Here is a 57,671-nt window from a genome sequence, read left to right as displayed (position 1 = left end):
TCGCCTCCCGAGAGAAGGCAGGTACCTCCCCGCACCCTCCATCCCCGCCCAGCAAGAGCGGAGACCACGCATGGCACCCACCCTCACCCCACAGCCCCCGACCCCTCCTCCCGTCGCACTCCTCAAACCCGGCACCTCCTACGCCGACGCCTGGCAGCGCTGTCTCACGGTCGCCCCCGAGGCCTTCCGGGAACAGGCCGCCGGCAATCTGTGGGCCGGTGTCTGGCGCCCCGACGGCCGGACACTGCCCGCCACCACCCCGGTCGACGGCACCCCCATCGCCGGCGCGCCCCGCCTGGACGGCGACACCGCCCAGCAGGCCGTACGCGCCGCCCTGGACCAGCACCGCGCCTGGCGGCACATCCCGCTGCCCGAACGGCGGGCCCGCGTCGCCGCCACCCTGGACGCGCTCGCCGAGCACCGCGAACTGCTCGCCCTGCTGCTCGTCTGGGAGATCGGCAAGCCCTGGCGGCTCGCGCTCGCGGACGTGGACCGGGCGATCGACGGCGTGCGCTGGTACGTCGACGGGATCGAACCGATGCTCGCGGGCCGGGCCCCGCTGGACGGGCCCGTGTCCAACATCGCCAGCTGGAACTACCCGATGAGCGTGCTCGTGCACGCCGCTCTCGTGCAGGCGCTGGCGGGCAACGCGGTCATCGCCAAGACCCCGACCGACGGCGGTGTGGCGTGCCTCACCCTCGCCGCGGCGCTGGCCGCCCGCGAGGGGGTGCCCCTGACCCTGGTCGGCGGCAGCGGACGCGAGCTGAACCAGGCGCTGGTGCGGGCGCCGGAGATCGGCTGCGTGTCCTTCGTCGGAGGCCGCGACACCGGCGCGACCGTCGCCACCGCCGTCGCTGACCTCGGCAAACGGCACATCCTGGAACAGGAGGGCCTGAACACCTGGGGCATCTGGGACTTCTCCGACTGGGCGGCGCTCACCGCCGTCGTCCCGCGGCTCTTCGACTACGGCAAACAGCGCTGCACCGCCTACCCGCGCTTCGTCGTCCAGCGCTCCCTCTTCGACGCGTTCCTCGCCGCCTACCTGCCGGCGGTCCGGGCCGTCCGCGTCGGCCACCCGCTCGCCGTGGCCGACCCGGCCGACCCGCTCCCCGAACTGGACTTCGGACCACTGATCAACGCGGCCAAGGCCAAGGAGCTGACCGACCAGGTGGCCGAGGCCGTCGACCGGGGTGCCGTGCCGCTGTACCGGGGCCGGCCGGACGAGGCGCGCTTCCTGCCGGGGCAGGACACCTCCGCCTACGTCCACCCGGTCACCCTGCTCGGCCCGCCGCCGTCCTCCCCGCTGCACCACGCCGAGCCCTTCGGTCCGGTCGACACGATTGTCCTCGTCGACACCGAGGCCGAGCTGCTGGCCGCGATGAACGCGTCCAACGGCGCGCTGGTGGCCACGCTCGCCACGGACGACCGGGCCACCTACGACCGGCTCGCCCCACAGATCCGCGCCTTCAAGACCGGGCACGGCGTCCCCCGCTCCCGCGGCGACCGGGACGAGCTGTTCGGCGGGTTCGGCGCGTCCTGGCGCGGCGCGTTCGTGGGCGGTGAGCTTCTGGTGCGGTCCGTGACCCGGGGTCCGGCGGGGGAGCGGCTGCCCGGGAACTTCCCGGAGTACCAGCTCATGCCCTGACTCTCACGTTCGGCACACAGGACCTCGCGCGCTGTATACCGTCGGCAATCCCGCGTCCCGCCTCGCCCGGCGGACGGATACGCAGGTGAAACGCACTCCGAAACCTTGGTATTGTTGTCCATGTCGCCGCGCGGAACGCACCCCGCAAGGCGGCAGACACCTGGTCCGGGTGGCGGAATGGCAGACGCGCTAGCTTGAGGTGCTAGTGCCCTTTATCGGGCGTGGGGGTTCAAGTCCCCCCTCGGACACTCGCTGTGGCGAAACGAGAGCGAGGGCCTCGACCTGACGGTCACGGCCCTCGTTGCGTTGTCGTGAGGGATGGCGACCCCCGGGCTTGGGATGCGCTGTGTGACGTCTCCGAAGCTCGCGGTGATCGCGAGACTCCCGCCACGGTGCGGTCCTGGGCGGCTCCACCACAGCGGGGTCTCACCATGAGCGCCGCCGGGCCGGGTCCCGGCGTGGGCCGGCCGGCGGCGCTGGTTCAGCTTCCGGCGCAGTAGGTCATCAGCGTGTCATGGTTGGCCTTGTACTGGTCGTAGACCGCCGAGTTGTCGATCTTCAGCAGCGTTTCGTCGTTGGCCCGCAGCGCCGAGTAGGTGTAGTTGTGGCTTCCGGTCCACACCAGCTTGCGGTTGGCGACCCCGTCGTACGTTCCCTGGATCAGCAGGTACTTGGAGTGCACCCCGATCTTGTACGTGCCGTCGGGGCTGTTCTCGTAGCACTCCACCCGCTTGGTCAGCTTGCCGTAGAGGGTGTCCGTCACGGCCTGGCTCATGGAACCCGGTGCGCCGTCGGCGGCCAGGTAGACCGAGCACCCCGAGTTCACCAGGCTGACCAGCTTCTGGGCGACCTCGTCGCGACTGAAGAGGTTCATGCCCACGCGGATCTGGGTGCCTCCGGAACAACTGACGTTGTCCAGGATCAGTTTGACGGTGTCGGTGCTCGCGTCGTTGCTCCACGACGTGCCGGATGCCTCGTGACGGGGGAAGAAGTAGGCCTTGTACGGGCCGGTGGAGCTGGTCGGCGTCGTGTAGTAGTCGTCGTCGCCCGACGAGGAGGACCCGTAGCGGAGCAGGTCCGAGAAGTACGACTGGTAGATGCCGTACAGGCCGGAGTCCGGGATCGTCACGGCGTTGTTGAAGTAGGTGGTGCGCTGCGAGGTGGTCATGTTGTGCGAGGTCTGCACCACCACGTTGCTCGCGCCGCCCACGTTGGAGAACAGCCAGAACTTGTTGTGGTTGATCGCGGGATCGCCGGAGGTGAGCTCCCGGTCCCCGATGCAGCCGCGAGCGCTGGGGCAGGCCATCACCCACGACGACTGGGTGCGGTCGGTGCCCAGGCCGTCTTTCAGGGTGGTGTACTCGCCCCCGCTCATGGTGGTGGTGGTGTCGTCCACGATGATGCGGACCTTGACGCCTCGCGCCTTCGCGTTGACCAGCGCCTGGGCGGCCGTGTCGTCGGTGAACGTGTAGGCCGCGGCCGTGATCGACTCCCCGGCGGGGGTGGCGTTGATCAGGCTGACGATGTAGTCGCGGATCCGGTTCTGGTCGGCGGTGGTACCTGACGGGTCGTTGAAGACGGCCGAGGTGGTGACCGTGACGGCGGCGTGGGCCGGGCTGGAGATAATCAGAAGGGTTGCGGGGAGGAGGACAGCCGTCAGGACTGCCTTCCATTTCTTCGTCAGTCGACGCACAACGATCCCTTCGCACGGCGGATTGGGTGCGAGCGTATGCCAGCAACACACGCCAGAAAAAGGCCCGTTCACGCCCACTCGTCGCGAGAGCCGGGGCGGGCGCTCCCGGTGCCCGTACCAGCCACTCGTTCCCGACCGTGCCGTTCGGCCGGTCCGGCCTCCGACCGCAGGCCGGGCGGGAGAGGGAGCGGCCACGGCCAGGCTTCGCCGTGAGGGTCTGACAAGGGACCACTCCCCGTGTCGCATTGGGCGTTTTGGAATGGTTCCTCCTGCTCAACCCGCTCTTCCTCGCCGGCTTCGCGCTCCTCGCCGACGCGCCCGCCCCTGCGGTGGTCCGCGCACCCTCTCGGCGTCACCATCGGCTTGTCCCTCGCCCCTCGGCGCCGTGGCCATCGACGTCCGGGGCCTCACCGCCCCGCGCCGGCTGGGCGCCTGTCTGGCCGCCGTAGGCCTCCGCACGGTCCTCCCTGAACCGCGCCGCGGCCGGCCCGCTCGGGAAGCCTTGTCGAATCCCTTGACGATCGCCCCTCCGACGGATTAACTCACGTCCTAAATTAAGTCATGAGTGCAATCCCTGAAGGGACCCGGGAGCCATGCGCAGCATCCGAGCCGCGGCCGTAGGCGCCGTCACCCTGTCTCTCGCCCTCGCGGCCACGGCCTGCGGAGGCGGATCGTCCAACAACGGCGGGTCGAACGACTCACCCAAGACGCTGACGTACTGGGCTTCCAACCAGGGCGCGAGCGTCGCCGTGGACAAGCAGGTTCTCCAGCCCGAGCTCGACAAGTTCGAGAAGCAGACCGGCATCAAGGTCAAGCTGGAGGTCGTGCCCTGGTCGGACCTGCTCAACCGGATCCTCACCGCGACCACCTCCGGCCAGGGCCCGGACGTGCTGAACATCGGCAACACCTGGAGCGCCTCCCTGCAGGCGACCGGCGGGCTGCTGTCGTGGGACGAGAAGAACTTCGCCAAGATAGGCGGCAAGGAGCGGTTCTCCGAGACCGCGCTCGGCTCCACCGGTGTCCAGGGCAAGGACCCGGCCGCCGTGCCCCTGTACTCGATGGCGTACGCCCTCTACTACAACAAGAAGATCTTCGCCGACGCCGGGATCAGCAAGCCCCCGGCCACCTGGGACGAACTGGTCGCCGACGGCAAGAAGATCAAGGCCAAGGGCAAGTCCGTACTCGGCGCCGAGGGCGCGAACCTGTCGGAGAACATCCACCACGTCTTCGTCTTCGCCAAGCAGCACGGCGCCGACTTCTTCACCGCCGACGGCAAGCCGGACTTCACCAACCCCAAGGTCGTCGAGGCGGTCAAGAGCTACGTCGACCTGATGGCCAAGGACAAGGTCATCCCGGACGGCGACGCCGAGTACGCGCAGAACCAGTCCGTCAGCGACTTCGCCAAGGGCAAGCAGGCGATGCTGCTGTGGCAGTCCGCCGCCTCCAACCTCAAGTCCCAGGGCATGAGCGAGGACGCCTACGGTGTCGCGCCGGTGCCGGTCATCTCCGGGACGCCCGGCGCCGGCACCCAGGTGAACTCGGCGGTCATGGGCATCAACATCGCCGTCTTCAAGAACACGCACAACCTCGACGGCGCCACGAAGTTCGTGAAGTTCATGACCTCCGACGCCGAGCAGAAGATCCTGAACACGGCCTACACCTCCATCCCGCCGGTCAAGGCCGCCCAGGGCGACCAGGCGTTCAACGCGCCGGACACCGCGGTGCTGAAGGACACCCTCGCCAAGAGCGCCGCCGCGCTGCCGCAGGTGCCGTCCGAGTCGCAGTTCGAGACGGCGGTCGGTACGGCCGTCAAGGAGCTGTTCGCCGACGCCGCGGCCGGACGCGCCGTGACCACCGACTCGGTCAAGGCCAAGCTGGAGAAGGCCCAGCAGCAGATGCCGGCGGCGTGACCACGATGACGACCACCGCACTGAAGGAACCGGTGCGCGAGACGTCCCCCGGTGCGGCGCGCGAGAACCGCCGCCGCACCGGGCGGATCAGACGCGTCTCCCTGCCGTACCTGCTCCTGCTGCCCGCCCTGCTCCTCGAACTCCTCGTCCACCTGGTGCCGATGGCGATCGGCATCGTGATGAGCTTCAAGCAGCTCACCCAGTTCTACATCCGTGACTGGGGCACCGCCCCCTGGAACGGCTTCGACAACTACAAGGTGTCGGTGGACTTCGACGCCCCCGTCGGCAAGGCCCTGCTCCAGTCCTTCGGCATCACCGTCGGCTTCACCCTGCTGTCGGTCGGCCTGTGCTGGCTGATCGGCACGGCCGCCGCCGTCTACATGCAGGACACCTTCCGGGGGCGCGGCCTGCTGCGCGCCCTGTTCCTGGTGCCGTACGCGCTGCCCGTCTACGCGGCGGTCATCACCTGGGTGTTCATGTTCCAGCACGACAACGGCCTGGTGAACCACGTGCTGCACGACCAGCTGCACCTCACCGACAAGCCGTCCTTCTGGCTCATCGGCGACAACAGCTTCTACGCCCTGCTCACCGTGTCCGTGTGGAAGGGCTGGCCGTTCGCGTTCCTCATCGTGACGGCCGGCCTGCAGAACATCCCCCGGGAGCTGTACGAAGCCGCAGCGCTGGACGGCGCCGGGATGTGGCAGCAGATCCGCCGCATCACCCTGCCGTCGCTGCGCCCGGTCAACCAGGTGCTGATCCTGGTGCTGTTCCTGTGGACGTTCAACGACTTCAACACGCCGTACGTGCTGTTCGGCAAGGCCGCTCCCGAGGCCGCCGACCTCATCTCGGTGCACATCTACCAGTCCTCGTTCGTCGCCTGGAACTTCGGCACCGGCTCGGCCATGTCCGTCCTGCTGCTGCTGTTCCTGCTCGTGGTGACGGGCGGGTACCTGTTGCTGACCTCGCGCGGACGGAGGGCCTCCGATGCGTAACCCGTCGCTGGCGCCCCCACGCAACTCGCCCATGGCGCCCCCGCGTTCGTTCCTGTGGTCGCGCAGGGTGTTCCTCACCCTGCTCGGCGGGTTCGTGCTGATCCCGGTGTACGTGATGGTCTCCAGCTCGCTGAAGCCGCTCGCCGACGTCACCGGAAAGTTCCGCTGGCTGCCCAGCGAGCTGACCATCCGGCCGTACATCGACATCTGGTCGACCGTGCCGCTCGCGAAGTACTTCATGAACTCGCTGATCGTGGCGGGTGCGGCGACCGTCTGCTCGGTGGTCATCGCCGTGTTCGCGGCCTACGCCGTCAGCCGTTACGAATTCCGGGGCAAGCGCGTCTTCACGGTCACCGTGCTGTCCACGCAGATGCTCCCGGGCATCCTCTTCCTGCTCCCGCTCTTCCTGATCTACGTCAACATCGGCAACGCCACCGGCATCGCCCTGTTCGGCTCCCGCGGCGGGCTGATCCTGACGTACCTCACCTTCTCGCTGCCGTTCTCCATCTGGATGCTGATCGGCTACTTCGACTCGGTGCCGCGCGACCTGGACGAGGCGGCGCTCGTGGACGGCTGCGGCCCGTTCGGCGCGCTGTTCCGGGTCGTCGTACCGGCCGCGATTCCGGGCATCGTCGCGGTGGCCGTCTACGCCTTCATGACCGCCTGGGGAGAGGTGCTGTTCGCCTCGGTCATGACCAACGACACCACCCGCACCCTCGCCGTCGGCCTCCAGGGCTACTCCACCCTGTACGACGTCTACTGGAACCAGATCATGGCCGCCTCGCTGGTGGTCAGCGTGCCCGTGGTGGCCGGCTTCCTGCTGTTGCAGCGCTATCTCGTCGCGGGTCTGACGGCGGGCGCCGTCAAGTGACCCACACCCCTGATCCCGAAGGGACTTCCGTGTCCGAAGCCATCGACCTCGCCGCCCTCCCGCACGACTTTCTGTGGGGTACGGCCACAGCGGCGTACCAGATCGAGGGAGCCGTCGCCGAGGACGGCCGTTCGCCCTCGATCTGGGACACCTTCTCGCACACCCCGGGGCAGATCGCGAACGACGACAACGGCGACGTCGCCTGCGACCACTACCACCGCTGGCGCGAGGACATCGGCCTGATGGGGCAACTCGGCGTCAACGCCTACCGGTTGTCCGTGGCCTGGCCACGGGTGGTCCCGGGAGGCACCGGCCCGGCGAACCCCAAGGGACTCGCCTTCTACGACGAGTTGGTGGACGCGCTGCTGGAGGCGGGCATCACCCCGTCCGTCACGCTCTACCACTGGGACCTGCCGCAGGCGCTCCAGGACCGTGGCGGCTGGCCGGAGCGGGACACCGCCCTCGCCTTCGCCGAGTACGCCTCCGTCGTCGCCGAACGCCTCGGCGACCGGGTCAAGCTCTGGGCCACCCTCAACGAGCCGTCCTGCTCGGCCTGGATCGGCCATCTCGAAGGCACGATGGCGCCGGGCTGGACCGACCTCACCGCCGCCGTCCGCGCCTCCTGCCACCTGCTCCTCGGCCACGGCCTCGCCACCCAGGCGATCCGCGCCGCCGCCCCCGGAGCGCAGGTCGGCATCGTCAACAACCTCTCCACCGTGCACCCGGCCTCCGACCGCCCCGAGGACCTGGCGGCGGCCCGCCGGCACGACGGCCACGTCAACCGGTGGTGGCTCGACCCGGTGCACGGCCGCGGCTTCCCCGCCGACATGGTGGAGACCTACGGCGTCGAACTCCCGGTGGACGACGCCGACCTGGCCACGATCGCCGCCCCGCTCGACTGGCTCGGCCTGAACTACTACTTCCCGGCGTACGTCGCCGACGACCCCGAGGGGCCCGCGCCGTACGCCCGTTCCGTCCGCCGCGACGGCGTCCCGCGCACCGGCATGGACTGGGAGATCGACGCGTCCGGGATCGAGACGCTGCTGCTGAGGCTCACCGAGGAGTACGGCGCCCGGAAGATCTACGTCACCGAGAACGGCTCCGCCTTCCCGGACGTCGTCCGCCCCGACGGCAGCGTCGACGACCCCGAGCGCCAGGACTACCTGGAGCGCCATCTCGCCGCCTGCGCCTCCGCCGCCCGCAAGGGCGCCCCGCTGGCCGGCTACTTCGCCTGGTCGCTGCTGGACAACTTCGAGTGGGCGTACGGCTACGACAAACGGTTCGGCCTGGTCCACGTCGACTACCGCACCCAGGTCCGCACGATCAAGGGCAGCGGCCGCCGGTACGCGGACATCGTCCGCGTCCACCGCGGCCAGACGCGCCGGGCCGCCTGAGCCCGGCCCGGACGGCCGGTGGACACGACTGGGGAGTTCGTGTCCACCGGCCAGCCCCGCACGTTCCCCCAGGGATGTCATGTACATGACGTGAGTCACGAAGCGCACCTCCACCCCACAAGGAGAGCCGCATGCCCACCCGCATCCCCCGCACCCTGCTCGCCGCCCTGGCCACCACGGCCCTGCTGTGCTCCGGCCCGCTCCTGGCCGCACCCGCCACGGCGGCCCCCGCCGCCGTGAGCTGGGACACCGACCGCGCGGCCGCCGCCTACGCGGTGGACCCCGCGGCCGTCACCGCCTCCGGCAGCGAGAACGCCGGCACCGCGCCCGGCCTCGCCTTCGACGGCAACGGCGCCACCCGCTGGTCCAGCGACTTCGCCGACAACGCCTGGATCCGCGTCGACCTCGGCTCGGTGATCCGGGTCGACCGCGTCGTCCTCGACTGGGAGGCCGCGTACGGCAAGCGCTACGTGCTGGAGGCGTCCCGCAACGGCACCGACTGGACGCCGTTCTACACCGAGACCGCCGGCACCGGCGGCTCGGTCACCGCGCACACCTACCCGCAGGAGGTCACCGGCCGCTACGTCCGCCTGCGCGGCCTCGAACGCGCCACGCCGTACGGCTACTCCCTGTGGAACTTCAAGGTCTACGGCGGCGAACCCGCACCCGCGTCGACCACCCGCACCAACCTCGCCCTGAACCACCCCGCGTACTCGAACTACTACCAGCACGCCGGGAACTCACCCGCGTTCGTCACCGACGGCGGCTGGCCCGCCAACCTCAAGGACGACGCGACCCGCTGGTCCAGCGACTGGAACGCGGACCGCTGGGTCTCGGTCGACCTGGGCGCACCCTCGGTCATCTCCTCCGTCGACCTCTACTGGGAGGCGGCCTACGCCGTCGACTACCAGCTCCAGGTCTCCGACGACAACCGCACCTGGCGCACGGTCTACCAGCCCTCGGCCGCCGACGTGGCCGCCCGCCGCGCGAACGTGAAGTCCCCGGCCGAGGCCGTGGGCCTGCACGACACCGTCACCCTCCCCGCACCGGTCACCGGCCGCTACGTCCGCATGCTCGGCAAGGAGCGCCGCTCCTTCTACAACCCGGCTCCCGCCACCGCCCAGTTCGGCTACTCGCTGTACGAGTTCCAGGTCTGGGGCACCGGCGGCAGCGCCTCCGCCGCGTACCCGGCCCTGCCCGCCGACCAACAGGGCACCTACCGCACCACGTTCTTCGACGACTTCACGGGCACCTCTCTCGACCGTTCGAAGTGGCGCGTGGTGCGCACCGGCACCGAGATGGGCCCGGTCAACGGAGAGTCCCAGGCGTACGTCGACTCCCCGGACAACATCCGCACCGAGAACGGCGAGCTGATCCTCCGGGCCAAGTACTGCAAGGGCTGCACCCGGGCGGGCGGCGGCACCTACGACTTCACCTCCGGCCGCGTCGACACCAACACCCACTTCGACTTCACCTACGGCAGGGTCAGCGCCCGGATGAAGCTGCCGGTCGGCGACGGGTTCTGGCCGGCCTTCTGGCTGCTCGGCAGCAACGTGGACGACCCGTCCGTCTCCTGGCCCGCCTCCGGCGAGACCGACATCATGGAGAACATCGGCTACCCCGACTGGACCAGCACGGCCCTGCACGGCCCCGGCTACTCGGCCGACGGCAACATCGGCGCCCGCCAGACGTATCCGGGCGGCGGCACGGCCGACCAGTGGCACACCTACGCGGTCGAGTGGACCCCGACGGCGATGCGGTTCTTCGTCGACGACCGCCTGGTCCAGGAGACGACCCGCAACAAGCTGGAGTCCACCCGGGGCCAGTGGGTCTACGACCACAACCAGTACGTCATCCTGAACCTCGCCCTCGGCGGCGCCTACCCGGCCGGCTGGAACAAGGTCACCACCCCGTACTGGGGCCTGCCGCAGTCCAGCGTGGACCGGATCGCGGGCGGGGGAGTGCAGGCGGAGGTGGACTGGGTGCGGGTGGAGCAGAAGGGGTGACGACGAACTGAGGCATCCTGGGACGGGGAGCCGTGAAGACCGAGGGGGGCGGCGATGGACCTGGTACTCGACCCGCCCCGCGGTGTCGCGCCGATCCTGCTGGGCATGACGCTCGACGAGGCGCTCGCCGCGGTCCCCGACTGGGGCGAGCCCCGGGTGCTGCGCCGCCCGGGCCGGAACTCGGCCAAGGCGTCCTGGACCCTCGACCACGTCGGCGTGCAGGCCCTGGCCGAGGGTGGCGCCCTCGTCACCGCGATCGAGCTGTGGTGGCCGGGCCAGGGCCGTACGTCCGGCACGCGCGTCCTGCTCCACGGGGACGAGGTCTTCACCACCCCCGCCGTGGACCTCTTCCGCCGTGCCGCCGGCCGGGGCTGGAGGGTCGACACGTCACAGCCGGAGCACCCGGTGATCCCCGGCGTGTCGCTCGGCTTCACCCGGCAGACCTCACAGGAGGCCGAGCGGCACGCCGACGGTCTCCCGAGGTACGTCACCTCTGTCCTGGTGGGTGGCGAGGACTACTACGACTACCGGTACGAGCAGCGCGGTTGATCCAGCCGACCGACGCGTGCGCAGGTCGGCTTCACACACCCGCCTCCGCCAGGAACCGGCTCGGATTGCCGGACCAGGTCTCGTGCTGCTTGGCGTCCAGCTCGGGCGGCGTGACCGCCTTCGGGAAGGGCACTGCTCGACGGGCCGGGGTGGGTGACGCTCAACAAGGGGAGTACTCCAGGACCAACCGGTGCCAGGGGGGAAGAGGGGCTGAGCGGCGCTTCAGTTCGCCCGCACGGCGCGGTAGCGGACCGGCCGGCCCCCCACCTTCACCAGCAGCCCCTCGCTCGCGCCGCCGTACAGGCGCACGGCATTCTCCAGGTCGGCGCGCTGGCTGGAGGCCGCTCCGGTCACCGCTCCGCACCCTGCGCCTGCTCGCCGATGGCGGCGGGGTGCGCCTTCTTGGCGTGGTTGGCGATGCTCGCCGGTGCGCCGACGTAGTCGCACGACGGGCACTTCTGCCACACACCCTCGGACACGGCACGCGCGCTCACCGAGTGTCCGGGGCCGTACCCGTGCCGGTGCAGCAACTGGGCGACCGAGGAGCCGTACTCGGCCGCGAGCAGGGCCGCCTCCGCCACCTTGTCGTGTCCGGGAGCGAAGAAGGATCCTGGGCCGACCTTTTTGGCACAGCCGCACCAGCAGGTGCCGGTCGGAGTCAGGCGAGGAAGAGGCTGCGTCGTCATGACGTCACCGTAGGCCAACGAACATGACGGGGCAGACGCTTCGCTCCGTTCGCTCGAAAGACCCGCGGGGCCGGTCACGTGCCGACGGGCATGCCTCCGCACCAGTCGCTCCTCCTCCGTCACCGCCAGGTAGTCGGCGGGAGGCAGGGGGAGTCCCTGGCTCAGGACGTCGTGCCGGGTGAGGCCGACTCCGGTGTGGTGGGAGCAGAATCGGCGCAGCGACTCGGGGAAGCCCTCCTGCTTCAGGATCTCGTGGCCGAGCAGTCCGTGCCGGATGTACTGCGCGTGGTCCAGGCGGCCGTCGGTGTCGAGATGGCGAAGGCGCGGCGCCGGCAGGAGCTGCTCGGCGATGCTCCAGACGATCTCGCAGTGCGTGTCGACGAGGGCGAACGCCCCGGCGGTGGGAGCCGGTGACCGAGAGAGGCGGGACAGCGCCGGCTCCTGTGTCGCCCTGGTAGCCAGCCGCATCAGCGTCGGCCCCGCCAGGTAATCTCTGTTTCATCGTCATCGCGGCCCGACGGGCTTCCGCTCCACCTCGGTGGAGTCTCGAAGGACATGCCCCCACCCGCACGAGTTGCTTCGTGCTGCCTGGGGGAAGTCCTTGCTGTTCCGCGCGTCCGCGAAAACGGTCGCCGTCATGGCGCTCGACGGTTCGCTGTTCCTGCACCTCATCGACCAGTTCGTTCACATGCACGGCTATCGCCCCGGCACCTCGGAGGTGCGCTCCTGGGAGCGCAGCGTCCCCATCCTGGCTGCCGCGCTCAACGACGCAGGTCTGGGCGACGTGGATATCGTGCTGGAGTACGCGCTCCCCCTGAACAGCAAGCGCGCCGACGCCGTGCTTGCCGGCGTGCACCCCGTCACCGGGGAACCGTCGTACGTCGTGGTGGAGCTGAAACAGTGGAGCCAGGCACTGCCGCACGAGGACGACCCCTCCTTGTGCCGCGTCGACGCCTACGCCCACCCGGTCCTCAATCCCATCGAGCAGGTCCGCCGCTACTGCGACTACCTGGTCAACTTCAACGGGGCAGTGGCTGAACACGGGCACCGGGTCAACGGTGTGGCGTTCCTGCACAACGCCACGGAGTTCGGCGTGTCGGGCCTACGCGAACTCGAACGGGACGGTCACGGACTGCTCTTCACGGGGGAACGCCGCGGGGCCTTCCTCGACCATCTCCGTTCCAGGCTGAGCGACAGGCATCTCGGAGCCCCGGCAGCGGACGAATTGCTCGCGGGCGCAACGGTTCCGTCGAAGCAGCTGATGTCCGTGGCCGCAGAAGAAGTCCGGGAACGCCAGCAGTTCGTGTTGCTCGACGAGCAACAGGTCGCCTACCGCATGGTGCTCAACGCGGTGGAGAAGGCGAAACACGCCGACCGCAAGGAAGTCGTGATCGTCACCGGAGGTCCCGGCACCGGCAAGAGCGTGATCGCTCTCCAGCTGCTCGGCGAGTTGTACCGGCGGGGAGTCCCGGCTTTGCACGCCACCGGCTCTCAGTCGTTCACCAAGACGATGCGGAAGATCGCGGGGTCCCGCAAGAGGGAGGTCCAGGACCTGTTCAAGTACTTCAACAGCTTCATGACCGCCGAGAAGAACAGTCTTGGTGCCCTCATATGCGACGAGGCCCACCGGATCCGGGAAACCTCGGCCAACCGCTACACCCGTGCCGAGCACCGGACCGGCAGGGCCCAGATCGACGAGCTCATCGACGTTGCCTACGTGCCCGTCTTCTTCCTCGACGAGCACCAGGTGGTACGACCCGGCGAGATGGGCACCGTGGCCGACATCAAGGCGGCAGCGGCGAAGCGTGACATCCCCTGCCACGTCGTCCCGTTGGACAGCCAGTTCCGCTGCGGTGGCAGCGACGCTTACCTGCGCTGGGTCGTCCGGCTCCTCGGCCTGGAACCCGGCGGGCCGGTCGTGTGGGAACCCGACGACCGTATGCAACTGCTGGTCGCAGACAGCCCACAGGAGATGGAGGCGTTCCTCGAGGCCCGCCGCGCGCAGGGCTACGGCGCGCGCATGTCCGCCGGCTACTGCTGGCGCTGGTCCCCCGAGCCCAAGCCAGGCGAGCCGCTCCCGCCCGACGTCGTCATCGGTGACTGGGCCCGCCCCTGGAACCTGCGCGGCGACCGCTCCGTGTCCGGCGCGCCCCCGGCCGCCCTGTGGGCCACCGACCCGGCCGGCTTCGGCCAGGTCGGCTGCGTCTACACCGCCCAGGGCTTCGAGTACGACTGGTCCGGCGTCATCATCGGCCCGGACCTGCTCTGGCGCGGCGACCGCTGGATCACGGACCGCAACGCCTCCAAGGACCCGGTGTTCAAGAAGTCCACGCCGGACACCGACGTGGACCGCTTGATCCGCAACACGTACAAGGTGCTGCTGACCCGGGGGATGGTCGGCAGCATCGTGTACTCGACAGACCCGGAGACGCGGGACAAGCTGCGGGAGCTGGCGGGCGGGGTGGCGCGGGAGACCGTATCGGCCTGATGGCCGTGTCGCCGCTCGTGCAGTACCCGTCGTCGGGCTGCGGGTGCCGAGCGGCGACTGTCATGGCTGAGCCGCTACTTCTTTGTCAGGCTGTTCAGTTCGCACAGGGTTCGGTGGTAATGCAGGTATGCCTCATCGATCTGATGGCCGGCATGCCGGCGAAGACGACCCAGGGAATCACCCCCGTGTGTCCGCCTCACGTAGCCGTCGACGTCGATGTATATCTCGAGGCCGTCGAAGAGCACGTGATGGTTGGGGCACAGGCAGAGCAGGTTCGGTAGTTCGTCCGGACCGTCGTGCGGGGACCCGAGGCCACGGATGTGGGCGGCCTCGCTGTAGGGCCTGCGCTTGTACTGCAGGCGGGTCTCACATACCTGGCAGGCATGGCCGTGCAGTTCCTTGACCTGAGCGGCGATCGCGGCATTGCGAACCAGTCGTGACGATGTGACGTCCCGGCGCGCGGTGGGACCGCTCATCCGCTCCTCATCGCCCGGCCTCTGGTCGTGATCGTCCTCGTCCTCCTCGAACACGCCATCGGCCGTCGTATACCCGGTGAGCCCCACTCGACTGAGGAGGGCGCGCTGACCGATGCCGTCGAAGTGGGTGCGGCACAGCTTGACCACGGCTTCCAAGCGAGTGAGGGGATCCTGCAGCAGTCCAGCGCTGTCATGGGTGAGACCCGCGACAGGCTGGGCGGCGTCGAGAACCTCTGCCTGCGGCATGGCGTCGGCGTCACCTGGTGTCCCGTGCACCTCCCACAAGCCACTGTCCTGCAACTGCCAGAAGGGGAGGTTCGGAGTGATCTGAGAGTCGGGCAGACCGAGATCGGCCAGGAGTGAACCGACCTCCGTGCGGAAGACGGACCACGACGTCAAGCGCGGCTTGCCTGCCGCGATGCGGGAAATTGCCCACAACAGCGCCAGTGGTTGGTGGTAGCCCTGAACTCTGCCCGGTGCGGGACGGCGAGTGCCGAGAGCACCGATCCGATCCATCAAGTCCGTCGCGGACAGTCGGGGAGGTGCTGCTCGAAGCTGCGCCGAAGATGACGGAAGAAGCGGCTGGTGCCTCACCGGAAGGAGCGGTGAGACCCGACGATAGTCATCGCTCGACCGCAGGGTAAGGCTTCGCAGAGGTGCTGGAACGTTCAGGCGCCGCAGTATGGGCGCGGCCGGCACACGCGCGGGGAATTCCTCCACGTCTCCGAGCGCCATGATGTGTTCCCATGTCGCGCTGTCCTCGTCGGTCCCCCATACTGCCCGGGCCACGGAGGAGCTGCTGAAGAGATGCAGTATGCGGGCGCGAGCGATGAAGTGGTTCTCTGCATAGAAGAACACATGGTCGCCCACGCGGCGCCTCCGCAGGGCCCTCACTTTCTCGTTGTTGACCTGTGTGGTGGGAGTAGAGCCCCATAGCCGAGCGATCCCGTCCGGGTACAAGGCCGACAGCACGTCCGTCTGATCACGGAGGGCGCTCTCGATGTCTGCGATCCGGATGCCACGCCGTACCGACTTGACGAAGTTCTGCGGGCCGCGATCACGAGCCCCGCCGCGAGGCTGGAGAACCATCTGCGGCGCCACCGGCTCCGGCCCGTCCGTGCCAGTGGCCCCGTCCCTCACGATGAAGCCGAGCGAACGCAGACGATGCGCCACTGTGCGTGCACCGCCACTGAAGTCATCAGCCGACAACAGCTCGCCGACGGAGTACAGGTGTGCGACGCCGGCGATGGCCTTCGAGTCATAGGACCTTCCGTCCAAGACCAGCTCGTATGTCTTGGCTCGGCCGAAACCGTACCGATGGCGAAACGCTTCACGTCCCAGACGCCGGCATTCCTCGACCGCAGCCAGCACTCCGGCACGCGTTATGTCTCCAAGTCCCATGCGCAGGAGGGTAGTAGGACAGTATGACAATCACCGGCTCCCCACCTCCCTGAGCTGGTCGCTGGAGGCGCGGAGCCGTGGAGCTCCAGTTGTCGGCCATGCCTCATCGCATCCGATGAAGCGCAGCGACAGCGAGTCCGAAGACAGGAAGAGGCGAGGATCGCGATCCCCTCGTCCCTGTGGAGCGGTTTCATTGAATATGTAATGGATTGAGCGATTCTCGAGGGGGTGGGCCACGTGACGCAGCCCATGCGATTCCCGCCTCTCGGGCTGAATGTCCTATTATCCCGTCTTTCACAGGCTCTTCCCATGTAGCAGGCAACCACTAGGATCTTCGGTGGGTCCGACTGTGGGGAACGGCGGGCGTGAGAGAAACGAGCGAGTGGGGACAGGCATGCGGGAAGGCCGGTGGGTCACGGTCACCGAGTCCGAGTTCGATCATGAACGCCGCGGCCTGGAGGTGATCCGGGCGAAGCTCCCGGACTCCGACCCCTGGCGGGCCTGGTCGAACTTCACCTTCACCGCGAACACCGGCCACGTCCGCGAGGTCGATCTGCTCGTCGTCGCCCCCGGCGGGCTCTGCATGATCGAGCTCAAGGACTGGCACGGATCCGTCACCTCCGAGAACGGGACCTGGGTACAGACCACGCCCAGTGGTCGCCGCCGTACGCACGGCAATCCCCTGCACCTGGTCAACCGCAAGGCCAAGGAGCTGGCCGGCCTGCTCGCCCAGACCGGCGCCAAGCGGGTCTGGGTCGCCGAGGCCGTCTGCTTCACCGACAACAGTCTCCGCGTACGGCTGCCCGCCCACGACCAGAACGGCGTGTACACCGTCGACGAGCTGGTCGACATGCTCAAGCAGCCCCCGGCCGACGAGCGGCGCCGCATCACCGCGATCGGCTCGCGCGAGATCACGGCGGCACTGAAGAGTATCGGCATCCGCAAGAGCGACGCCCAGTACAAGGTCGGCCCGTACGAGCTGGAACAGAAGTCCTTCGACTCCGGGCCCACTTGGGCTGACTACCTCGCCCGCCACAGCGACCTGCCCGAGGCCGCACGCGTGCGGATCTACCTCAGCGAGCGCGGCTCCGACGCTTCCCTGCGCCAGTCCGTCGAGAACGCCGCCCGGCGCGAGGCCGCGGTGCTGGGCAGGTTCAAGCACCCGGGCGTCGTCCAGCTCAAGCAGTACTTCCCCTCCGGGCACGCCGCCGGACCCGCGCTGATCTTCGACTACCACCCGGACACGCTGAAGCTGGACGAGTACCTGGTCCAGTACGGCGAGAAGCTGGACATCCTCGGCCGGATGGCACTGGTGCGCCAGCTCGCCGAGACGATGCGCTCCGCGCACGCCAGCCGTATCCACCACCGCGCGCTCGCCGCCCGCTCCGTCCACGTCGTCCCCCGGCCGCGTGGCCGGAAGGGGCAGGCCGTAGGGGAGGAGGCCGCCTGGCTCAGCCCGCAGCTGCAGATCTCCGACTGGCAGATCGCCACCCAGCGCAGCGGCGACTCCTCGCAGGGCCAGGGCATGACCCGGTTCGCGCCGACCGCCCTGTCCGCCATGCACCTGTCCGACGACGCCGACGCCTACCTGGCGCCGGAACTCACCGCCCTCCACCCCGACCCGGTCTACCTCGACGTGTACGGGCTCGGCGTCCTCACCTACCTGCTGGTCACCGGCAAGGCCCCGGCCGCCAGCCAGGCCGAGCTGCTGGCCCGCCTCGAAGCGGGAGAAGGCCTGCGGCCCAGCTCCCTGGTGGACGGCCTGTCCGAGGACGTGGACGAGCTGGTGCAGGCCGCCACCGCCTACCGCCCCGGGCAGCGCCTCTCCAGCGTCGACGAGTTCCTGGAGCTGCTGGAGGTCGTCGAGGACTCCCTCACCGCCCCCGCCGCGGCCCTCGACGCGCACGCCGAGGAGGAGGCCGGGGCGACCGTCGACAAGGACCCGCTGGAAGCCGTCGCCGGCGACGTGCTCGCCGGCCGGTGGGAGGTCCGACGCCGTCTCGGCACCGGCTCCACCAGCCGCGCCTTCCTCGTCCGCGACCTGGAGGCGGAGACCCGTAGGACGCGCCCGCTGGCCGTGCTGAAGGTCGCCCTCTCGGACAGCCGCGGCGAGATCCTCGTCCGCGAGGCCGAGGCCATGCGCCGCCTGCGCCCCCACTCCGGCATCATCCGCCTCGTCGAGCCCGAGCCCCTGCACATCGGCGGCCGCACCGTCCTGGCGCTGGAGTACGTCGGTGACGAACGCGACGATGCCGGCCAGGGCGCCGAAGGCGCGGCCCGCCCGCGCCGCCGCGAGGAGACGGTCGCCCGCCAGCTCCGCGAGCACGGGCGCCTTCAGGTCGACCAGCTCGAGGCGTACGGCGACTACCTCTTCGGCGCTGTCGACTTCCTTGAGGGCGAGGGCGTCTGGCACCGCGACATCAAGCCCGACAACATCGCCGTCCGTATCCGCCCCAACCGCACCCGCGAGCTGGTCCTCATCGACTTCTCGCTGGCCGGCTATCCGGCGAAGAACACCGACGCGGGCACCGACGGCTATCTCGACCCCTTCGTCGACGTCATCACGCGCGGCTCGTACGACTCGCACGCCGAGCGGTACGCCGTAGCCGTCACCCTGCACCAGATGGCCTCCGGTGAGCTGCCCAAGTGGGGCGACGGCAGTGTCCTGCCGCGCATGACCGACCCGAAGGAGTGGCCGTACCCGACCATCGCGGCCGAGGCGTTCGACCCGGCTGTGCGGGACGGACTCGTCGCCTTCTTCCAAAAGGCCCTGCACCGCGACGCGGGCAAGCGGTTCCCCGAGCTCAAGCCGATGCGGGACGCCTGGCGGAAGGTCTTCCTCGACGCCTCGCAGACCGTCCCCTCCAGTCACCGCACCCGTCAAGCGGCCCCCGCCGACGGGACCGCTCCCGCCGAGGGTGCCGCCGCGGCCATCGCGGACGCCGAGCCGGAGACCGCCGAGCAGCAGCGCGACCGGCTCGCCGCCGAGGTCGCCCGCGACACCCCGCTGACCGTCTCCGGCCTCACCCCCGCCGCCCAGTCCTTCCTCTACGGCCTGGGCATCACGACGGTCGGTGAACTCCTCGACTACAGCCGCCGCAAGCTCGTCAACGCCCCCGGCCTCGGTGCCAAGACGCGCAACGAGGTCCAGCAGCGGCAGAGGGAATGGGGCGAGCGGCTACGCGAGATCCCCGTGTCGCCGCTCACGCCGAAGGGCCGGGCGGAGGCGAAGGAGGAGCTGGAGCAGCTCACCGCCGCCGAGTCGGCCCTCGTCGGAAAGCTTGCAACGGGTGAGTCGGCGGGCGGCCTGTCCGCCCGCACCCTGCGCTCGGTCAGCCTCGACACCCTCGCCACCGTCTTCGTGCCGGCCGTCAACAACAACGGCTCCAACCGCAACAAGGCGGAGATGGTGCGGCTGCTGCTGCGCCTGCCCGACGAGCACGGCGTGCTGCCCGACATCGGCGTCTGGCCGAAGCAGAAGGACGTCGCCGATGCCCTCGGCCTCAGCCACGGCCGCATCCCGCAGATCCTCAAGGAGGAGCGCAAGCGCTGGAAGGCGGAGCCCGCCGTCCAGGCACTGCGGGACGAGATCATCGAGCTCCTCGTGAGCATGGGGCGCGTCGCCTCCGCCGTGGAGATCGCCGACGCCCTCGCCGTCCGCCGCGGCACGCACCTCGCAGGGCGCGAGCAGCGGCGCGCGATGGCCCTGGCGGCGGTACGGGCTGTCGTCGAGACCGAGCAACTGGTGCCGCAGGAGGCCGAGTTCCAGCACCAGCCGAACCGCAAGGCGACCGACGAGTCGCTGGGTGCCGGCCTGCTCGCCCTCGACGTGCGCGAGAACGACGCCCCTGACACCCCGACCGCGCCCGGCCTGCTCGACTACGCGACCCGTCTCGGCAAGACGGCGGACCGGCTCGCCCGGCTGGACACTCTGCCTACGGCCGCGACCGTCCTGGCCGAGCTGGGCGCCCTGACGGTCCCGCCCGGCGCCGTCGACTGGGACGAGCGGCGCATGGTGGAACTGGCCGCCGCCGCGTCGGCGAACGCCGCCGCCACCCCGCGCCTGGAGATCTACCCGCGCGACCTGCCGCTCGTCCGGGCGCTGCGCCTCACTCAGGCCGGCCTCGTCCGCTGGATCCCCGGAGTGCCGGAGGGCCGCCAGCCCGGCCTGACCGGCGAGGACGTGCACGAACGGGTCCGGGCCCGCTTCCCCGAGCTGGTCGTCCCGGACGGGCGCGGCGGCACGACCCACGAACTGCCAACCGGCGGCCCGCTCACCAAGGCGCTGCGCGACGCGGGCTTCGAGCTGTCGCTGAGTATGCGGGAGGACACGGGCACGCTGCGCTACCTGCCGACTCGGGTAGAGGACGCGTCCAGCTATCTCACGACGGGTGCGTGGCGGCAGTCGACGCGTACGGGCGCGGTGACGCGGTACGCGGACGACCCGCAGCTCGCGGGGGCGGTGCGCGCGGAGGAACGGCTGCTGTCATCGGCCCGCCGGGACGGGTACCGGGTGCTGACCGTACGGCAGCAGCTCGTGCGCGACGCGGTGCGGGAACTGGGTGCCGAACGGCTGGGCGCACAGGCCCTGTCGGTGACCGAGCTGTTTTTGGAAGCTATGCACGGGCAGGTCACTCCGGGCACCAAGCCGACCTGGGAGACCTTGCTCAAGGCGGACGCCGCCGAGCCGGGATCCAAGGGCGCGGTGCGGTTCGCGGAGTACGCGCGGACGGCGTGGGGCTCGGTCGAACCCCGGATCGCCGAGCTGCTGGGCAAGGGTGATGGTGGCGACGATGCGGGTCCCGTCCTGCTGACGGAGGCCGGGGTGTTCGCCCGGTACGACGCGATGGGCGTCCTGGACCGGCTGGCGTCGGTGGCCCGGCGTGGCGGACGGGGCCTGTGGCTCCTGGTCCCGCAGAACGACCCGTCACGCGAGCCCAGGCTCGGGCAGGTGGCCGTGCCGTACCAGGCCGGCCTGGGGGAGTGGATCCAGCTTCCGGACACGTGGGTGGGCAACGCCCACCGCGGATCCGGCAAGGTAGTGGCAAGTGGTGTCGAGGGAGACGCGAAGTGATCGACCGCAAGGCTCTGTTGGACGACCTGAAGCAGCAGGTCAAGGCGGTCGAGGCCGACCTGGGCAAGCAGGTGAAGGCGCTCGGCGAGGTCGGCGCGCGGCTGCGTGCCGAGTACGACCAGGCGCGCAAGCTGGGGCGTACGGCGGCGACGTGGAACTCGTGGCTGGATGAGCGGGTCACGCAGGTCGCGGTGGCGTGGGTGCTGGGGTCTGTCTTCGTGCGGTTCTGTGAGGACAACCGGCTGATCCCTGAGCCGTACCTGACCGGACCGGACGGTGACCGGCGCGAGCTGGCGGAGTCGCGGTACGACGCGTACGTGGAGTCGGACGACAACCCGACCTACCGTGGCTGGCTGGAGAAGGCGTTCGACGAGCTGGGCCAGGGCCAGGCCGGCCGTCTGCTCTTCGACAAGCGGCACAACCCGCTGTACCAGATCCCGCTCTCGCACGACGGTGCGCGCGAGCTGGTCGAGTTCTGGCGACAGCGTGACGAGGCGGGCGCCCTCGTCCACGACTTCACCGACCCGCTGAACGAGGACGGTACGGAGGGCTGGGACACGCGGTTCCTGGGCGACCTGTACCAGGATCTGAGCGAGGCCGCCCGGAAGACGTACGCGCTGCTCCAGACGCCAGAGTTCGTGGAGGAGTTCATCCTCGACCGGACGATGAACCCGGCGGTGCGGGAGTTCGGGTACGAGGGACTGAAGATGATCGACCCTACGTGTGGGTCGGGGCACTTTGTGCTGGGGGCGTTTCGGCGGTTGGTGCGGCTGTGGGGGGAGGGGCAGCCGGGGCGGGATGTGCATGAGCGGGTGCGGGCTGCGCTGGACTCGGTGCACGGCGTGGACATCAACCCATTCGCGGTGGCCATTGCGCGATTTCGGTTGCTGGTTGCGGCTATGGCGGCGAGTGGTGTGCGGACGCTGGCGAAGGCGGCCAAGCTTGACTTGCCGATTCACCTTGCGGTGGGTGACTCGCTTATCAAGGCTCGGCAGTTGGGGCTTTTTGACGGGGTAGAGGGTGAAGATGAGCTGGCGACCTTCTCATATTCCACGGAAGATATTCACGACGAACATCCGGGGATTCTGCAGCAGGGGCGCTACCACGTGGTGGTCGGTAATCCGCCCTACATTCAAGTAGCGGACGCGAGCCTCAACAAGATTTATCGGGAGCTCTACAATGCTTGCGCTGGGGGCTTTGCTCTCTCTGTTCCATTCGCGCAGCGATTTTTCGAACTAGCTAAGCGGGGGTCTGCCGATGGTCGCGGTTATGGTATGGTCGGACAGATCACGGCAAACTCGTTCATGAAGCGTGAGTTTGGGGCGAAGCTCGTCGAAAACTTTTTTCATGGCCGGGTCGAGCTAACAGAGGTAATTGACACCTCCGGGGCGCATATTCCCGGTCATGGAACACCTACAGTCATCTTGATCGGAAAATCCCGCAGTGATAGCGGGCGTTCGAATACTGTCCGGACAGTGCGAAGCGTGCAGGGCGAGCCTGGTGAGCCCGAGAATGCCGAGCTTGGGCTTGTCTGGACCGCAATCGTTGAGCAGATTGATGAGCCTGGCTCAGTGAGCAGATGGGTCTCGGTGGAAGATCTGGAACGCGGACGTTATTTCGCGTCCCACCCGTGGGTCTTGTCTGACGGGGGACTTGAAATGCTTGAGGAGATTGGCCGGGCTTCGGCTGCTCGTCTCCAAGTGCTGACGTCCAGTATCGGCCGGACTACATCAACTGGAGCAGACGATCTTTTTCTGTTCCCCGACCTGACCACAGCTAAGAGGCTCCGTAGCACGGATAGAGTGCGCCAAATGGTAGTTGGCGACGCAGTCCGTGATTACCGGTTTACCGACCTGGTCGCTGTCCTAAATCCGTACAATGACAGAGAACAGCGAGTACTTCGGCCTGAGGGTGACAGGTTGGTTGCGCGACTGCTATGGCTTGACCGAACCCGTCTGGGGCGACGTAAGATTTTCGGCAAGACGCTGAGTGCAAACGGTCGACCCTGGTACGTTCACTTGGAAAATTACAGTAGCAAGTTGACCACGGATATCGGTATCAGTTTCGCCTTCGTTGCTACTCATAATCACTTCGTGCTCGACCGGAATGGGATGCTATTTAACCGCAGTGCGCCCATTATTAGGTTGCGCAATGAAGTAACCGAGGGGGAGCATGTAAGCCTTGTGGGGCTGCTTAATAGTTCCACTGCGTGTTTCTGGCTTAAGCAGGTAAGCCATGACAAGGGGAGTCAGTCCGGCTCTGGCGGCTTCATGCATGATGAATGGGAGAGGTTCTACGAGTTCACTGGGACGAAACTGGAGGAGTTTCCACTCCCTGTCGATTACCCCGTCAAGTATGCCGCTTCCCTGGACGTGCTCTCCCGACAACTTTCCGGTGTTAATCCGTCTGCCGTGTTGACGGAAGGGGCGCCAAGTGTATCGACTCTTCGAGACGCCCGAACAGCTTGGACTGGAATTCGGTCGCAGATGATCGCTGCCCAGGAAGAGTTGGACTGGCAGGTGTATTCCCTATACAATCTTCATCCTGAAGATCTAAGCACCCCAGAATCTGTTGATGTGCCCGAGATTGCTTTGGGTGAGCGTGCTTTCGAAATCGTGCTTGCGCGTCAGGTGGCCGAGGGTGCGAGAGAAACTGTGTGGTTTGATCGGCACAGCTCCGCCCCCATCACGGAGATCCCCGCCCACTGGCCCGCCCCGTACCGTGAAATCGTCCAGAAGCGGATCGACGCCATCGAGTCGAACCGTGCCATCAACATGGTCGAGCGACCCGAGTACAAGCGCCGCTGGGCCACAGAGGGCTGGGACGCTCTCCAGGAGAAGGCCCTCCGCTCCTGGCTGCTCGACCGGATGGAGAACCGTGACCTCTGGTTCGACGAGAACGGTCAGCCGACGATCCTCACCCTGGCCCGTCTCGCGGACGCGCTCTCGCGTGACGAGGACTTCGTCTCCGTCGCCAAGCTTTACGCGCCCCGCAAGGACCTCCCTAGGGTCGTCGCCGAGCTGATTACTGACGAGCACGTGCCGTTCCTCCCCGCCCTGCGCTACAAGCCCGCCGGGCTGAAGAAGCGCGCCGACTGGGAGGAGGTGTGGGACCTCCAGCGCAAGGAGGACGCCGCGCCCGACGAGCCGGCCAAGCGGAAGATCCGGGACTCCATCCCCGTGCCGCCGAAGTACACCTCGGCCGACTTCCTCCGCCCGTCCTACTGGAAGGCGCGCGGCAAGCTGGACGTGCCCAAGGAGCGGTTCATTTCCTACGGGCAGACCAACGCCGCCACCCCCGAGCTGTACGGCTGGGCCGGTTGGGATCACAAGGAGCAGGCGCAGGCGCTGGCGACGTACTTCACCAACACCGCCCTGTCCACCGAGGAGATCACCCCGTTCCTCGCCGGCCTGCTGGAACTGCAGCCGTGGCTGTACCAGTGGCACAACGAGTTCGACATGCTCTACAGCGGCTCCCCGGCGGACTTCTTCGCCGGTTACCGCCAGCAGAAGCAGGGCGAGCACGGACTCACCGACGACGACCTCCGCAACTGGCGTCCCCCGGCCGCGACCCGAGGTCGTCGCGCAGCAGTGAAGCAGTAGTCAGGAGTAGATCGAGATCCGTCGGTTCAGGGGCCACCCGGTGCGTGAGCGGGTGGCCCTTTGTCCGCGAGTGCAGCTCCGCCCACACGGTCTTGCCTGGGGCGGCCTTTCGAGGGCTGACGCCCCAGTCGTCCGCGATGGCGGCGACCAGAAGCATGCCCCGGCCGGACTCCGAAAGCGAGTCGGTCGCCGGGGGACTGGCCGGAGGCCGTTTCTCAGCGCGGGTGTCCGTCACCTCGATACGGAAGGTGCCCTCGGCCAGGGTGAGTTGGACGTGGAAGTCTCTGCCGGGGACGTGGCCGTGGCGTACGGCGTTGGCAGTGAGTTCTGACGCGATGAGCGTGAGGGTCTCGTTGACCGGGGTCGAGTAGGGATGGCCCCAGTCGTCCAGACGGTGCGAGACGAGTCGGCGGGCGAGGCGGGCACCGCGCGGCGTCGACGTGAAGCGCATGGTGAACTCGCATTCGGGTGCGAGGTGCTGCGGCATTTGCCCGTTCGGGGGAGTTGCTGACTTCATAGGGTCAACGGTGTCGGACTCTGCGTAGCGTTGACCAGGAGCGTTGCGCTGACGAGTACGGGCTGTACATGCGATCGGTGTGCTTGTACGTGGTCTTGGTCGTGACCGGTTCCCGGGCCCCCATGTTGGCTGACTGGGCGGTTGCACGAGAGGAGCTACGGCGTGGACGACGAGGTTCAGCAACCGGAATACGAGGTGGAGACGGGCATTCTGTGCCTGTTCGGGCGGCAGTTGAAGTTGTTCCGGGAGCGGGCGGGGATGGACCGCGCGAGGGTCGGGTCGCTGACCGGATACTCGGCCTCGACGATCGCTTCGTTCGAGCAAGGGAGACGTATTCCGCCGCCGAGGTTCATCGACCAGGCGGATGAAGTGCTGCAGGCAGGTGGGGTGTTGAGCGCGAGCAAGGAGGAGGTGGCTCGGGCTCAGTATCCGGCGTTCTTCCGGGACGCGGCCAAGTTGGAGGCCGAGGCCATTGAGCTTCATGCGTACGACACCCAGTTGGTCAACGGCCTGTTGCAGACGGAGGAGTACGCACGAGCGGTGTTCGCCATGTGGCAGCCGTTACTGGATGAGGGGCTCATCGAGCAACGGGTGGCCGCACGACTGGCACGGCAAGAGATCTTCGGCCGACGCGCCGCGCCGCATCTGAGCTTCGTGATCGAGGAAGCTGTCTTGCTCCGGCCGCTCGGCGGGGAAGCTGTCTGGCGAGGCCAGTTGGAGCACCTCATGCTGATCGCAGAGAGGCGCAACGTGGTGCTTCAGGTGATGCCGTTGTCCCGTCGGGAACATGCGGGATTGGCTGGCCCGTTTACCTTGATGGAGACCAGGGATGGGCGCAGGATCGCGTACACGGAGGTACAGAGCGACAGCCGTGTCCATACGGAGCGTGTGAAGGTGCGAGCACTTGAGCGTACGTACGGGACTCTTCGCGCGCAGGCCCATACTCCGACAGAATCACTGGCTTTGATTGAGAAACAGCTGGGAGAGAGATGAGTGGGGAAAGGGTTGAGTCGGGCTCCGATGGCCTGGCATGGTTCAAGAGCAGTCACAGCGCCGGTGATGGCGGCCAGTGCGTGGAAGTAGCCGCCACCCCCGACAGGGTCCACATCCGCGACTCGAAGGACGCAACTCGCGCCGCACTCGCCGTGGACCCCACGACTTGGACCGAGTTCGTCGCCTTCGCGGCACTCTGAACAGACGCGGGGCCCTAGGCAAGCGCACCGCTTGCCTAGGGCCCCACGCACGTCCGCTCACGCAACACCTCCAGCAGCCCAGGCGCCCTGCTCGCCGGATGCCCGCGCCAGTGCGGCCGTCACCGTCCGCCTCGGGTCCGGTGCCGTGTTCGTCTGCGACCGAGGTCAGAACGCCTTCAGATAGACCCTGGCCTGATCGTCCTTGAGTGCCTGGACGTAGATGTCGATCCACTGCACCTTCTTGCGGCGATCGTCCTTCACGCACGGAGGGCAGACACCAGCCGAACGGGCTCCCTTCAGCGTCTGCGGCTCGGCCAGCCCAAGGTGCCGGAACAGCTCGCCATCCGAGGCGAAGTCGGCCTTCTTCAGCTTCAGCGGTTCTTCGGGCCGAAGGTCCGCCGCGATGCCCTCGGCGTTTTTCTCGCTGGTGACGAACGAGAGGAGGTAGATGTCCTCCTGAGGGTTGATCTGCACCGCTCCCTTGACCTCGGTCGCACCCTTGGGCGCCGTCACGTGCATGAACGCCGACGCCTCGGGCGCGCCGGCGTTCTTGTCCCACCGCGAGGTGCGCCCGTCGGTCACACGGCGATCGTCCGTGTCCGGGCTGGAGCAGGCGGAAAGCAGAAGAGTGGCTGCCACTGCCGCGATGAGGAGGGCACCTCGTTTGGTCGTCACCGGTTCTCCTCGTCGCCGCGCGAGACGTCGCCGCGGGTTCCTTCTCGTCCTTGGTCCGGCGGGTTCACTGTCGGTTTCGCATCGCTGTTCAGGTCGTAGGTGTACGTGGAGCTACTGCCTCGCATGTCGAACTCCTGAGCAAGTCCGGTCTTGTGCAACCGTCCCATCTCGGAGTCCGGGATCACTACGCCTCCGGGGAAGGTGGTCGACTTGCCAGCGTCCCAGTTGTACCGGTCCCACACGTTGGCCTGGTATTCGAGCGAAACCTTGGGCTTGCCGTCCGCCCCGGGGGTGACGGTGACCATCCCCGACACGTTCTGCTGGTGGGAGCCGACCGCGTGGAACCACTCGTCGCTTCGGAAGGTGCGACCGACCGCCTTGCTCTCCACCGGCACGACGACCGTCTTGTCACCACCGGCCTTCTCGAAGGCGTCGAGCCCCTGCTGTCGCCACGCGTCCTGGTTCTGGGCGATGTGGACCGAGACATCATCGCGAAATCCGGGATCACCCTTGAGGATGCGGTCGATGTCCAGGTCCAGCGGCTCACCCGTTGCACTCAGGTAATGCTCCATGTTGCGCGACGCGGCGTTCTCCCCGCTGAAGTCGCCGCCGGCCGCGATGCCCTGCGCGCGGGCCAGGTACCACAGATCCTCGGCCGTGGGCTTTTCGGTGTCGAAGGCTCCGGACCCCGCGTCAGCAGCATGCCAGTGGTACAGCGGGCTCATGATCCCCGCCTTCCGCAACTCGTCGCCCTTCTCCTGAAGCAGGATGCCGCGCGTGACCGGATCAAGGCCGCCCCACCACTCGGCGACCGCCTTCTTGCCCTTGGGGACGTGCTGCGCCTTCGCCCTCTCCGCAAGCGACGGGTACGGGTCGGGCCCCGCTTCCCGGTTAAAACCGCCGATCGTGCCGTCCAAGGGTTCTCTGTCCTGCATCACGGAGGCGAGAGCGAGTTTGAACCCCTCGTCCGCGTCGTTCAGGGCCGCCACCGCCGAGTCCAGTTGCGCGGCCCATCCGGCAGCAGCCTTGCGGGCGCTCTCCTGGTAGTCGGGATCGTGCACGTAGGCCATGTACTCGCTGTGATCCAGCTTGGACGTGTCGAAGGCGACGGCGCCTTGCTCGGACACCTTCATGCCGGCCTTCACCGCGTCCTCTCGGACGTACTCGATGTTCTTGCGAAGACGGCTGAATTCAGCGTGTGCGTCTCGGAGCAGTCCGGCGACGGCCTTCGCCTCGCTCTGCGCTCCCTGGTACTCCTTCCACGTCACGTCGAAGCGTGCGGAGCCGACGTTGGCACTCAGACCCACCCATGTGTCACCGAGGGAAATGCCATGCACTTCCTGTTCGTAGGTCCGCGCGAGCTTGTCGAAGTCCTTGGCCATGGCGGCCCAGTCGTCGGCAGCCGTGGTGAGCTTCGACAGGTCGGTGCCCATGATCTCGTAGTACGTCACCATGACTGAACTCCTGTTATGACGCCCGCGGTTCGGTCAGACGTGTGCGATCAGAACGAGTCGAGCGCGGAGGACTTGCGGATGCCCAGCCCGATGCCAGTGTCCGTGTTCTGCAGCAGCGTGGTCGTGGCGCGCAACGCGGCCTTCTCTGAGCCGAGGCGGTTCATCAGCGTCGTGAGCTGTTCGCTCCACGTCTTACGCGCGGTCTTCAGAGCAGGTCCGGTGAGCCACCCCTCAAACTCCCGTGCGGCTGCCCCCGTGCTCTCACGCGCCTGAGTGCCGTCCCTGTGGGTGTCAGGCTCCAGGTGCCTCTCGATCGCCTCGGCTGCGTTCTTCTTCTCCGCGGGGCTCGAAGCGAGATCCTTGCCGCCGGACGGCGAGCCTCCCCCGCCATCGAGCGGGGCCGCATGGTTCAGACGCATCCGGGTGAGCGCCGCACCGCCCGGTGATATGTCGTCTTCGGTCATGATCTCTCCCCCGAGTATGATCAGATGCCGCAACTTTACGTGAGGCGCAGGTGGGGCTGCAAAGGGCTGGTGATCCGGAAACTGGCCTCTCCGATGCGGTACGGACCGCGTCGGCGACGGCGTACTGGATCCTGGACGGCACGCGAATCCTGGCGGCTCCTCCGCGATCTGCGGCGCCCAGCCACCCGGATCGCCGGCCTTGTCCATGCCGTCCTCACCCTTCATCTCCGGCTCCATGGGAGGACGGCAAACAGTCAGCGCAAGCTGGCCCTTGGAGCGCGGAGCTACTGTAAGTTCCTGCCATGAAGCAGGGTAAAGAGGTCGAGAACCCCGAGTCGCGTTTCTTCGCGGTGCTGCTGGCGGCAGCGAAGCTTCCGGGGGCGCGTATCCACAGGGAGGCGTACCTCCGAAGTGCGCTGGCTCGCCACTGCTCCGAGGAGGAGATCCGACGAGCGATAGAAGAGACTCCCGCCGCGGCGGGCATCACCGTCGAACTTCTCGACAAGGTCGCCAACGACTCCATCCGCTACGAAACCGCCAAAGTCAGCGCCCTCTCCGCCGCGGCCGGGATACCGGGCATACTCGCCCTTCCCGCCACAGTGCCCGTCGACTTGGCACAGTACGTCGGCCACATGCTGCGTATCGCGCAGAAACTCGCCTATCTCTACAGCTGGCCCGAGCTGTTCTCCGACGAGGGCGATGACGTCGACGACGCGACCGTGGGGGTGCTCACGCTTTTCTTCGGCGTGATGTTCGGCACCCAGTCGGCGAACGCCGCTGTGGGGAAGGTCGCGGGGATGATGTCGAAGCAGGTCGCCAAGAAACTGCCTCAGGAGGCGCTCACCAAGGGCGTCGTCTATCCCATAGTGAAGAAGGTCGCGGCCTACATCGGCGTCAAGATGACGAAGGAGTCGTTCGCGAAGGCTGTCTCGAAGGCCATCCCTCTCGTAGGTGCTGCTGTCTCCGGCGGGCTCACCTTCGCGACCTACCTCCCGATGGCCAAGAGGCTCAAGAAGCACCTCTCCGGCCTGCCACTGGCGGACCCGTCGCACCGAGTGACGGAGGGGGAAGTCGTGGACGGTGAAGTCGTCGAAGAGCACGAATCCTTCGTCCCGGCACAGGTTGAACCGCACGGCGCGGACTCCGCTGCCGTCAAGCTGGAGCCACCCAGGTCCTGACCTCGCGAGTGGCCTCCTGGCCGCCCAAGGTGCCCGTCTTCCGCCTTCGGCGTTCACCTCTACAGCGACCGCCCGGCCGTCTGGGAGCGCCTACTCACCCGGGCCGGGCTCCCTCGGCCGACGCGTGGGTCCTCGACGCGCCTCACCCTGGGCACGTGCGGGCGCTCCTCGTCCGTGCGGTCGCGCCAGGACGAACCCGGCACCGGGGGCGCGCATGGCAAGTCGACGCCCCGTTCCCTGCCCGCCGGGCCCACCCCTGAAGTAGTTCAGTTTTCATGAACATGTAACTTCACATAGCATCCATGTTCTCCACTACTTCTTCGTGTCTCTCGGGGGATCGATCTTCGTGCTTCACCGGAAACGCTTCGGGACGCTGGGTGCTGTCGTCCTGTCCATAGCGCTTACTGCCTGTGGCAGCGCCGCCACGCCCTCCGCTGCGAAGCCCGCTACGCCGAACAGCTCCGCCGCGGCCGGCCCGGCATCCCCCTCCCCGACCCCACACGCGGCGCTCCTCACCAAGGCCCAGCTCACGTCCGCTCTGCTGCCGCTGTCGCAGATGCCTGCCGGCTGGTCGAGCGAAGGCGACTCCAGCCCCGGCGACAAGACGTTCTGCGACTACCGTCAGCCGCACAAGGCGCGCATTCAGATCTCCCGCAGCTTCCAGAAGGGCGGAGGGCTGACCGCCACGATCGCGACCGTGGGCATCCGGCAGTACGCGAGCGCGAGCGATGCCGCCGAGTCGTTCGCTGCGATGGAGAAGGCACTCACGACCTGCCACCAGGAGACCTATCAGGGGGCAGTGCTGAAGTACTCGCCGATGAGCGTGGACAAGCTCGGCGACCAGTCCTTGGGTGTGCGCATCGACAGCGACGGCACCACGCTGCTCCAGCAGTTCACCCTCGACGGACCCACCCTGATCAATGTCGGCACCGGCGGCCTCACGAACGCGGAAGCCGACACGGCCACCAAGCTCCTGCGCGACCAGGTCGACCGGTACGAGGCCGCAGCCCGCAAGTAGGCCGAGCTGCGAGAGCCGTCTGGCCTGAGGGGCGGTGGCTCGGCCGACCGGACGTGTGCCCCAAGGAAGTCCTCCGCTCTGTCGGCATGCGTGAGGGCGACATCGTTTGAAGTAAGAGGGAATATGGCTGGTACTTCCAACCGTGATGACGCGACGCGGGGATGCCTTGGACTGGTCGCCATCTGTGCCGCTGTGGTGGTCGGCTGGCTGGTGTGGACTGCGGCGATGTGGACTGTGGCCGAGTGGCGGTGGGCATGGTTCGTCGGATGCGCGGTTGTGGCTCCGGCTGCCGCGTTCGCGCTCGTGTCCGTGTGGGGTGAGGAGCGCCCGTTCCTGCCATCTCGCTGGCGGGAGGCCTGGATGACCGCGGTCGTCACCGCCGTGGCGGCGGAGGCACCGGCTGTCGTCCTTGTGAAGGGCTGGGGCACCGGAGCGGTTGCGCTGCTGCTCGCACTTGGGGCCGGGGCTGCCGGTGTGCTCGGTCTGTTCGACCGGCCAGGCGTCCGTCACGTTGGCAAGTCCTCCCCTGCGGGCGTCGACGAGAAGCAGAGGTCTGCCATCGCTTCGGCAAGGGCGTGACGGTGAGCTACACGCTCGCCGGCAACGCTCCCGAATCCGGTTCGGACGCGGACGCCACCTACTGGACGTGGCTGGGCGATGGTCTGGACGACATGGACGAACCTGCCGTGAGCATGCAGTACCTCGACTGCGTTGGTTCGTGCACGTGTCCGGAACGAACGACGTGGTCGGAGGAGACGTCGAAGCCCGGCCGGAGATACATGGCCGCACTGTCTCCGTCCGGCTGCCGCTTCGCGTCTCCACGTCGTCCGGCTATGTGGCGGACCTGTCGAAGTTCACGCATGCAGGTTGGTCCACGGAAGGCAAGGACTCCTCGGGATTCGGCACCTGGATGGATGGTTGCCCGATCGGTGGGGAAGAAGCCGGCAACCCGGGATCGTGGGAAGTGGCACTCCACTGAGCTTGCAGCGGGCGTGCGGCGGACCGTGTCCGCTTGCTGCCCGGTCGAGCCGATCACCGAGTACTGGGAAGCCACGTCCGAGCCTCGGGATGCTGCGGCGGGGCAAGGCAAGCGGAACGATCTCCCGGTTCCCGCCGGGGCGTGCCAGTCATGGGTGATCACTTGGTGGGCAGCAGAGCCCTCATCCTTTGCGCGCCTTGATCGGAACTTTGCCACTCCTTGACCGGGATCGCGAGAGCAAACCGGCTCGGTGAACTAGCGTCTTCGGGTCGGTCAGCCGACTCAGGGGGAGCAGAGGACGCCATGGGTGACCACAGCGACGGCAAGATTCTCGACATCAAGATCGCCGATCTGAAGGCGACGGCCCCGCATTTCCATACGCACCGCTCCGACCTCGCCAAGGCGCTGACCAAGCTCAAGGCCGGTCTGGCGGCGGCCGGTTCGCCGTGGGGTGACGACGAGCAGGGGAAGAAGTTCCACGAGCACTACGGCCCGCACGTCGAGAGGATGGAAGCCGCTGCCGGGATTCTCGCGCTCGGCCTGGCCAGTATCGAAGCGGCCATGACCGACATGGCCGACGGCCACATCGACAACGAACTGCTTGTCCGCTCGATGTTCAGCAGGATCCGGCCCGCCCCGCACGACGGCCACGGGAGCGCGCAGTGAGCGCAACCGACAAGGCCAAAGAGATCGTCCAGGACATGACCGGCATGTGGTGGCCGGATGCCGACGAAGGGGGTCTGCGCGACGCGGCCAAAGCCTGGCGGGACTTCGCCGACGACCTGGAAGACGTGACGGTCGCGGCGAACAAGTCGGCGCGCGCCATCATCGAGAACAACAAGGGCGAGGCGATCTCGGCCTTCGACGACCCGTTCTGGCGCCGCTACTACTACGACGGCCACGGCTGGCTCCGGGACATGATCGATGGCGCCCGGGACATGGCCAAGGCCCTCGACCAGTACGCCGACGTCGTCCATAAGGCTGTCAAGCACCTGGAACACGAGCTGGAGATCGTCGGCGCCACCATCGTCGCCGGCACCGCCCTCGCGGTCTTCACGCTGGGCATCTCCGAGGGCGCCGCGGCGGCCGCCACCGCCTCGATCCTGGAGCTGTCCGCCACGCTCGGCGTGACCGTGACCACCGAGATCGCCACCATCGCCGGCACCACCCTCGCCACGGCCGCCATCGGGGGACTCGAATCGATCACGGTCGACCTCGCCGTGACTCAGCCCGTCGCCATGGCCACCGGGGAGAGCAAGGGCCTCAGCCTCGACGAGGTGAGCGACTCCGCTCTCTACGGCATGGCGTTCGGCGGCGCCTTCGGGGGAGGTGGGAGCACAGCCCGAATCGTCGCCGAGAACGGCGGCATGGAGAGCCTGTTCAACGGCTTCCGGCTGAACAGCGCGGCCCTCGACGAGATGGGCAAGTCCCGTACGTGGAAGCTGATCCAGTCTCCCGACTCGCAGATTCCCGTCGCACCGGCGCGGGCCGGCGACTACGAGCTGGTCTCGGGCGATCCGGTCTATTTCGGAAAGAGCACCACCACAGTGGGCTACGACGAACGCACCCTGAACAATCTGCAACGGGTCGCCCGTGTCCCCGGCGTACACGACGTGGTCGTCCACGGCACGGACGAGGGGGTGTTCGTACCCGGCCGCGTCAACGCCGCGGGAAAGACCCTCACAGACTTCGAAGTGCACCCCAATCACATCGCGGACGCCATCCGCAGCAATCCCAACTACCACGGTGAACCGGTCCGCCTCATCTCCTGCTACTCGGGCGCGGACGCGAGACCGCCCGAGCTGCCCCTCGCGCAGTCCGTCGCCAACGAGCTCGGCGTGCCCGTGACGGCGCCCACGAGCAAGGTGGGAACGTCCCCCCAGCTCGGCCTCAACCAGACCCCCACCATCGGCAACAATGGCTACTGGCGCACCTACCTGCCCATGGCCCACTAGCGGCAGGCTCACAGGAGTGGAAATGATCAAGCGAGCGGGCTTCTACCGGGAGATCGGCGGCCAGGCCACCGCGGCAGACGATGCGCCGTCGCTGCGAGATGCCGTACAGGACAGTGGACCCTGGGACGAGGACCGTATCGTCGCCTACCTGGAATCGGGCCTGGAGATCTACTCCACGATGGGCGCCGAGCGCGACGTCCTCACCGGCGAAGAGTGGATCGTGGGCTCTGGATCCCTGGTGACGGACGGCACCTGGCTCTGGCCCGTCGATCTCACGCACTACGTACGTCGTCACCACGCTGCCCTGCCACAGGAGTTCCTGGACCACATCCGGACCAGCAACTACACGGTCCCTGTCGTGCCCGACGAGCAGGCCAGGCGCATCTTCCAGGAGGAGTTCCCGGACAACGCCCCCGCTGCGACCCCGCCCAAGGCCGCGGGCTTCTTCACCTGGTACGTGCCGAAGCTGGACAGCGCGCGCGCCCATCAGCTCCTCACGCATCTGGAGACCGCCGGGCTCTCCGCCGTGCACCCGCTGACCAATGCCCTCTTCGGGTTCCGCGAGACGCCGGTCGGAAACCGTGAGCCGGTGATGGGTGAGGGCGCTGCCCTGGCCGCTGCCCTGGCCGACGATCGGTATTCGAAGATCGAGTTCACCTGCTGGAAGGGCTACGACCAGTCCCTGACCGGCATCGTGCGACGCACGGACGAGACGACGCAGAGCATCACGCTGCGCCTCACCGACATCCCCGTGCCCGACCGCGAGGAGGCGGTCGCCGCACTGGTGCGCACGCTCGATCAGGACGCGGCCGTCTGCCGCGGGTTCGTCATCGACCGAGTCGGCGTGTCGGCTTCCCAGGACTGGGACCGCATTCTCGTCGGCAACGGAGGGCACTTCACCGTGTGGCCCGACACCGTCGGCATCCTCCGGGACCGCGTGGGCAGCCATCCCGAGCTGGCCGGCAGCGAGCCGACTGCTTACGGCCCGCTCGACGTGTTCCACCGCGTCTGAACCGTCCGCCGACGCGACACGCTCGGTGGCGGCCTCGTTGCTCCACGTGTACGGGGTTGCGGGCGGGGGCGCGAGGTGGTGTCCGAGGCCAGGGCCGGCTGCTGAACCGCGAGGTGTGTGCGGGCCTCGCCAGCGTTTATGGTCATCTGTGACACCTCATTCCTGGTCGTACCGGAAAATGGTTCCGCACTGGTACCTGCTTTCGGTACGGCTGGTGGAGTGGGGTGCCTCCGGCGTCGGCTCCATGGCTGCCGGCTGACCTTGCTGCCCGCGCCCGGTGGTGCCGGTTGATCGATCGGCATCGAGCGGGTATACAGCGCGAGGGGCAGCGGGCGCTCGTCCGGTGGACTGACGTCACCGGTACGGAAAGCGGCCTGTCGTCGGCGTCTGGAGGCTGACGACCAGGGCAGACAGTGAGAGGGGGCGGGCCGTGTTCGGCTCAGGGCTTCACCACGACCACGCGGTCGGCGTACAGCGTGACATCCGTACTCGGACTCACACCACTGCACCGCCTCGTGCAGACGCCCCCGCTCTCGCCGGCGCTCCATGGCGTGCGTGATGCGAGGCTGAAGCCGCCGGAGCCGACCTCGGCCCGGATGGCCTCGGCGAGTTCCTCGGGACGCGACACGGTGTACTTCAGGTGTGCTTCTCTGTCGCCATACCGTTGACCAAACGAGGGTCCGATCGGGCAGCCGACCGACAACCAGACACCCACACGATCGAGAACAACGGTGGCGGAGGCCACCAGATGGAGAGCGTGACCGGCAATGGCCCAGCAGCCGCCCCTCCTCCGCGATGTCATCGACATCAAGGAGTCCATCTCCACCTCGGACTTCGTGCTGTCCCTAGCCGAGGCGACGACAGACGAGGGCGCCCAGCACGCGCTCAAGGACTACGTCGTCACCGAGCGGCTGCTGGAGAACTTCGACGAGGCGCTGGACCTCATCAAGTCCGCGCTGGACGGGCACCGCTCCAAGGCGGCCTATCTGCACGGCTCCTTCGGTTCTGGTAAGTCGCACTTCATGGCCGTGCTGTACGCACTGCTCAGCGGCAACCCGGCCGCCCGCGCCCGCACCGAGTTCGACCCGGTGCTGACCAAGCACGAGTGGCTGACCACGGACGGCAAGAAGTTCCTGCTCGTGCCGTACCACATGCTCGGCGCGAAGGCCCTGGAACAGCGCGTGCTCGGCGGGTACGTGCACCACGTCAAGAAGCTCCACCCCGACGCTCCGACCCCGCAGGTGTATAGGACCGACTCCCTCTTTGCCGACATCCGTGCGCTGCGCGCCAGCACGGGCGACGAGGCCGTCATCCGCGGCCTGGGCGGCAGCGACGCGGGCGACGGTGAGGAGGACGAGTGGGGCGAGGGCTTCGCCTGGACCCCGCAGCTCCTGGACATCGCGCTCGCCGCCGAGGAGAACCACGAGGCGGGCGTTCCGCTCAACCTCACCAACCCCTCCACCCCGGTCGAACTGCGGGCCAAGCTAGTCAATGACGCCGGCACCAACCTCCTCCCCGGCTTCACCAAGAACGCCGCCGAGGACGAGCACGGCTTCATCTCCCTGGACGCCGGTCTGTCCGTCATCGCCGAGCATGCCAAGTCGCTCGGCTACGACGGCCTGATTCTCTTCATGGACGAGCTGATCCTGTGGCTGGCCACCCTCATCCACGACCAGAAGTTCGTGGCGCGCGAGGCCAGCAAGATCACGAACTTCGTGGAGGGCGGCGACGCCCGCCGTGCCATCCCCGTCGTGTCGTTCATCGCTCGTCAGCGCGACCTGCGCGAGCTGGTCGGCGAGGAGGTGTCAGGTGCCGCCGAGTCGTCCATCCAGGACACCCTGAACCTGGCCTCCGGCCGGTTCGACAAGATCACCCTCGAGGACCGTAACCTCCCTCAGATCGCCCACGCCCGCCTCCTCAAGCCCAAGGACGCCGAGGCGGCCAAGCTGGTCGACGCTGCCTTCGAGCAGACCAAGCGGGTCGGCCCGCAGGTCTGGGACACCCTGCTTGGTTCGGAGAAGGGCACGACCGGCGCGGACGCGGAGTCGTTCCGGCTGACGTACCCGTTCTCGCCGGCGTTCATGGACACCCTCGTCCACATCTCGTCCGCGCTGCAGCGCTCCCGCACCGGTCTGAAGCTGATGGGTCAGCTCCTCGCCGACCACCGCAACGAGATCCGTCTCGGGCAGCTCATCCCCGTCGGCGACCTCTACCCGGTGATCACTGCGGGCGGCGACAAGCCGTTCACCGACAGCCTGAAGGTCGTCTTCGAGGCTGCCGACAAGCTCTACAAGACCAAGCTGCGGCCCTACCTGCTCAGCTCCTACGACATCACCGAGGACGACGTCGAGCAGTACCGCAACCGGCCCGAGACGATCACCGACCCGCAGCGCGCCAACCGCTGCCGGATGTTCGCCGGTGACAACCGGCTCGTGTGCACCCTGCTGCTGTCCGCACTCGCGCCCAGCGTGCCCGCGCTGTCCGAGCTGACCATCCGGCGGCTCGGCGCGCTCAACCACGGGTCGGTCCTCGCCCCCATCCCGGGCGCCGAGGTCGGCATCATCAAGAACAAGGTCGCCGAGTGGGCCGCCCGGTTCCCCGAGATCAAGGAGACCGGAACCGACGCCAACCCCGGCGTCCGTCTCGAACTCTCCGGCGTCGACGTTGACTCCGTCATCGCCAACGCCCAGGTCAATGACAACCCCGGTAACCGGATCGCGCTCGCCCGCCGCCTGCTGTCCGAGGAGCTCGGTGTCGAGCACGGTCAGCTGAGCGACCAGCTCAGCTTCACCTGGCGCGGCACCGCCCGCACCGCCGAGATCGTCTTCGGCAACGTCGCCGACGAGGACGAACTGCCCGACCACGACCTGATGCCGCAGGAGGAGAGCCGCTGGCGCATCGCCATAGACCTTCCCTTCGACGAGGGCGAGTGGGGCCCGGTCGAGGACGTCAACCGCATCCAGCGGCTGCGCGAGCGCCAGCAGGGCGAACGGTCCCGTACCGTCGCCTGGTTGCCCGCGCACCTGTCCGCGCAGCGCTTCGCCGACTTCCGGCGCCTCGTCGTCATCGACAAGGCCCTCGCCGACGAGCACCGTTTCGACACCCAGTACGCCGGCCACCTCAACGCCGACAACCGCAGCCGCGCCAAGGGCCTGCTCGAAACCCAGCGCGAGGCCCTGCTCAAGCAGGTCAAGGGCGCCTTCAAGCAGGCGTACGGGCTTGCGCAGAAGCAGGCCGCCGACGTCGTGCCCGACTTCGACGACCACCTCGTCGCCCTGCCCGATGTCGACGGCCTCACCCTGTCCTTCGGTCAGAGCCTCCACGACGGCATCCGGCATGTCGCAGGCAAGCTGCTCGCCCACCAGTACCCGGCGCACCCCGACCTCGACCCCGACGCCACCGGCACCGCCGTCAAGCCCGCTGACACCAAGAAGGTGTTCACTCACGTCCGGGCCGCCGCCGAGGCGCGCGACGGGCGCGTGGAGGTACCGGCCGCCGACCGCAAGCTCATGCAGCGGATCGCCGGACCGCTGCGTCTCGGACAGCAGAAGGAGGCGTACTTCGAGCTGTCCCGCTACTGGGCCGACCACTTCCGGCAGCTCGCCCGCTCGCAGGGGGTGACCGGGGACCTTTCCCTGATCACGCTCACCGACTGGACGGACAAGCCCGACCCTCGCGGCCTGCCCGACTTCCTCGCCCGGCTCGTCGTCGCCGCCTTCGCCGAGATGGACGACCGGGTGTGGGTGCGCGGTGGCACCGTCCTCGATCCCGCGCCTGAACTGACCGCGATCAAGGACCACGACGCGCTGCGCAGCCAGCCGCTGCCCGCCGAGTCCGACTGGGACACCGCACGGCAGCGCTTCGAGTCGATCTTCGGGGCGAAGCCGCCCGCCCTGCTGCGCGGTCGAATGGTCAACCAGTTCGCCCGGCAGATCATCGAGGCCGCTCGCGGCCACCGGGACCACGCGGCAGACCTCGTGCACCAGTTGGAGGCCCACGCCTCCTTCCTCGGCCTGGACCAGACCGCCGACACCGGGCGGCTGGCCCTCGCCCGACGCTCCCTGGAACTGCTGGACGCCCTCACGGCGGAGGCCGGCAAGGGCGCGGCTGGGGCGAAGAAGACTGTGGAAGCCCTCGCCTCCTTCGACCTGGGCGAGACCAGCGCAGACCGGTACGGCACCTCCATCAAGAAGGCCCGCGCCGTAGCGGAGGCCGTCGCCTCCGCCCCCTGGAGCACCCTGGAACTCGCCGCCGGACTCGGCCCCGAGGGCGAGGCGCTGCTCGACTCGCTGCGCAATGTGGCCCGCGACGACCAGCGCACAGCCGACCTGCGCGACGCTTTGGTCCGCACCCAGCGCGAGGTCGTCGCCCTGATCAAGCGCACCCAGGCCGCTGCTCCCCCGCCGCCCGCACCCGTCGCTCCCCAGCCCTCCTCGGCCGGTGACCTGTCCCTGGACACGCCGACCAGCGACCCGCGCATCCCGTACACCCCGTCGCAAGAGACGCCCTCCCCGGCGAGCGGTGGCGGTACGGCGCGGAGGTCCGGACGCCGCAGCACGACCGTGTCCCGGGCCGCCGCCGACCTCCAGGCGGAGCTGGCCGATCTGGCCGCCCGCCACCCGAACGCGACCATCGAGATCACCTGGCAGGTCATCGAATGACGGACACCGTCACCGCCGCTCCCGGTGCGGTACGGCTGAACACCGCGACCGTCACCCAGTACCTGGCCTCCCAGACACATCTCGCCGCCTCGCTGACGGTAGAGGAGCAGGGGCGGCGCCGGATCGTGCTGCTGCGGTCCGCGCCGCAGTGGGACGGCCCCACCGAACCCGTCTGGGGCGAGGGCCTGGCGGCCGGTGTCGCGGTGGCGCCGTCCCCACTCGCCGTCCACGAACTCGTCCTCGACCACCTGGCGGGCCGTCGCCCCGGTCCCGCCGTCCTGGTCATCCTCACCGACCGCGAGCAGAACGAATTGGACCCGGCGATCCTTGCCCGGGTCCACAAGCTGCGCATTGACACGGTCGACAGCTGGGACGTCGTCCGTGAGGCGTTCGGTGCCCGGCAGATAGACCCCCGACTCAAGGACGTCAACTGGGCCGCCGAGGCGTTGCTCGACGCCACCCCGCCCGGCGGCTGGTCGGCCGTGCCCGGCGGCTGGCTGTCCCGCCAGTACGCCCTCACCGCGCTCGCCCAGCGCCGCCTGCGCCTGGGCCGCTACGACACCGAGGGCGGCACGCGCCGCCCCGGCGACGACCGGCTCGACGCCCAGGCCCTGCTGCACTGGTCGACCCGGTCCGGCGCCCCCGAACGGTTCCTGGCCCTGCGCGGCCCCGAACGCGCCGGACTGGCCGCCTTCCTCGGCGAGGAGGACCAGGCGGGTCTCGCCGGCCGTGCCCTGCTCGCCCTCGTCGACGCCGAACGCGGCGCGGACGCCGCCGCCTTCGGCCTGGCGTGCGCGGCGCTGTGGCAGCATGCCGAGCCCGCCCCCGAGACCTACCGGGCCCGAGGCCGCGCCGAACGCTACTTCGGCGACCAGCCCCCGGCGACCGGCGACCAGCTCGACGCCCTGGTGACCGTCTTCGGCCGGGCCGCCGAGGAGTACGTGACCACTCTGCTGGCAACGGGACACCGCACCACCGGCGCCGACGCCGAGCACGCACGCGAGGCACGCCGCACCACCGGCATCGTGCTCGACCGGGCGTCCGCGCTGGCGCGCCAGTTCGGCGCGGAGGAGACCGTGGCGGCGAGCCCCGTTCTGCGCGGCGGACTCGAGGCCCGGTTCACCGCCGTCGGCCGAGCCCTCGCGGCGGGCGACACGGCCGCGGTGGCGGACGCCGTCCGCCGTCTGGAGGACCACCGGCTCGCCGCCGAGCCGGAGGAGTCCGCCCGCATCGAACGCGCCCGCATGGGTCAGCGCCTCGCCCGCTGGCTGGCCACCGATCCGCCCGCCGACGCCCCCACCGTCGCCGACGCCATACAGCGGCACGTCGCCGAGACCGGCTGGGTGGACCTCGCCCTGGAGCACATCGAGGCCGGCGGCGACCCGGACCCCGTCCTCAAGGCTGCCTACGACACCCTCGGCACCCGCGTCCGGGACCGGCGCCGGCAGATCGACGCGTCTTTCGCGCGCTCCCTGGCCGCCTGGACGGAGGCCGGCACCCAGCCGGGCAGCATGCTCACCGTCGAGACCTTCCTCGAGCGCGTGGTCGGCCCGGTCGTGCGGCGTGGGGAGGAGCGGCGGGCGCTGCTGCTCGTGCTCGACGGCATGAGCGCCGCCATCGCCAACGAACTAGGCGAGGAACTGCGCCGCTCCTGGGCCGAGTTCGACCCGCTGCCCGAGAGCGACACCCCGCACCGGCGGGCGATGGCCGCCGCCCTGCCCACCGTGACGGCCGTGTCCCGCACCTCCCTCTTCGCGGGCACCCTGATGAAGGGCACCCAGGCCGACGAGAAGCGGCTCTTCCCCGCACTGAAGCTTTGGGGCGGGGCCCCGGCCGCTGTGTTCCACAAGGACGACCTGCGTACCGAGGCCGCGGGCGACACCTTCGGCCCGGCGCTCACCGAGGCGCTGGCCGACGGCAGGACCCATGTCGCCGTCGTCCTCAACGCCATTGACGACCGGCTCGCCAAGGAGCAGAAGCTCGGCGACGGCGCCTGGCGGATCGATGATGTGCCCGGCCTGCGCGACCTGCTGCGGGTGGCGGCCAACCAGGGCATGGCGGTAGCCCTCACCAGTGACCACGGCCACGTCGTCGACCGGCACGGCACGAAGGTCGACACCTCCGTCGATCCCGCGTCCGCCCGCCACCGCCTGCCGGGCGACGGCCCGCTCGCCGAACGTGAGATCGCCCTGTCCGGATCTCGGGTGGTTTGGCCGGAACCCGGCGCGTCCGTCGTGGCCCTCTGGGACGCCGACTCCCGCTATACCGCCCTCAAGGCCGGCTACCACGGCGGGGCCTCCCTCGCCGAGGTCACCATCCCGGTGCTCGCCTTCCTGCCGTTCGGTGCGGAGCCTCCCAAAGGGTGGCGGGAGCTGGGCGACCAGCGGCCGGACTGGTGGGCCCCGGAGGAGACCGGAAGGACGCCACTGGCGAGCGAGCCCACCACCCGGCCTGCGGCCGGGACGGTCTCTGCTTCCAAGAAGCCGACCGGGAAGGTCAAGAAGGATCAGGCGGAAGTCGCCCGCACCCACGACACACTGTTCGACGTCGCGCTAACCACGGGGGGCGACGATGCCCTGCTCACCCCGGTCGTCGTCTCCCGGACCGAGACGCTGGTGACGGCGCTGCTCGCGTCGGAGACGTACCAGGCCCAGCTCGGTGGCCTGGCCCGTAAGCCGCAGCAGGAGCAGGTGCACAAGGCGCTCACCGCGCTGCTGGACGCGGGCGGCACCCTGCCGGTGACCGCGCTCGCCCAGCGCGCCGGCATGCCCGTCACCCGGGGCGACGGCTTCGCCGCCGTCCTGCGGCAACTCCTCAACTACGACGGCGTCCAGGTCCTGGAGACCCTGCCGGACGGCCGCACCCTGCGACTCCACGAGGCGCTGCTGCGCGAGCAGTTCGCTCTCGGATCGGGGTGAGGAGACGGCTTGGGGTGCCTCGGGCCCTGGTTCTGAGGCACCCCGACTGGTCCGTCGTCAGACGGTGATCTCACTCGCGTAGGCGGTGAACGCGGCCACTGCTCCCGGGGAAAGGCCAGCACAGCTTCCGTCTGGACCGAGGCGCCCGCGCACGTGCCGCAGTTCACCGTCCGCCTCAGCGCCACCCGACGCGGTGCACGCCTTGCCCGCAGTCTCGCCGTGCAGCAACTCGCGGCTTGGGGAGTCCCGTACGACAGCGAGGCGTCCCACACCGTCGCCGTCGTCACGGCGGAGCTGGCCGCCAACGCCGTCACCCACGGCCGGGTGCCGGGGCGGGACTTCAGACTCTCCCTGCTGCGGCTCCCGGGGCATGTCCGCGTCGAGGTGACCGACGCGAGCCCCGAACGGCTGCCACCGACATCCCCCGACACCGAGCCCCGCTCCGTCGAAGCGGACTCGGGACGGGGGCTGCTCCTGGTGGCTGCGTACGCCGACCGATGGGGCTGCGAGGTACGGGACACCTGCACGAAGACGGTCTGGGCAGAGATCACGTGCCCGCAGTGAGCGAGGGGGAACAGCCCCGCCCTGCTACCTCACGGCGCGAACTCCCGCAGCACCTTCGCGAAGGTCGTCAGCTCGTCGATCATTTCCGGTGGAAGCGGCTTCTCGTCGAAGTGGGCGATCCGGTTGCGGATGTCCTTCACCCGCTTCAACAGACCGATGAACTGCTCCCGGGGCATGTTGGGCCACTTCAAGGCTGCCCAGTTGCGGTCGGCCCGCTCGGCGAGGGACTGCTTCGTCTGGTCGCCGTCCAGGAGCCTCAGGTAGTCGCCGAACATCAGATCCGACACCTGGCCGGTGCGGTGCTCCGGCTTCTTGTTCGTCTGGACCGCCTTGATGGTATCCGTGTCCAGTGCCGCGCCCAGGCAGCGGCGCAGCAGCGACTCGATCTCGCCCACGATGAAGAAGGGGCGTGCCGCGCCTTCGAAACGATCCGTGACGTCCGCGGCGGTGACGATGCCCGAGAGGCAGCCGTCGTCGCCGCGGACGAGCAGGTAGCCGTGCTCGCGGATGACCGGGAGGGCGGCGAAGAACTCCTGGCGGGCGTCGAAGACGGGCAGTTCGTCCTTCTCCATCGCGTTGTCGAGGGTGGCCGGCTTTCCAGCCCCATACATTCTGGCCACGGACCCCCAGGTGACGACCCCGTGGACCTGCGCCATGCCAGTGGTCACTGGGATCTGGGAGAGGCCCTTGGTGCGCATGAGGAAGGTCGTCTGGGACAGGGGAGTGCCGGGGCCCACGGACACCAGGCCGCGCCGCGCCGAGGGGATGTCGCCGAGCAACAGCCGCTGCGGGAGTGCGCGCGAGGGCAGGGCCTCGTCCGCCTCGTCGGCCTCACCGTCCGGCTCGGCCGGCGTGCGCTGCGCGGGGACGGCCGCCAGCGGCACGACGTCGACGCTGCTGCGCAGACCGCAGACGGCGAAGTGCGGCAGTGTGGTCAGCCCGGCGTCCGTCAGGGCCTGCGAGATCCGGTGCACCGTCCGGTGGTCGCGGACCCTGACCTGGAACAGGTCGAGGATCTCCTGCACGGACACGGTCCTGCCCTTGAGTGAGGCGACCTCCTGCTCGTGAGGCATGGTCGTCATCGGGTGTCGTCCTCCGGCAGGTCGCGGAGCATCGTCCTCTTGCCCATGGCGGAGTGCACCAGGTCCTGCAACTGCTTGGAGCGGTCGCGGTAGAAGCGCTCGTAGTCGTTCTCGCGCAGGGCGTCCGGATCGATCAGGTGGGTGGTCAGTACGTCGTCGAACCATTCCGGACGCATGTCGGACGCGGCGATCATCGTGGCCAGGTAGGACGACGGCGCACCCGTCATGTCCATCGCGGCACGGTAGGACAAGGGTGTCTTGTTCACGATCGAGCCCGTGGGCAGCCCATGGCTGTTACCTCGCCGGAACCACGTCTTGGGGAAGATCTGCCGGATGTCCACGCCGTACTCGTCCAGCCGGCCGGGACTGAGCGGGGCGTCCGTGTGATGCCAGTCCACCGCACCCTGCTTGATCAGCAGGGCGTAGATCCCCTTGTACGCGGCGCTGTTGCGGGTGGTGAGGGTGTCGAGGCGGTCGGCGAAGAAGAATGCCTCCGTGACCGTCTCGGGGGCCCTCTCATCCTGCGCGATCCAGGGGACGAGCTGTTCGACGTCCTTGGTGAAGCGCGTCTCCGTGGAGCCGCCGTACATCTCACCGAGGACCCCGCACCAGTACCACTGTTCGATCTTCTCCTCCGCCCCCAGCCCGCCCGTCGCCCTGTCGAGGATGGCGCGGACGGCTGCGAGCGGGACGAGCTGCGTCTTGTACGGCAGATCGGCCGGGCGGACGATGCACTGCCGCTCCAGGAAGTCGCCCACCCAGGCGAAGGCGTCGGCGAGCTTGGGCGCCAGGCGCACGAAGTCGGCCAGGGGAAGGTCCAGCAGGTCACGGCGCTTGCAGGACACCGTGGCTCCGAGGCCCTGCTGCTTCCGCTCCCAGGTACGCACCAGCGCGATGGCCTGCAGGAAGTCGATGCTGCTCAGCCCGTTCTCGAGGCCGCTCTCCAGGCGGCCGAAGACCGGGTACTTGCTCGCCAGCGCCTGCTTGATCTCCCGCCACACCTCGGGAAGCTGGTAGTAGTCCCCGGTGCGTTCGACGTAGTCGCGGTCCCCGGCGTAGGTCGCGGTGAGCAGTTCGAAGACGTTCAGGGGCACACCGCCCGTGTTGACCCGCTCGAACACCGCGCAGACGGCGTCCATGGAGGTGGAGGCGGCCAGCCGGATCATCGGCACCTGGAAGGCGCGGACCTGCTGGAGGACCGCCTCGTCGAACTGGCCCCACAGGTCCCAGTTTCGGTCCTCGTCCGCCTTGATGTACGCCTTCTTCCACTCGTTGACGCGCTGAGCGTCGAAGACGAAGTGGAGGGGGAAGAGACCGGCCGCGCACTCGGCTTCGGTGGTACTCAGATCCAGCACTACGGTGCGGTTGAAGTCCGTTCGCAGCACCTTGTCGGCCGGGACGGACACGATGGCCTCGTCGCGGTCCGCGGACGGCCCGACAGCCTTCGCGATGTCGACGTAGTACCAGCGTTGGATGGGTTTGCTCCGGCTGTCCGCCGTCTCCACCGGGGCGTCCAGCCACAGCGCCTGGAAGAGGGAGGTGAGGCGTTGCTGCCCGTCCAGCAGAAGGAGGTCGGCCTCCGGGTCGCCGTCCGGCCGTGCGCCGGTGAGGGCCCGGGACCGGAACCGGGTGGCGCCGCCGGTCTGCAGCGTCATCACGACGCCGAGCGGATAGTCGAGCGTGACCGTCGCGATGATCGCCCGGATCCGGTCGTCGTCCCACTTCCAGTTCCGCTGGAAGTCGGGCAGTTGTAAGGACCCGGAGGCGACATCCGCCAGTACGTCCTTCAGTTTCACGTTGTCGAGGGCCGCCATGTGACTCCACTTCCCGCCCTGTTGCCTGTACGGAGAGTGATTCCAGCAGCGCTCTGTGGTGGCCGTCAACCGGTTCGCTGAGAAACCACTCACCGCAAGGGCACCGCTGTAGCCTGCGGCGAACGACGAAGGCGTTGGGTGGCAAGTCACCGGCAGGCTGCCCCGGCAGGGGCGCTACACGTCGCGCTTCAAGCGGCCTGCACTGACAGCAGGCGGTCGTTGAGCACCATTCCGCAGCACCAGTGATACGCGACGACCCCACCCGCCCTCCGGCTTAAAAAAGTCACCGCGTCAGACTGGGTCGGCCACCGCGCTCGGGGATCGAGGTCAAGCCTCCTGGGAGTCTTCGGGGTCGTCCTTGCTTTCGGCCATTATCCGGCCGCCGACAAAAGCCACGCCCAGGGCGAGTGCAGCACCAGCGCCAAGCACTACCTTCTTGAGCATTCCATCCAGGAACTGCTTGTTCTCGCTATCCTTTTGGAACTCCAGTCTTCCAGTTTCCTGGATCTGCTCGATGATGTATTTCTTCTGTTCCCAGCTCAGATTTTCCTTGTTGAGTTCTCGCTTGAGTATTTCCCTGATCTCCTGGAAGGCTCGATGGACGTGCTCCTGGCTTTGCTTGTTGGCAGAGAGCGTGGACTCATGCGCTTTCTCCATGGTATCCACAGCGTCCTTGGCGAAGTCCTTGAACGCAGGAAACTGCTCAATGATCTTCAGGGCCACCTCGGTTTCCATTTCGGGCATCATGGCCACGAACCTGATCATCTTGTCTTTGGAGAGGTGCCTCCAGGACTCGATCCCAAGGGCCTGCTTGATCTCAGCTTCGCTCTTGTAGCCCATGCCGTCGTTCCATCCGCCGTTGCGTCTTGTTTTCGTGGAGCTTAACGGCGACCTCCGACAGTCAGCCGCTGAGTCCAACGGGAAGTCTGCGATAGCGCATCCAACCACCGCCGCCCCTCGCACGGTCTGGCACGACCGTTGCGGCCGCGACGTCGACCTGTGTCAAATCGTCTCTGAACGACGAGGGCGGCGGAGTGTGCGGTGGCACCCTCGTGCCTATGCGCTCCCGGACGGGACATCCTGGCGCTTCGCCGAGGCACTGATGCACAGGAAGATGAAACACTGGTCCCCGTGAGCACCACCGGATCCAAGCGCCCCGCCCAGGTCAGCGCCGCCCGCCGTCGTACCGTCATCGACGCCCTGCGCCGCGGGGCCGTACCCGAGAGCGGGCTCGACCTGCTCGCCACCGGGCTCGACCGGTTCGAGGCGGCCCTCGACGCGGAACTGGACGCCGTCGCCTCGGGCGGGTCCGTGTTCAAGGCCGTGCGCGGTGAGTACGGGTCCGGTAAGACCTTTTTCACCCGCTGGCTGGGGGAGCGGGCCAAGCGCCGCAACTTCGCCGTGGCCGAGATCCAGATCTCCGAGAACGAGACACCTCTGCACAAGCTGGAGACCGTCTACCGGAGGCTCACGGAACGGCTCACCACGTCCAGCTTCCCGCCCAGCGCCCTGCGCCCGGTGGTCGACGCGTGGTTCTACGCCCTGGAAGAGGACGCCCTCGCGGCCGGCGCGACCGAGGAAGAGCTGCCCGGCGAGGTGCAGAAGCTGCTCGTCGCACGGCTCGCCGAGGTGTCGCGGCACGCGCCGTCCTTCGCCACCGCCCTGCGCGGCTACCGGGCGGCCCTCGCCGACAGCGACGAGGCGACCGCCACTGCCGTGCTGGCGTGGCTCGGCGGCCAGCCGCACGTCGCCGCTGCCGCGCGCCGGTCGGCCGGGGTGCGTGGGGACCTGGACCACTTCGGTGCCCTCGGCTTCCTGCAAGGCCTGCTCACCGTGCTGCGCGACTCCGGGCACACCGGGCTCTTCCTCGTCCTCGATGAAGTGGAGACGCTCCAGCGGGTTCGCTCCGACGCCCGCGACAAAGCGCTCAACGCGCTGCGGCAGCTCATCGACGAGGTGCACTCCGGCCGCTTCCCCGGCCTGTACCTCGTCATCACCGGCACGCCGGCCTTCTATGACGGCCAGCAGGGCGTCCAACGCCTGGCTCCGCTCGCCCAGCGCCTCGCCACCGACTTCACCACCGATCCCCGCTTCGACAACCCCCGTGCGGTGCAGATCCGACTGCCCGGCTTCACCCAGGAGTCCCTGGTCGGCCTCGGCGTCACCATCCGGGACCTCTACGCGGACGCCGCCACCTCGCCCGAGCGCGTACGGACGGTCGTCGACGACGCCTACGTCGCGGACCTGGCACGGGCCGTCGGCGGGGCGCTGGGCGGAAAGGTCGGTGTGGCACCCCGGCTGTTCCTGAAGAAACTCGTCGGGGACGTGCTCGACCGCGTGGACCAGTTCGACGACTTCGACCCCCGACAGCACTACAGGCTGACCGTGGCGAGCAGCGAACTCACCGACGTGGAGCGGAACCTGGCCGCCACGGTCACCGGTGGCTCCGAGTCCGCCGACGACATCGACCTGGAGCTGTGATGGGAGACGCCGGCAGCCCGGATGGGGCGGGGCCGACCAGGCAAGCGGCCGACGTACTCGACCAGCTCGACCCCGTCGTCCTGCACCACATCGTCAACACTCTCGGCTGGCCCGACCTGCGCCCACTTCAGCGTGCGGCCATCACCCCGCTCATGCAGGGCGAGGACGCCGTCCTGCTGGCGCCGACGGCCGGCGGCAAGACCGAGGCGGCCTGCTTTCCCCTTCTGTCGGCGATGGCCGAACAGCGTTGGACCGGCACCTCGGTGCTGTACCTGTGCCCTCTCAAGGCGCTCCTCAACAACCTGGTCTGCCGCGTTGACACCTACGCCCAGTGGCTCGGACGGCGCGCCGCCCTGTGGCACGGCGACACCAAGGAGTCGCAGCGGCAGCGCATCCGCACCGAGGCGCCGGACATCCTGTTGACCACGCCCGAGTCGCTCGAAGCGATGCTGATCGGCGTCAAGACCGACCACGCGCGGCTGCTGGGAAGCGTACGGGCCGTCGTCGTCGACGAGGTGCACGCCTTCGCGGGCGACGACCGGGGCTGGCACCTGCTCGCCGTACTCGAACGGCTCGAGCGGGTCACCGGACGGCCCATCCAGCGCGTCGGGCTGTCGGCGACTGTCGGCAACCCGGAGCAACTGCTGTACTGGCTGCAAGGAGCCAGAGCCGGGAGCCGCACCGGGCAGGTCGTCGCACCAGGCGTCCACCTGCCCGCCGCCGGTGCCGCCGGACACAGGGAACAGGCCCCCGAGGGCGCATCCCGCAGGCCGGCGGGCGAGGTGGAACTCGACTACGTGGGCTCGCTCGACAACGCCGCCAAGCTCATCGCCGCCTTGCACCGGGGGGAGAAACGCCTCGTCTTCTGCGACTCGCGCCGCCAGGTGGAGGAGCTGGGCGCCGCGCTCCGGGCCCGCGAGGTGACCGTCTTCCTGTCCCACGCCTCCCTCTCCGTCGACGAACGCACCCGCTCGGAGCAGGCCTTCGCAGGAGCGCGCGACTGCGTCATCGTCTCCACCTCCACCCTTGAACTCGGCATCGACGTAGGTGATCTGGACCGCGTCATCCAGATCGACTCGCCGGCCTCCGTCGCCTCGTTCCTCCAACGTATCGGCCGCACCGGCCGGCGCCCCGGCACCGTACGCAACTGCCTGTTCCTCACGACCCGCAAGGACACGCTGCTCCAGGCGTCCGGTCTGCTGCTGCTGTGGGCACGCGGCTGGGTGGAGCCGGTACTCCCGCCGCCAGAGCCGCGCCACCTGGTCGCTCAACAGCTCCTCGCCATCACCCTGCAACAGCACAAGCTCGGCGACCAGTTGTGGGACAGGCAGTGGAACGACCTCGCGCCTTTCGACCGGTCCGCCGCCCCCATCCTTCGCTTCCTCACAGAGGAGGGCTTTCTCGACAGCGACGGCGGCATGCTGTTCGTGGGGCCAGAGGCGGAACGCCGTTTCGGCAAGCGGCACTTCATCGAGCTCACTGCCTCCTTCACGGCACCGCCGCAGTTCACCGTCCTGTCCGGCCGTACGGAGATCGGTCGCACCGACCCGAGCGTGCTCACCGAAGAGCGCCCGGGCCCGCGGCGGCTGCTGCTCGGCGGACGCAGCTGGCAGGTCACCTACATCGACTGGCTGCGCAAACGTGTCTTTGTCGAACCTACCGACGGCGGCGGCATCGCCAAGTGGATGAACGGCGGAGTCGCCGGACTGTCCTACGCCCTCACGCGTGCCATGCGTGAGGTTCTGCTCGGCGAGGACCCGCCCGTCTCGCTCACTCGCCGCGCCGAGGCATGCCTGGCCGAGCAGCGCGAGATTGACGGGCCCGACACCGCGCACCCGGGCGGGACACTGATCACGCGCGTCGGCGCCGACGTCCGCTGGTGGACCTGGGCCGGCTACCGTGCCAACGCCACCCTCGCCTCCACACTGCGGTCGGTCACGGACCCCCTTCAGCGTCCCACCGACTGCTGGCTCCGCCTGCGCGAAGACCTCACCCCCGCCGAGTGGCGCGCGGCTCGTGCGAGCGTCGGTGAAAGCCTCGTCCTGCCCGACGTGGACCGCCGAGCTGTGCGCGGTCTCAAGTTCTCCACCGCTCTTCCTGAACGCCTTGCGGTCGCCACGGTCGCGGCGCGACTCGCGGACTTCGACGGCGCGCGCGCTGTACTCGGTGAACCTGTGCGATTTCAGCACAGCCGCTAACCCCCAGCTCCACCAGCTCTGGTGTCACCGCTGATTCCGTAGTGTCGTCAGGACTTTCCCCTTTTTCAGGAGTTCTCCGTGCCGCCCCGCTTCGAGACCGCCCGCTTCCACGTCGACTCAGGCCCCGACTCCCTCTTCACACGAGTCCGGCACATCCTGAGCGAACCGGTACAGCTGCGAGCACATGGCACGCACGTGATCGAACGGCTCCAGCAACGAGATGCGCCCCTGGAGACGTTGACCCGCTTCGATCCGGCAAGCTGGGAGATGGTCTCGGCAGAGGTGCGCACGGACACCGGAAAGTGGGTGAAGTCGACCTGGCGGGTGCGGGCGGACGAGCGGACCTGGTGGGTCGTGATCGGACTGGGCAACGCGCTCGTCACCGTGATCGACGTCGATCCGTATCGCCGGGGTATGGGGGAGGGCATCATCACCGGAGGTCCCCTGTACGCACGTGTCGACGCCGTCAACGCGGAGCTGATGCGCGGCACGTGAGAAGCTTCCCGCAGCCGTCGTTCCTGGACCTCTCGACGATCACGAGAAGGCGGTAACGGCGGGCGGTTGCCTGTAGCGAGTTCCGGCCGGATACCTTGAGCGGGGTCGGCCCCGAAGTGCGTCAGGAGCCGGTAGACGTGCCGCCGCACGGCACCGCCCGCGACAGGTCCGGTTCGCCGAACTCCGCGCGCAGCGCTTGGAACGCGGTGACCTTGGCCTCGCCGAAGCGGCGGACGTGGGTGGCGTACTCGTCGGCGGTGAGGAAGGCCGACGGGCGGGACTTGGTGTGGAACTTGTCCGCGTACATCACCAGTCGCTCCTCCTCCGTCACCGCCAGGTAGTCGGCGGGAGGCAAGGGGAGGCCCTGGCTCAGGACGTCGTGCCGGGTGAGGCCGACCCCGGTGTGGTGGGAGCAGAACCGGCGCAGCGCCTCGGGGAAGCCCTCCTGCTCCAGGATCTCGTGGCCGAGCAGTCCGTGCCGGATGTACTGCGCGTGGTCCAGCCGGCCGTCGGCGTCGTACAGGCGGTAGACGCCGATGTCGTGCAGGAGGCAGCCGGCGCGGACCAGCTCGGCGTCGAGGTGGCGCAGGCGCGGCGCCGACAGGAGCTGCTCGGCGATGCTCCAGACGATCTCGCAGTGCGTGTGGACGAGAGCGAACGCCTCGGCGGTGGGCGCGTACTTCTCGTGCAGCGCACGGATCTCGTCGGGTGCCGGAATGCTCATCCGGCGAGCGTAACAATCCCTGTGAAGCCGTCTGCCCGGTCCTCAAGGATCCGCCCGGTCCTTCCGGCTCCGCCCGGGTCCCCCCCGGTCCAGCTCGGTCCGGCCCGGCCCGGTCCACCCCGGCCCGGTCCACCCCGGCTCGGTCCGAGCTCGGCCTGGTCCAGCCCGGCCCGCTCCAGCCGGGCCCGCTCCGGCTCGGCTCGGCCCGGTCCAGCCCGGCCCGGTCCAGCCCGGCCCGGTCCAGCCCGGCCCGGTCCAGCCCGGCCCGCTCGGGCTCGGCCCGCCCCGTCCTCCCGGCTCCTCCCCGCTCCGCTCCGGCCCGGCCCGGTTCCCGTCATTCGATCGAGCACTCCTTCACACTGAGCGGTTCGGTGCTGCCGGCCGGTCTGCTGCACAGCACCTTCGTCTCCGAGACGCCCTGAGGTGTCCTGCGGACCTGCTTGATCACGATGCTGTGGCCGCGGCGTTCGCCGTACAGCGGCGCGTGGGTGAAGTCGATCGTCCCGGTGGCCATCCCGTCGAGCTTCACACCCCTGAGGTTGACCCAGGTCGCCGCGCGGCTCTGGCGCACGTCACCGAGGCTGGCCGCCCAGTACAGCGCACGCGTGGCGTCGTGGGCGAGGGCCGTCTGGCCGCTGGCGAAGTCGTCGGCGTCGTACGTGGCCTCCTTGCCCGCCAGCCAGGGGAAGTACTTGGCGGCGTCCTCGTAGAAGGCGGTCGTGGACGCGGCTTCCCTCAGCTCGGCCAGGGCGGCGTGGTAGAGCGTTATCCGCGGGGCCACGCCGTCACGGCCGCCCGCACCGGAGAACCTGGCCTTGCTCAGGTCGTCGCCTGTGAGGATGGAGATCTCCCGGTTCGCGCAGCCCGGTTCGGTGCCCAGCTGGGTCATCAGCGGACCGATGTCCTCGACCCGTCCGGCGAAGTAGATCACCGAGGGGACGTTCTCCGTCCGGCAGATCCTGTCCGCGTGCAGCCGCAGTTCGGGCTTGCCGTTCGCCACCCGGTAACTCTGCCCGGGCAGCAGCCGGAAGTGTTCCCGGCGCAGCATCTTCCCGCCGTAGGCGGCCTGTTCGCTGGTGTAGCGGTCCTGCGAATCCTTGGTGTCGCGGGCCAGCACCAGCGCGTACGGGTCCTTCTCCCGGGCCCGCAGCTGCCGGGCGACGAGGCCGAGGGCCTCCGCCTGGTGCTCGTCGGGAGCCGCGAGGCTGAACCAGTTGGAGAACTGCTTCGGCAGGTAGGTCGCCGAGTTGGTGCCGGAGACGATGGGCAGTCCGACCGCGTGGAGGCGGCGCGTGACGTCGGGGCTGCTCTGCAGGTCGCGTCCGAAGCCGACCACGCCGACGACCGTCGGGTCGCGGTCGGCGTACCGGGCGATCGCGTCCGCCGTCACACGCTGCTGCCCCAGGTCCACACCCGCGTTGGCGAGCAGCACCCGCAGTTTCACCGTGTAGTTCTCGTTGACCACGCGCTGGGCGAGGTACACGCCGGCCAGTTCCTCGGTGCCCTTGACGAGGGAGGAGTCCGTCGGGGAGGAGCTCAGCGGTCCCGCGTACACCACGGTGACGTACGCACCGGGGTGGTGGTGCACCACGTCGGCGTTCTCGGCGCGCACCAGGTCCTCGATCTCACGCAGTCTCCCGCCGTCCCCGCCGGCTCCGCCCGCGAGGTACGCGCCGAACCGGACGTCTCCAGTGGCGATGCCGACGCACTCCGTGCCGCCGCCGGGCGCGGGACGCCGTACGGTGTCGCGATCGGCGCTCAGCAGGCCCGCCGAGCAGTACGCACGGTGCAGTTCGACGGAGTGGACGACACCCGCGGTGCCGGCGAGGACGAGGACGAGGACGAGGCTGTACGCCGACCACACCACGCGGGCGAGGGGCGGCCGGTGTCTGGCCCGCACGCACCGCCAGTCCGTCTGCCGCAACTGCACCAGCTCGTCGCGGGGCAGCGGCACCCGGAGCACCCAGGGCAGGGCGTTCGTCCGGCTCGGCGACTGGTCGGCCCGGAGGTTCCCGGCCCACTCGTCGTACCAGTGCCGCAAGCGCTGCTCGAGGCGCCAGGGCGGGGGCTGCGGCCGGCCGCCCGGCGGTTCCGCGTCCGTGCCGCGGTCGAGCAGCGCCGTGTCGCCCGCCGCCATGCCCGCCACGATCAGCAGCGGGTCGAGCTCACTGCGCCGGCTGCGGACGTCGCTGACCGCCCTGATCAGTTCGACGCCGCCGTTCTCCCGGCTGATCCGGCGCAGGAACAGCACCGGCGGACGCGTCCGCTTGAGCCCCCGCAGGTCCCAGCTGCCGCGCCGGTGGTTGTCCCGCAGGTCCTCGAACAGCGCCAGCACGTACAGCTGGAGCGGGAACGGGCCGCCCTCCCGCATCGCCTCGGCCACGTCGTAGGCGCGGGCCGCTATGGCCCTCCAGGAGTGGACGGGCCGCAGCAGCCGCACGCTGGTCGACCGGCGGCGGGCGGCGGACTGGAGGAACGTCGTGGTCAGGAACCACCGGCTCTCCGTGCGCAGCCACAGGAAGAGGGGAGCACGTCCGGGGACGTGGTTGAGGCCGGCGAGCAGGATCATCAGTCCGATGCCCGCCAGCGCGGCGACGTACCACTCGGGGCGGGTGAGCAGCGCCGTGAACGCGCCCAGGGCGCCCATGGGCAGGAACTGCTGCACGTCGTTGAGGAGTAACTGCCGGTGCCAGCGCGAGGGCCTGCGGGGCCGCCAGCGCTGCCGGGCCAGGATGCGCAGCAGGTGCGTCTGGGCCTGCTCCCGCTGCGCGTTGCCGTCCGGTGTGCCGGCGGGGGCGCTCGGCCAGTGCTCGCGCATCTCCGGGTCGTCGGCGGCCTCCTGGAGGGCGCGGACGAGGTTGAGCCGGGGAAAGGCGTAGGGCCGGTAGGCGGCGGTCCGGCCGCCCCACTTCCGCCCGTCGCCGAGGTCCCACAGCAGCCGCGTGGCCCTGGCCAGGGGGTCGACGTCCCCCGGCTGCGGCTCGGTCGGGGCGACGGCCAGGCGCGTCCCGTGGCGCTGCTGTCCTTCCCGCAGCTCGTCGAGGAGTTCGGTGACGCGGTCGTCGTCCGCGGGATCCTCGGCGTGCAGCACGATGACCGGCATCGGGCGATCGCTGGTCCGGAAGTCCTGGATCAGGGACTCCAGCTGCCGCTGGACGTCGATTCCGGCCTCGGTCGACATGCCCGGGTGATCACCCGGGCAGTCCTGAGGGAAGCCGTGATCACGGCCGTGCATGGACACCCCCCGTGGTCTGAAGACACATGTGTCACAAGCGATTCCGAGGATATCGCCCGGCAGTGACAACCGCTCCCGACCGAACACCACTCCGACGGCGGCACGGTGGGGCCGTCGCCCGGGACGGGTGCGTTCACTCCGGCAGGCGGCGCAGCCTGCCGCTCCAGCGCGCCTCGTCGCCCGGCGCCGTCAAGCCGATGCCGAAGGCGGTCTCCAGCAGCGCCAGAACCCCGTGGACCGGGGCGACTCGGCCGCGGACGAGCCCCAGCGGCCTCATGAGCTCGTCGAGCCGCGTCGGGTCCTGCCCGGTCGGCTCGATCGCCTGAAGGGTGTGGAAGCCGACGACGACGCCGCCCCCGACCGCGTACTTGAACCAGTCCATCGGCTTCTCGTTGTGGTGGAGCACGACGGCCTCGGTGCCCGCGGATACGGCGCTCAGGGTCCGCGCGTCGAGTCCGTGCACTCCGCCTTGCTCCCATGCCCACGCCCACGGGCCGTCGGCACCGGCGACGACGACCGGTTCGTCCTCGTCGAAGAGGTCGTCACCCAGGTCGTCCGTCAGGTCGGTCGCGGGGCGGAACCCGAGGGTCTCCGTGTCCACCCCCATGCGGATCAGCAGTTCGGCACGGGACAGGTTTCGTGCGAAGGTCAGGGTGTACAAGGGGAAGTCGCCGTCCCGGAACATGTCCAGGCCGCGGCCCCTACCTGTGCTCGTCATGCCGCGGATGCTGCCACGCCCCACCGACATCCCGCCGGGGCCGGCGCACCCGGTCACCTCTCGTGGACTCCGGCGAGCGGAGCCGAACGACGGGTGGGTTCTGCCGGGGTGTCGTCAGCGGCCCGACGGCACCAGTTCCCGCACCCGCCGCGCCGGCGCCGGGCGCACGATCCGCGAGGTGCGCCACAGCCACCGCACATCCCGCCCGAACGACCACACCAGTGAGCCCAGGGCCAGCAGCACGATCGCGAGGTTCGCCGGGTAGGGGAGCAGGTCCGCGCCCGCGACGAGGAGGCAGACGCCCTGGATCGCCGCCACGGTCTTACGGGCGAACGACGGCGGCAGCGGGGCCGTCAGCCAGGGCGCGAGCCGGGCCGCGGCGACGAACGCGTAGCGCATCCCGCCGATCAGGAGGACCCACGGGCCGAGCTGCGCCGACACGTACACGCTCAGCACCAGGATCAGGAACGCGTCCACCTCCATGTCGAACCGCGCGCCGAGCGCGGAGGAGGTGCCGGTGCGGCGGGCGACCTTGCCGTCCACGCCGTCCAGCAGCAGGGCCACGGCGGTCAGCGCGACCAGCAGCGTCACCGGCGGCGCGCTCTCGAAGGAGTCCGCGACCAGCGCGGTGACCCCGCCGACCAGGGTGGCCCGGCCCAGCGTCACCCGGTTCGCGGGGCCGAAGGAGCGCAGCCGGGACCGGTGCACGGCGCGGGAGAGGACCGCCCAGGTGGCGAACGCGAAGGCGAGCCCCGTCAGCCAGCCGGCCGGCCCCATGCCGACCGCCGGGCCGAGCAGGGCCAGCAGCAGGACCTGCGCACCCGCTCCCACAGCGGTCTCCTGCTGGAGCCTCGCGTCATACGTGTTGTTCAGGGCCACCGCACACCCTCCGGCCGAGTGACAGAGTCGATCAACGCCGCGTACTGTGCGCGGCCTGTGCACAACTCGGTACGTGAACAACTTCCCGATCGTTCAGGAGGATGCCGATGAACCACTCGGCCCGCGCGTTCTGGCTCCGTTCGCCCGGCCACGGAGAGCTGCGCGACGTCACCCTCGCGGAGCCCGCCGAGGACGAGGTCCTGGTACGGGCCCTGTACTCCGGAGTCAGCCGGGGCACGGAGACACTCGTCTTCCGGGGCGGGGTGCCGGAGAGCCAGCACACCGTGATGCGGGCGCCGTTCCAGGAGGGCGACTTCCCGGCCCCGGTGAAGTACGGCTACCTCAGCGTCGGCGTGGTCGAGGCGGGCCCCGCTGCGCTGATCGGCCGTACCGTCTTCTGCCTGTACCCGCACCAGAGCCGTTACGTCGTCCCGGTGAGCGCCGTCACCGTGGTCCCCGAGCGGGTGCCCGCCGGTCGGGCCGTGCTCGCCGGGACCGTCGAGACCGCCGTCAACGCCCTGTGGGACGCGAGGCCCCTGCTCGGCGACCGGATCGCGGTCGTCGGCGGCGGCATGGTCGGCTGCGCGGTCGCCGCGCTGCTCGCCCGCTTCCCCGGCGTCCGCCTCCAGCTCGTCGACGCCGACCCGGCCCGCGCCAAGACCGCCGAGGC

The 57,671-nt window shown here is 68.9% G+C and carries 41 protein-coding genes, 1 tRNA gene and 1 pseudogene (1 of these 43 running past the window's edge); 27 read left to right on the top strand and 16 right to left on the bottom strand.

Going from position 1 to position 57,671, the window contains the following annotated elements; translation table 11 throughout:
- Positions 1-70: 70 nt before the first annotated feature.
- Positions 71-1,645 (top strand): aldehyde dehydrogenase family protein, encoded by a 1,575-nt coding sequence (locus OO52_RS12675; protein ID WP_030643467.1) that lies wholly within the window; start codon positions 71-73, stop codon positions 1,643-1,645.
- 163 nt (positions 1,646-1,808) lie between these two features.
- Positions 1,809-1,893, top strand: a tRNA-Leu gene (locus OO52_RS12670).
- A 233-nt stretch (positions 1,894-2,126) separates the two neighbouring features.
- On the opposite strand, the gene OO52_RS12665 is transcribed toward OO52_RS12670, so the two are convergent.
- Entirely contained in the window at positions 2,127-3,338 is a 1,212-nt protein-coding gene (locus tag OO52_RS12665) for a phospholipase D-like domain-containing protein (RefSeq protein WP_030643465.1), read from the bottom strand.
- Between the two features lie 593 nt (positions 3,339-3,931).
- Between OO52_RS12665 and OO52_RS12660 the strand changes: the two genes are divergently transcribed.
- The 6 genes from OO52_RS12660 (at position 3,932) to OO52_RS12635 (ending at position 11,060) form a co-directional block, all read left to right on the top strand.
- Entirely contained in the window at positions 3,932-5,248 is a 1,317-nt protein-coding gene (locus tag OO52_RS12660; RefSeq protein WP_030643463.1) for an ABC transporter substrate-binding protein, read from the top strand.
- A gap of 5 nt (positions 5,249-5,253) precedes the next feature.
- Positions 5,254-6,240 (top strand): carbohydrate ABC transporter permease, encoded by a 987-nt coding sequence (locus OO52_RS12655; RefSeq protein WP_030643461.1) that lies wholly within the window; start codon positions 5,254-5,256, stop codon positions 6,238-6,240.
- A 31-nt stretch (positions 6,241-6,271) separates the two neighbouring features.
- Complete coding sequence (locus OO52_RS12650; protein ID WP_030643459.1) at positions 6,272-7,111, top strand: carbohydrate ABC transporter permease; 840 nt, start codon at positions 6,272-6,274, stop codon at positions 7,109-7,111.
- A gap of 29 nt (positions 7,112-7,140) precedes the next feature.
- Positions 7,141-8,505 carry a GH1 family beta-glucosidase gene (locus OO52_RS12645; RefSeq protein ID WP_030643450.1) on the top strand — a complete coding sequence of 455 codons (1,365 nt, stop codon included), beginning with the start codon at positions 7,141-7,143 and terminating at the stop codon, positions 8,503-8,505.
- 131 nt (positions 8,506-8,636) lie between these two features.
- A complete protein-coding gene (locus OO52_RS12640; protein ID WP_030643448.1) occupies positions 8,637-10,511 on the top strand; it encodes a discoidin domain-containing protein in 1,875 nt (624 codons plus the stop codon).
- A gap of 54 nt (positions 10,512-10,565) precedes the next feature.
- Complete coding sequence (locus tag OO52_RS12635; protein ID WP_030643446.1) at positions 10,566-11,060, top strand: hypothetical protein; 495 nt, start codon at positions 10,566-10,568, stop codon at positions 11,058-11,060.
- Between the two features lie 222 nt (positions 11,061-11,282).
- On the opposite strand, the gene OO52_RS53955 is transcribed toward OO52_RS12635, so the two are convergent.
- Both OO52_RS53955 and OO52_RS12620 read right to left on the bottom strand, forming a co-directional pair.
- Positions 11,283-11,414 (bottom strand): hypothetical protein, encoded by a 132-nt coding sequence (locus OO52_RS53955; protein WP_267881691.1) that lies wholly within the window; start codon positions 11,412-11,414, stop codon positions 11,283-11,285.
- Positions 11,415-11,845: 431 nt separating this feature from the next.
- Positions 11,846-12,214, bottom strand: a pseudogene (locus OO52_RS12620) (phosphohydrolase); the annotation flags it as partial.
- A 133-nt stretch (positions 12,215-12,347) separates the two neighbouring features.
- Between OO52_RS12620 and OO52_RS12615 the strand changes: the two are divergent.
- The gene (locus tag OO52_RS12615; protein ID WP_030643444.1) at positions 12,348-14,234 is read left to right on the top strand and encodes a DUF2075 domain-containing protein; all 1,887 of its coding nucleotides are present in this window, start codon (positions 12,348-12,350) and stop codon (positions 14,232-14,234) included.
- Between the two features lie 74 nt (positions 14,235-14,308).
- On the opposite strand, the gene OO52_RS52620 is transcribed toward OO52_RS12615, so the two are convergent.
- Positions 14,309-16,111, bottom strand: a complete 1,803-nt coding sequence (locus OO52_RS52620; protein WP_234339509.1) for an HNH endonuclease — start codon at positions 16,109-16,111, stop codon at positions 14,309-14,311.
- A gap of 394 nt (positions 16,112-16,505) precedes the next feature.
- Between OO52_RS52620 and pglW the strand changes: the two genes are divergently transcribed.
- A complete protein-coding gene (gene pglW, locus OO52_RS12605) occupies positions 16,506-21,185 on the top strand; it encodes a BREX system serine/threonine kinase PglW (RefSeq protein WP_030643440.1) in 4,680 nt (1,559 codons plus the stop codon).
- Positions 21,182-24,787, top strand: a complete 3,606-nt coding sequence (pglX, locus tag OO52_RS12600; protein WP_030643438.1) for a BREX-2 system adenine-specific DNA-methyltransferase PglX — start codon at positions 21,182-21,184, stop codon at positions 24,785-24,787. The genes pglW and pglX overlap by 4 nt, the downstream gene beginning before the upstream one ends.
- On the opposite strand, the gene OO52_RS12595 is transcribed toward pglX, so the two are convergent.
- On the bottom strand, positions 24,714-25,274 hold the full coding sequence (locus tag OO52_RS12595; RefSeq protein WP_030643436.1) for an ATP-binding protein: 561 nt from the start codon (positions 25,272-25,274) through the stop codon (positions 24,714-24,716). The two genes, pglX and OO52_RS12595, sit on opposite strands and share 74 nt — an antisense overlap.
- 192 nt (positions 25,275-25,466) lie before the next feature.
- Here OO52_RS12595 and OO52_RS12590 point away from each other — a divergent pair, with 192 nt between their 5' ends.
- Positions 25,467-26,297: a helix-turn-helix domain-containing protein gene (locus OO52_RS12590; RefSeq protein ID WP_030643434.1), complete on the top strand. Its 831-nt coding sequence runs from the start codon at positions 25,467-25,469 to the stop codon at positions 26,295-26,297.
- The gene (locus OO52_RS12585) at positions 26,294-26,497 is read left to right on the top strand and encodes a DUF397 domain-containing protein (protein ID WP_030643432.1); all 204 of its coding nucleotides are present in this window, start codon (positions 26,294-26,296) and stop codon (positions 26,495-26,497) included. Before OO52_RS12590 ends, OO52_RS12585 begins: the two co-directional genes overlap by 4 nt.
- 165 nt (positions 26,498-26,662) lie before the next feature.
- Here OO52_RS12585 and OO52_RS12580 read toward each other — a convergent pair whose 3' ends face one another.
- Genes OO52_RS12580 through OO52_RS12570 form a run of 3 tightly spaced genes read right to left on the bottom strand, consistent with a single transcriptional unit; the run spans position 26,663 to position 29,090 of the window.
- Complete coding sequence (locus OO52_RS12580) at positions 26,663-27,172, bottom strand: hypothetical protein (protein ID WP_030643430.1); 510 nt, start codon at positions 27,170-27,172, stop codon at positions 26,663-26,665.
- Positions 27,169-28,626: a hypothetical protein gene (locus OO52_RS12575; protein WP_030643429.1), complete on the bottom strand. Its 1,458-nt coding sequence runs from the start codon at positions 28,624-28,626 to the stop codon at positions 27,169-27,171. Before OO52_RS12575 ends, OO52_RS12580 begins: the two co-directional genes overlap by 4 nt.
- A gap of 47 nt (positions 28,627-28,673) precedes the next feature.
- Positions 28,674-29,090, bottom strand: coding sequence for a hypothetical protein (locus tag OO52_RS12570; RefSeq protein WP_030643427.1), 417 nt, complete (start codon positions 29,088-29,090; stop codon positions 28,674-28,676).
- A 302-nt stretch (positions 29,091-29,392) separates the two neighbouring features.
- Here OO52_RS12570 and OO52_RS12565 point away from each other — a divergent pair, with 302 nt between their 5' ends.
- The 7 genes from OO52_RS12565 (at position 29,393) to OO52_RS12540 (ending at position 35,232) form a co-directional block, all read left to right on the top strand.
- On the top strand, positions 29,393-30,268 hold the full coding sequence (locus tag OO52_RS12565; protein ID WP_030643425.1) for a hypothetical protein: 876 nt from the start codon (positions 29,393-29,395) through the stop codon (positions 30,266-30,268).
- A gap of 346 nt (positions 30,269-30,614) precedes the next feature.
- Complete coding sequence (locus OO52_RS12560) at positions 30,615-31,286, top strand: hypothetical protein (protein ID WP_158712490.1); 672 nt, start codon at positions 30,615-30,617, stop codon at positions 31,284-31,286.
- Between the two features lie 123 nt (positions 31,287-31,409).
- The gene (locus tag OO52_RS12555) at positions 31,410-31,865 is read left to right on the top strand and encodes a hypothetical protein (RefSeq protein WP_158712489.1); all 456 of its coding nucleotides are present in this window, start codon (positions 31,410-31,412) and stop codon (positions 31,863-31,865) included.
- 145 nt (positions 31,866-32,010) lie between these two features.
- Positions 32,011-32,265, top strand: a complete 255-nt coding sequence (locus OO52_RS50740; protein ID WP_158712488.1) for a hypothetical protein — start codon at positions 32,011-32,013, stop codon at positions 32,263-32,265.
- Positions 32,266-32,568: 303 nt separating this feature from the next.
- Complete coding sequence (locus OO52_RS12550) at positions 32,569-32,931, top strand: hypothetical protein (protein WP_030643418.1); 363 nt, start codon at positions 32,569-32,571, stop codon at positions 32,929-32,931.
- Positions 32,928-34,220 carry a hypothetical protein gene (locus OO52_RS52615; RefSeq protein ID WP_234339507.1) on the top strand — a complete coding sequence of 431 codons (1,293 nt, stop codon included), beginning with the start codon at positions 32,928-32,930 and terminating at the stop codon, positions 34,218-34,220. Before OO52_RS12550 ends, OO52_RS52615 begins: the two co-directional genes overlap by 4 nt.
- 22 nt (positions 34,221-34,242) lie before the next feature.
- On the top strand, positions 34,243-35,232 hold the full coding sequence (locus OO52_RS12540) for a hypothetical protein (RefSeq protein WP_030643415.1): 990 nt from the start codon (positions 34,243-34,245) through the stop codon (positions 35,230-35,232).
- Between the two features lie 439 nt (positions 35,233-35,671).
- Here the strand turns inward: OO52_RS12540 and OO52_RS52005 are convergent, their stop codons facing one another.
- Positions 35,672-35,977: a hypothetical protein gene (locus OO52_RS52005; protein WP_167347906.1), complete on the bottom strand. Its 306-nt coding sequence runs from the start codon at positions 35,975-35,977 to the stop codon at positions 35,672-35,674.
- Positions 35,978-35,999: 22 nt separating this feature from the next.
- Here OO52_RS52005 and pglY point away from each other — a divergent pair, with 22 nt between their 5' ends.
- The 3 genes from pglY to OO52_RS12525 all read left to right on the top strand — a co-directional run bounded on the left by pglY (position 36,000) and on the right by OO52_RS12525 (position 43,375).
- Positions 36,000-39,893 (top strand): BREX-2 system ATPase PglY, encoded by a 3,894-nt coding sequence (gene pglY, locus OO52_RS12535; protein ID WP_030643413.1) that lies wholly within the window; start codon positions 36,000-36,002, stop codon positions 39,891-39,893.
- On the top strand, positions 39,890-42,811 hold the full coding sequence (gene pglZ, locus OO52_RS12530) for a BREX-2 system phosphatase PglZ (RefSeq protein ID WP_030643410.1): 2,922 nt from the start codon (positions 39,890-39,892) through the stop codon (positions 42,809-42,811). Before pglY ends, pglZ begins: the two co-directional genes overlap by 4 nt.
- A 153-nt stretch (positions 42,812-42,964) precedes the next feature.
- Positions 42,965-43,375, top strand: a complete 411-nt coding sequence (locus OO52_RS12525; protein ID WP_037628928.1) for an ATP-binding protein — start codon at positions 42,965-42,967, stop codon at positions 43,373-43,375.
- A gap of 29 nt (positions 43,376-43,404) precedes the next feature.
- On the opposite strand, the gene OO52_RS12520 is transcribed toward OO52_RS12525, so the two are convergent.
- The 3 genes from OO52_RS12520 to OO52_RS12510 form a co-directional block, all read right to left on the bottom strand.
- Positions 43,405-44,457, bottom strand: coding sequence for a CBS domain-containing protein (locus OO52_RS12520; protein ID WP_030643406.1), 1,053 nt, complete (start codon positions 44,455-44,457; stop codon positions 43,405-43,407).
- On the bottom strand, positions 44,454-46,271 hold the full coding sequence (locus OO52_RS12515) for a DUF262 domain-containing protein (protein ID WP_030643404.1): 1,818 nt from the start codon (positions 46,269-46,271) through the stop codon (positions 44,454-44,456). The genes OO52_RS12520 and OO52_RS12515 overlap by 4 nt, the downstream gene beginning before the upstream one ends.
- 327 nt (positions 46,272-46,598) lie before the next feature.
- Positions 46,599-47,111, bottom strand: coding sequence for a hypothetical protein (locus OO52_RS12510; RefSeq protein WP_030643402.1), 513 nt, complete (start codon positions 47,109-47,111; stop codon positions 46,599-46,601).
- A gap of 291 nt (positions 47,112-47,402) precedes the next feature.
- On the opposite strand from OO52_RS12510, the gene brxD reads away from it, so the two are divergent.
- From brxD to OO52_RS52610, 3 genes are all read left to right on the top strand, one after another.
- On the top strand, positions 47,403-48,752 hold the full coding sequence (brxD, locus tag OO52_RS12505) for a BREX system ATP-binding protein BrxD (RefSeq protein ID WP_030643401.1): 1,350 nt from the start codon (positions 47,403-47,405) through the stop codon (positions 48,750-48,752).
- Entirely contained in the window at positions 48,752-50,950 is a 2,199-nt protein-coding gene (locus OO52_RS12500; RefSeq protein ID WP_030643399.1) for a DEAD/DEAH box helicase, read from the top strand. The genes brxD and OO52_RS12500 overlap by 1 nt, the downstream gene beginning before the upstream one ends.
- 78 nt (positions 50,951-51,028) lie before the next feature.
- Complete coding sequence (locus OO52_RS52610) at positions 51,029-51,445, top strand: hypothetical protein (protein ID WP_234339501.1); 417 nt, start codon at positions 51,029-51,031, stop codon at positions 51,443-51,445.
- A 121-nt stretch (positions 51,446-51,566) separates the two neighbouring features.
- Here the strand turns inward: OO52_RS52610 and OO52_RS12490 are convergent, their stop codons facing one another.
- The 4 genes from OO52_RS12490 to OO52_RS12475 all read right to left on the bottom strand — a co-directional run bounded on the left by OO52_RS12490 (position 51,567) and on the right by OO52_RS12475 (position 57,001).
- Positions 51,567-52,169, bottom strand: coding sequence for an HD domain-containing protein (locus OO52_RS12490; RefSeq protein ID WP_030643393.1), 603 nt, complete (start codon positions 52,167-52,169; stop codon positions 51,567-51,569).
- Between the two features lie 334 nt (positions 52,170-52,503).
- A complete protein-coding gene (locus OO52_RS12485) occupies positions 52,504-55,350 on the bottom strand; it encodes a branched-chain amino acid ABC transporter substrate-binding protein (protein WP_030643392.1) in 2,847 nt (948 codons plus the stop codon).
- 187 nt (positions 55,351-55,537) lie between these two features.
- Positions 55,538-56,122, bottom strand: a complete 585-nt coding sequence (locus OO52_RS12480; RefSeq protein WP_030643389.1) for a DUF6461 domain-containing protein — start codon at positions 56,120-56,122, stop codon at positions 55,538-55,540.
- Between the two features lie 114 nt (positions 56,123-56,236).
- Entirely contained in the window at positions 56,237-57,001 is a 765-nt protein-coding gene (locus OO52_RS12475; protein ID WP_030643388.1) for a CDP-alcohol phosphatidyltransferase family protein, read from the bottom strand.
- 107 nt (positions 57,002-57,108) lie between these two features.
- Between OO52_RS12475 and OO52_RS12470 the strand changes: the two genes are divergently transcribed.
- A protein-coding gene (locus OO52_RS12470; protein WP_030643387.1) for a zinc-dependent alcohol dehydrogenase crosses the window boundary here: on the top strand, positions 57,109-57,671 show its 5' portion. The gene runs 427 nt beyond the window's last position; 563 of the gene's 990 nt are visible here — the first part of the coding sequence; the start codon lies at positions 57,109-57,111; the stop codon falls past the right edge of the window.

The sequence above is a fragment of the Streptomyces flaveolus genome, from assembly GCF_000716535.1.
Lineage (GTDB): Bacteria > Actinomycetota > Actinomycetes > Streptomycetales > Streptomycetaceae > Streptomyces > Streptomyces flaveolus_A.
Note: the sequence above shows the minus strand (reverse complement) of the source record. Positions and strands in the feature narration are given on the sequence as shown.

What these genes read in the sequence shown, in the direction of transcription:
- OO52_RS12675 (WP_030643467.1), top strand. Translation starts at nt 71, where the DNA reads ATGGCACCCACCCTCACCCCACAGCCCCCGACCCCTCCTCCCGTCGCA.
- OO52_RS12660 (WP_030643463.1), top strand. Translation starts at nt 3,932, where the DNA reads ATGCGCAGCATCCGAGCCGCGGCCGTAGGCGCCGTCACCCTGTCTCTC.
- OO52_RS12655 (WP_030643461.1), top strand. Translation starts at nt 5,254, where the DNA reads ATGACGACCACCGCACTGAAGGAACCGGTGCGCGAGACGTCCCCCGGT.
- OO52_RS12650 (WP_030643459.1), top strand. Translation starts at nt 6,272, where the DNA reads ATGGCGCCCCCGCGTTCGTTCCTGTGGTCGCGCAGGGTGTTCCTCACC.
- OO52_RS12640 (WP_030643448.1), top strand. Translation starts at nt 8,637, where the DNA reads ATGCCCACCCGCATCCCCCGCACCCTGCTCGCCGCCCTGGCCACCACG.
- OO52_RS12635 (WP_030643446.1), top strand. Translation starts at nt 10,566, where the DNA reads ATGGACCTGGTACTCGACCCGCCCCGCGGTGTCGCGCCGATCCTGCTG.
- OO52_RS52620 (WP_234339509.1), bottom strand. Translation starts at nt 16,111, where the DNA reads ATGGGACTTGGAGACATAACGCGTGCCGGAGTGCTGGCTGCGGTCGAG.
- pglW (WP_030643440.1), top strand. Translation starts at nt 16,506, where the DNA reads ATGCGGGAAGGCCGGTGGGTCACGGTCACCGAGTCCGAGTTCGATCAT.
- OO52_RS12595 (WP_030643436.1), bottom strand. Translation starts at nt 25,274, where the DNA reads ATGCCGCAGCACCTCGCACCCGAATGCGAGTTCACCATGCGCTTCACG.
- OO52_RS12585 (WP_030643432.1), top strand. Translation starts at nt 26,294, where the DNA reads ATGAGTGGGGAAAGGGTTGAGTCGGGCTCCGATGGCCTGGCATGGTTC.
- OO52_RS12575 (WP_030643429.1), bottom strand. Translation starts at nt 28,626, where the DNA reads ATGGTGACGTACTACGAGATCATGGGCACCGACCTGTCGAAGCTCACC.
- OO52_RS12570 (WP_030643427.1), bottom strand. Translation starts at nt 29,090, where the DNA reads ATGACCGAAGACGACATATCACCGGGCGGTGCGGCGCTCACCCGGATG.
- OO52_RS12565 (WP_030643425.1), top strand. Translation starts at nt 29,393, where the DNA reads ATGAAGCAGGGTAAAGAGGTCGAGAACCCCGAGTCGCGTTTCTTCGCG.
- OO52_RS12555 (WP_158712489.1), top strand. Translation starts at nt 31,410, where the DNA reads ATGGCTGGTACTTCCAACCGTGATGACGCGACGCGGGGATGCCTTGGA.
- OO52_RS12550 (WP_030643418.1), top strand. Translation starts at nt 32,569, where the DNA reads ATGGGTGACCACAGCGACGGCAAGATTCTCGACATCAAGATCGCCGAT.
- OO52_RS12540 (WP_030643415.1), top strand. Translation starts at nt 34,243, where the DNA reads ATGATCAAGCGAGCGGGCTTCTACCGGGAGATCGGCGGCCAGGCCACC.
- pglY (WP_030643413.1), top strand. Translation starts at nt 36,000, where the DNA reads ATGGCCCAGCAGCCGCCCCTCCTCCGCGATGTCATCGACATCAAGGAG.
- pglZ (WP_030643410.1), top strand. Translation starts at nt 39,890, where the DNA reads ATGACGGACACCGTCACCGCCGCTCCCGGTGCGGTACGGCTGAACACC.
- OO52_RS12520 (WP_030643406.1), bottom strand. Translation starts at nt 44,457, where the DNA reads ATGACGACCATGCCTCACGAGCAGGAGGTCGCCTCACTCAAGGGCAGG.
- OO52_RS12515 (WP_030643404.1), bottom strand. Translation starts at nt 46,271, where the DNA reads ATGGCGGCCCTCGACAACGTGAAACTGAAGGACGTACTGGCGGATGTC.
- OO52_RS12510 (WP_030643402.1), bottom strand. Translation starts at nt 47,111, where the DNA reads ATGGGCTACAAGAGCGAAGCTGAGATCAAGCAGGCCCTTGGGATCGAG.
- OO52_RS12500 (WP_030643399.1), top strand. Translation starts at nt 48,752, where the DNA reads ATGGGAGACGCCGGCAGCCCGGATGGGGCGGGGCCGACCAGGCAAGCG.
- OO52_RS12490 (WP_030643393.1), bottom strand. Translation starts at nt 52,169, where the DNA reads ATGAGCATTCCGGCACCCGACGAGATCCGTGCGCTGCACGAGAAGTAC.
- OO52_RS12485 (WP_030643392.1), bottom strand. Translation starts at nt 55,350, where the DNA reads ATGTCGACCGAGGCCGGAATCGACGTCCAGCGGCAGCTGGAGTCCCTG.
- OO52_RS12480 (WP_030643389.1), bottom strand. Translation starts at nt 56,122, where the DNA reads ATGACGAGCACAGGTAGGGGCCGCGGCCTGGACATGTTCCGGGACGGC.